The organism is Microbacterium sp. ZKA21 (genome assembly GCF_050434165.1).
Lineage (GTDB): Bacteria > Actinomycetota > Actinomycetes > Actinomycetales > Microbacteriaceae > Microbacterium.
In genome coordinates, this window is the sequence record NZ_JBNPVV010000005.1 from 225,065 (window position 1) to 281,680 (window position 56,616).

57 protein-coding genes and 1 tRNA gene (2 of these 58 only partly in view) are annotated in these 56,616 nt (G+C 68.0%); 24 read left to right on the top strand and 34 right to left on the bottom strand.

Annotation, left to right across the window (positions count from 1 at the left end; all coding sequences use genetic code 11):
- Together M2317_RS12445 and M2317_RS12450 are read left to right on the top strand one after the other, a co-directional pair.
- A protein-coding gene (locus M2317_RS12445) for a COX15/CtaA family protein (RefSeq protein WP_429460588.1) crosses the window boundary here: on the top strand, window positions 1-713 show its 3' portion. Its footprint begins 370 nt before the window's first position; the window shows 713 of its 1,083 coding nt (coding positions 371-1,083); the start codon falls outside the window, past its left edge; it ends in the stop codon at window positions 711-713.
- Between the two features lie 68 nt (window positions 714-781).
- On the top strand, window positions 782-1,201 hold the full coding sequence (locus M2317_RS12450) for a hypothetical protein (protein ID WP_429460590.1): 420 nt from the start codon (window positions 782-784) through the stop codon (window positions 1,199-1,201).
- Window positions 1,202-1,258: 57 nt separating this feature from the next.
- Here M2317_RS12450 and M2317_RS12455 read toward each other — a convergent pair whose 3' ends face one another.
- The gene (locus tag M2317_RS12455) at window positions 1,259-2,179 is read right to left on the bottom strand and encodes a heme o synthase (protein ID WP_429460748.1); all 921 of its coding nucleotides are present in this window, start codon (window positions 2,177-2,179) and stop codon (window positions 1,259-1,261) included.
- Window positions 2,180-2,423: 244 nt separating this feature from the next.
- Here M2317_RS12455 and tkt point away from each other — a divergent pair, with 244 nt between their 5' ends.
- From tkt to pgl, 6 genes are read left to right on the top strand one after another with little or no spacing between them, the layout of a single operon-like run.
- Window positions 2,424-4,520 carry a transketolase gene (tkt, locus tag M2317_RS12460; RefSeq protein ID WP_429460750.1) on the top strand — a complete coding sequence of 699 codons (2,097 nt, stop codon included), beginning with the start codon at window positions 2,424-2,426 and terminating at the stop codon, window positions 4,518-4,520.
- On the top strand, window positions 4,517-5,629 hold the full coding sequence (gene tal, locus M2317_RS12465; RefSeq protein ID WP_429460591.1) for a transaldolase: 1,113 nt from the start codon (window positions 4,517-4,519) through the stop codon (window positions 5,627-5,629). Before tkt ends, tal begins: the two co-directional genes overlap by 4 nt.
- Window positions 5,626-7,233, top strand: a complete 1,608-nt coding sequence (locus M2317_RS12470; protein ID WP_429460593.1) for a glucose-6-phosphate isomerase — start codon at window positions 5,626-5,628, stop codon at window positions 7,231-7,233. The genes tal and M2317_RS12470 overlap by 4 nt, the downstream gene beginning before the upstream one ends.
- 22 nt (window positions 7,234-7,255) lie before the next feature.
- Entirely contained in the window at window positions 7,256-8,803 is a 1,548-nt protein-coding gene (gene zwf, locus M2317_RS12475) for a glucose-6-phosphate dehydrogenase (protein ID WP_429460595.1), read from the top strand.
- A complete protein-coding gene (locus M2317_RS12480) occupies window positions 8,800-9,735 on the top strand; it encodes a glucose-6-phosphate dehydrogenase assembly protein OpcA (protein ID WP_429460597.1) in 936 nt (311 codons plus the stop codon). Before zwf ends, M2317_RS12480 begins: the two co-directional genes overlap by 4 nt.
- Window positions 9,732-10,520, top strand: a complete 789-nt coding sequence (gene pgl, locus M2317_RS12485) for a 6-phosphogluconolactonase (protein ID WP_429460598.1) — start codon at window positions 9,732-9,734, stop codon at window positions 10,518-10,520. Before M2317_RS12480 ends, pgl begins: the two co-directional genes overlap by 4 nt.
- Here the strand turns inward: pgl and M2317_RS12490 are convergent.
- Window positions 10,514-11,536, bottom strand: coding sequence for a DMT family transporter (locus M2317_RS12490; protein ID WP_429460751.1), 1,023 nt, complete (start codon window positions 11,534-11,536; stop codon window positions 10,514-10,516). The two genes, pgl and M2317_RS12490, sit on opposite strands and share 7 nt — an antisense overlap.
- Window positions 11,537-11,597: 61 nt before the next feature.
- On the opposite strand from M2317_RS12490, the gene def reads away from it, so the two are divergent.
- Together def and M2317_RS12500 are read left to right on the top strand one after the other, a co-directional pair.
- Window positions 11,598-12,164 (top strand): peptide deformylase, encoded by a 567-nt coding sequence (gene def / locus M2317_RS12495; protein WP_429460599.1) that lies wholly within the window; start codon window positions 11,598-11,600, stop codon window positions 12,162-12,164.
- Window positions 12,165-12,284: 120 nt separating this feature from the next.
- Complete coding sequence (locus tag M2317_RS12500; RefSeq protein WP_429460601.1) at window positions 12,285-12,800, top strand: septum formation family protein; 516 nt, start codon at window positions 12,285-12,287, stop codon at window positions 12,798-12,800.
- Between the two features lie 62 nt (window positions 12,801-12,862).
- Here the strand turns inward: M2317_RS12500 and M2317_RS12505 are convergent, their stop codons facing one another.
- From M2317_RS12505 to M2317_RS12520, 4 genes are all read right to left on the bottom strand, one after another.
- Window positions 12,863-13,225, bottom strand: coding sequence for an SHOCT domain-containing protein (locus M2317_RS12505; protein ID WP_429460602.1), 363 nt, complete (start codon window positions 13,223-13,225; stop codon window positions 12,863-12,865).
- Window position 13,226: 1 nt separating this feature from the next.
- Window positions 13,227-13,661 carry a DUF6325 family protein gene (locus M2317_RS12510; protein ID WP_429460604.1) on the bottom strand — a complete coding sequence of 145 codons (435 nt, stop codon included), beginning with the start codon at window positions 13,659-13,661 and terminating at the stop codon, window positions 13,227-13,229.
- A gap of 39 nt (window positions 13,662-13,700) precedes the next feature.
- The gene (locus tag M2317_RS12515; protein ID WP_429460606.1) at window positions 13,701-14,837 is read right to left on the bottom strand and encodes an AI-2E family transporter; all 1,137 of its coding nucleotides are present in this window, start codon (window positions 14,835-14,837) and stop codon (window positions 13,701-13,703) included.
- Window positions 14,838-14,940: 103 nt separating this feature from the next.
- Complete coding sequence (locus M2317_RS12520; RefSeq protein ID WP_429460607.1) at window positions 14,941-16,008, bottom strand: DUF998 domain-containing protein; 1,068 nt, start codon at window positions 16,006-16,008, stop codon at window positions 14,941-14,943.
- Between the two features lie 81 nt (window positions 16,009-16,089).
- Here M2317_RS12520 and M2317_RS12525 point away from each other — a divergent pair, with 81 nt between their 5' ends.
- On the top strand, window positions 16,090-16,923 hold the full coding sequence (locus M2317_RS12525) for a mechanosensitive ion channel family protein (RefSeq protein ID WP_429460609.1): 834 nt from the start codon (window positions 16,090-16,092) through the stop codon (window positions 16,921-16,923).
- Between the two features lie 27 nt (window positions 16,924-16,950).
- On the opposite strand, the gene M2317_RS12530 is transcribed toward M2317_RS12525, so the two are convergent.
- On the bottom strand, window positions 16,951-17,793 hold the full coding sequence (locus tag M2317_RS12530; RefSeq protein ID WP_429460611.1) for a PhzF family phenazine biosynthesis protein: 843 nt from the start codon (window positions 17,791-17,793) through the stop codon (window positions 16,951-16,953).
- A gap of 49 nt (window positions 17,794-17,842) precedes the next feature.
- The gene (locus M2317_RS12535) at window positions 17,843-18,211 is read right to left on the bottom strand and encodes a DUF4406 domain-containing protein (protein ID WP_429460613.1); all 369 of its coding nucleotides are present in this window, start codon (window positions 18,209-18,211) and stop codon (window positions 17,843-17,845) included.
- 53 nt (window positions 18,212-18,264) lie between these two features.
- Between M2317_RS12535 and M2317_RS12540 the strand changes: the two genes are divergently transcribed.
- The gene (locus tag M2317_RS12540; RefSeq protein WP_429460615.1) at window positions 18,265-19,020 is read left to right on the top strand and encodes a DeoR/GlpR family DNA-binding transcription regulator; all 756 of its coding nucleotides are present in this window, start codon (window positions 18,265-18,267) and stop codon (window positions 19,018-19,020) included.
- A gap of 77 nt (window positions 19,021-19,097) precedes the next feature.
- Here M2317_RS12540 and M2317_RS12545 read toward each other — a convergent pair.
- The 5 genes from M2317_RS12545 to dusB all read right to left on the bottom strand — a co-directional run bounded on the left by M2317_RS12545 (window position 19,098) and on the right by dusB (window position 24,478).
- A tRNA-Asn gene (locus M2317_RS12545) sits at window positions 19,098-19,170 on the bottom strand.
- Between the two features lie 97 nt (window positions 19,171-19,267).
- Window positions 19,268-20,041, bottom strand: coding sequence for an ATP-binding cassette domain-containing protein (locus M2317_RS12550; protein ID WP_429460616.1), 774 nt, complete (start codon window positions 20,039-20,041; stop codon window positions 19,268-19,270).
- Window positions 20,042-20,077: 36 nt separating this feature from the next.
- Window positions 20,078-21,937 (bottom strand): DNA primase, encoded by a 1,860-nt coding sequence (dnaG, locus tag M2317_RS12555; protein WP_429460618.1) that lies wholly within the window; start codon window positions 21,935-21,937, stop codon window positions 20,078-20,080.
- On the bottom strand, window positions 21,937-23,334 hold the full coding sequence (locus tag M2317_RS12560) for a deoxyguanosinetriphosphate triphosphohydrolase (protein ID WP_429460620.1): 1,398 nt from the start codon (window positions 23,332-23,334) through the stop codon (window positions 21,937-21,939). The genes dnaG and M2317_RS12560 overlap by 1 nt, the downstream gene beginning before the upstream one ends.
- Entirely contained in the window at window positions 23,324-24,478 is a 1,155-nt protein-coding gene (gene dusB, locus M2317_RS12565; protein ID WP_429460622.1) for a tRNA dihydrouridine synthase DusB, read from the bottom strand. The genes M2317_RS12560 and dusB overlap by 11 nt, the downstream gene beginning before the upstream one ends.
- A gap of 61 nt (window positions 24,479-24,539) precedes the next feature.
- On the opposite strand from dusB, the gene M2317_RS12570 reads away from it, so the two are divergent.
- A complete protein-coding gene (locus M2317_RS12570) occupies window positions 24,540-25,034 on the top strand; it encodes a glutathione peroxidase (protein WP_429460624.1) in 495 nt (164 codons plus the stop codon).
- Window positions 25,035-25,047: 13 nt separating this feature from the next.
- On the opposite strand, the gene M2317_RS12575 is transcribed toward M2317_RS12570, so the two are convergent.
- Window positions 25,048-25,740, bottom strand: a complete 693-nt coding sequence (locus M2317_RS12575; protein WP_429460626.1) for a DsbA family oxidoreductase — start codon at window positions 25,738-25,740, stop codon at window positions 25,048-25,050.
- Window positions 25,741-25,891: 151 nt separating this feature from the next.
- Here M2317_RS12575 and M2317_RS12580 point away from each other — a divergent pair, with 151 nt between their 5' ends.
- The gene (locus M2317_RS12580; protein ID WP_429460628.1) at window positions 25,892-26,464 is read left to right on the top strand and encodes an AAA family ATPase; all 573 of its coding nucleotides are present in this window, start codon (window positions 25,892-25,894) and stop codon (window positions 26,462-26,464) included.
- A complete protein-coding gene (locus M2317_RS12585) occupies window positions 26,461-27,048 on the top strand; it encodes an AAA family ATPase (protein ID WP_429460631.1) in 588 nt (195 codons plus the stop codon). The genes M2317_RS12580 and M2317_RS12585 overlap by 4 nt, the downstream gene beginning before the upstream one ends.
- A gap of 16 nt (window positions 27,049-27,064) precedes the next feature.
- On the opposite strand, the gene M2317_RS12590 is transcribed toward M2317_RS12585, so the two are convergent.
- Together M2317_RS12590 and recO are read right to left on the bottom strand one after the other, a co-directional pair.
- Window positions 27,065-27,868 (bottom strand): isoprenyl transferase, encoded by an 804-nt coding sequence (locus M2317_RS12590; protein ID WP_429460633.1) that lies wholly within the window; start codon window positions 27,866-27,868, stop codon window positions 27,065-27,067.
- Window positions 27,865-28,608: a DNA repair protein RecO gene (gene recO / locus M2317_RS12595; protein WP_429460635.1), complete on the bottom strand. Its 744-nt coding sequence runs from the start codon at window positions 28,606-28,608 to the stop codon at window positions 27,865-27,867. The genes M2317_RS12590 and recO overlap by 4 nt, the downstream gene beginning before the upstream one ends.
- A gap of 36 nt (window positions 28,609-28,644) precedes the next feature.
- Between recO and M2317_RS12600 the strand changes: the two genes are divergently transcribed.
- Window positions 28,645-29,331, top strand: a complete 687-nt coding sequence (locus M2317_RS12600) for a trimeric intracellular cation channel family protein (protein WP_429460636.1) — start codon at window positions 28,645-28,647, stop codon at window positions 29,329-29,331.
- A 1-nt stretch (window position 29,332) separates the two neighbouring features.
- On the opposite strand, the gene leuA is transcribed toward M2317_RS12600, so the two are convergent.
- The gene (gene leuA, locus M2317_RS12605) at window positions 29,333-31,093 is read right to left on the bottom strand and encodes a 2-isopropylmalate synthase (protein WP_429460638.1); all 1,761 of its coding nucleotides are present in this window, start codon (window positions 31,091-31,093) and stop codon (window positions 29,333-29,335) included.
- Between the two features lie 191 nt (window positions 31,094-31,284).
- Here leuA and M2317_RS12610 point away from each other — a divergent pair, with 191 nt between their 5' ends.
- Window positions 31,285-31,935, top strand: coding sequence for a hypothetical protein (locus M2317_RS12610; protein WP_429460640.1), 651 nt, complete (start codon window positions 31,285-31,287; stop codon window positions 31,933-31,935).
- 8 nt (window positions 31,936-31,943) lie between these two features.
- Here the strand turns inward: M2317_RS12610 and M2317_RS12615 are convergent, their stop codons facing one another.
- The 11 genes from M2317_RS12615 to hrcA form a co-directional block, all read right to left on the bottom strand.
- The gene (locus tag M2317_RS12615) at window positions 31,944-32,447 is read right to left on the bottom strand and encodes a hypothetical protein (RefSeq protein ID WP_429460642.1); all 504 of its coding nucleotides are present in this window, start codon (window positions 32,445-32,447) and stop codon (window positions 31,944-31,946) included.
- A 15-nt stretch (window positions 32,448-32,462) separates the two neighbouring features.
- Entirely contained in the window at window positions 32,463-33,440 is a 978-nt protein-coding gene (locus tag M2317_RS12620; protein WP_429460643.1) for a hypothetical protein, read from the bottom strand.
- Window positions 33,437-33,985: an RNA polymerase sigma factor gene (locus M2317_RS12625; RefSeq protein WP_429460644.1), complete on the bottom strand. Its 549-nt coding sequence runs from the start codon at window positions 33,983-33,985 to the stop codon at window positions 33,437-33,439. Before M2317_RS12625 ends, M2317_RS12620 begins: the two co-directional genes overlap by 4 nt.
- Window positions 33,943-34,839, bottom strand: a complete 897-nt coding sequence (era, locus tag M2317_RS12630) for a GTPase Era (protein ID WP_429460646.1) — start codon at window positions 34,837-34,839, stop codon at window positions 33,943-33,945. The genes M2317_RS12625 and era overlap by 43 nt, the downstream gene beginning before the upstream one ends.
- Window positions 34,832-36,109, bottom strand: a complete 1,278-nt coding sequence (locus M2317_RS12635; RefSeq protein ID WP_429460647.1) for a hemolysin family protein — start codon at window positions 36,107-36,109, stop codon at window positions 34,832-34,834. Before M2317_RS12635 ends, era begins: the two co-directional genes overlap by 8 nt.
- Window positions 36,106-36,564, bottom strand: a complete 459-nt coding sequence (gene ybeY / locus M2317_RS12640; RefSeq protein ID WP_429460649.1) for an rRNA maturation RNase YbeY — start codon at window positions 36,562-36,564, stop codon at window positions 36,106-36,108. The genes M2317_RS12635 and ybeY overlap by 4 nt, the downstream gene beginning before the upstream one ends.
- Window positions 36,565-36,592: 28 nt before the next feature.
- Window positions 36,593-37,618, bottom strand: a complete 1,026-nt coding sequence (locus tag M2317_RS12645) for a PhoH family protein (RefSeq protein ID WP_429460753.1) — start codon at window positions 37,616-37,618, stop codon at window positions 36,593-36,595.
- 46 nt (window positions 37,619-37,664) lie between these two features.
- Window positions 37,665-38,012: an HIT domain-containing protein gene (locus tag M2317_RS12650; protein ID WP_429460651.1), complete on the bottom strand. Its 348-nt coding sequence runs from the start codon at window positions 38,010-38,012 to the stop codon at window positions 37,665-37,667.
- 69 nt (window positions 38,013-38,081) lie between these two features.
- Entirely contained in the window at window positions 38,082-38,810 is a 729-nt protein-coding gene (locus tag M2317_RS12655; RefSeq protein WP_429460653.1) for a 16S rRNA (uracil(1498)-N(3))-methyltransferase, read from the bottom strand.
- 3 nt (window positions 38,811-38,813) lie between these two features.
- Window positions 38,814-39,926 (bottom strand): molecular chaperone DnaJ, encoded by a 1,113-nt coding sequence (dnaJ, locus tag M2317_RS12660; RefSeq protein ID WP_429460655.1) that lies wholly within the window; start codon window positions 39,924-39,926, stop codon window positions 38,814-38,816.
- 2 nt (window positions 39,927-39,928) lie between these two features.
- Window positions 39,929-40,957, bottom strand: coding sequence for a heat-inducible transcriptional repressor HrcA (hrcA, locus tag M2317_RS12665; RefSeq protein ID WP_429460657.1), 1,029 nt, complete (start codon window positions 40,955-40,957; stop codon window positions 39,929-39,931).
- A 110-nt stretch (window positions 40,958-41,067) separates the two neighbouring features.
- Between hrcA and M2317_RS12670 the strand changes: the two genes are divergently transcribed.
- A complete protein-coding gene (locus tag M2317_RS12670; RefSeq protein WP_429460659.1) occupies window positions 41,068-42,492 on the top strand; it encodes a carboxylesterase/lipase family protein in 1,425 nt (474 codons plus the stop codon).
- Here the strand turns inward: M2317_RS12670 and hemW are convergent.
- Genes hemW through lepA form a run of 3 tightly spaced genes read right to left on the bottom strand, consistent with a single transcriptional unit; the run spans window position 42,482 to window position 46,283 of the window.
- Window positions 42,482-43,723 (bottom strand): radical SAM family heme chaperone HemW, encoded by a 1,242-nt coding sequence (gene hemW / locus M2317_RS12675; protein WP_429460661.1) that lies wholly within the window; start codon window positions 43,721-43,723, stop codon window positions 42,482-42,484. The genes M2317_RS12670 and hemW overlap by 11 nt on opposite strands.
- Entirely contained in the window at window positions 43,723-44,376 is a 654-nt protein-coding gene (locus tag M2317_RS12680; RefSeq protein ID WP_429460663.1) for a DUF1990 family protein, read from the bottom strand. The genes hemW and M2317_RS12680 overlap by 1 nt, the downstream gene beginning before the upstream one ends.
- A gap of 53 nt (window positions 44,377-44,429) precedes the next feature.
- A complete protein-coding gene (gene lepA / locus M2317_RS12685) occupies window positions 44,430-46,283 on the bottom strand; it encodes a translation elongation factor 4 (RefSeq protein WP_429460664.1) in 1,854 nt (617 codons plus the stop codon).
- Between the two features lie 238 nt (window positions 46,284-46,521).
- Here lepA and M2317_RS12690 point away from each other — a divergent pair, with 238 nt between their 5' ends.
- From M2317_RS12690 to M2317_RS12710, 5 genes are all read left to right on the top strand, one after another.
- A complete protein-coding gene (locus tag M2317_RS12690; RefSeq protein WP_429460666.1) occupies window positions 46,522-47,505 on the top strand; it encodes an ABC transporter permease in 984 nt (327 codons plus the stop codon).
- Complete coding sequence (locus M2317_RS12695; protein ID WP_429460667.1) at window positions 47,505-48,422, top strand: ABC transporter permease; 918 nt, start codon at window positions 47,505-47,507, stop codon at window positions 48,420-48,422. Before M2317_RS12690 ends, M2317_RS12695 begins: the two co-directional genes overlap by 1 nt.
- Complete coding sequence (locus M2317_RS12700; RefSeq protein WP_429460669.1) at window positions 48,419-50,350, top strand: dipeptide ABC transporter ATP-binding protein; 1,932 nt, start codon at window positions 48,419-48,421, stop codon at window positions 50,348-50,350. Before M2317_RS12695 ends, M2317_RS12700 begins: the two co-directional genes overlap by 4 nt.
- A 162-nt stretch (window positions 50,351-50,512) precedes the next feature.
- On the top strand, window positions 50,513-52,231 hold the full coding sequence (locus tag M2317_RS12705; protein WP_429460670.1) for an ABC transporter family substrate-binding protein: 1,719 nt from the start codon (window positions 50,513-50,515) through the stop codon (window positions 52,229-52,231).
- A 98-nt stretch (window positions 52,232-52,329) separates the two neighbouring features.
- Window positions 52,330-53,064, top strand: coding sequence for an alpha/beta fold hydrolase (locus M2317_RS12710; RefSeq protein ID WP_429460672.1), 735 nt, complete (start codon window positions 52,330-52,332; stop codon window positions 53,062-53,064).
- Here M2317_RS12710 and M2317_RS12715 read toward each other — a convergent pair.
- A complete protein-coding gene (locus tag M2317_RS12715; RefSeq protein ID WP_429460674.1) occupies window positions 53,003-54,262 on the bottom strand; it encodes an MFS transporter in 1,260 nt (419 codons plus the stop codon). The genes M2317_RS12710 and M2317_RS12715 overlap by 62 nt on opposite strands.
- A 198-nt stretch (window positions 54,263-54,460) precedes the next feature.
- On the opposite strand from M2317_RS12715, the gene rpsT reads away from it, so the two are divergent.
- Entirely contained in the window at window positions 54,461-54,721 is a 261-nt protein-coding gene (gene rpsT / locus M2317_RS12720) for a 30S ribosomal protein S20 (protein ID WP_429460675.1), read from the top strand.
- Window positions 54,722-54,788: 67 nt separating this feature from the next.
- Here rpsT and holA read toward each other — a convergent pair whose 3' ends face one another.
- Both holA and M2317_RS12730 read right to left on the bottom strand, forming a co-directional pair.
- Window positions 54,789-55,820, bottom strand: coding sequence for a DNA polymerase III subunit delta (gene holA, locus M2317_RS12725; protein WP_429460676.1), 1,032 nt, complete (start codon window positions 55,818-55,820; stop codon window positions 54,789-54,791).
- 10 nt (window positions 55,821-55,830) lie between these two features.
- Window positions 55,831-56,616, bottom strand: the 3' end of a protein-coding gene (locus M2317_RS12730) for a ComEC/Rec2 family competence protein (protein WP_429460678.1). 1,542 nt of this gene lie beyond the right edge of the window; 786 of the gene's 2,328 nt are visible here — the last part of the coding sequence; its start codon lies off the right edge, out of view; the stop codon is at window positions 55,831-55,833.

Below are 56,616 nucleotides of genomic sequence, written 5' to 3' on the forward strand. Positions count from 1 at the left end.
CCGTGACCGCGCCCTTCGGCCTGCCTGCCTTCGGCTTCTTCTCCGGAGCGCTGCTCCTCGCCGTCGTGCTCGCGATGATCGATTCCCTGCGCCGCACCACACGGCGCCGCGACCTGTCCGCGCTCGCCTGGATCGTCCTCGCCGGCGTCATGGCGCAGGCCGTGGTCGGAGGTCTCGCCGTTGTGACGGATCTGAACGCCTTCGTCGTCGGATTCCACTACGTCTCGTCGCTGCTGCTCGTGTGCGTCACCGCCGCCTACCTCGTTCGCATGAACGCCGCCGCCGGCAGACGAGAGCGTGCCGTACCCCGCTGGTTCGCGATCCTCACCCACGTCACGGGTCTCGCCCTCGCGGCGACGATATTCTTCGGAGTGCTCACGACCGGATCCGGACCCCACTCCGGCGACGCGGCGATCGTGCGCACCGGCTTCGATGCGACCGTCCTCGCGCACGTGCACTCCTGGCCCGGATACACCCTGGCGGTCCTGATCGCCGTGCTCACCATTGCGGCGTGGCTGCGGCGCCTGCCGGTGCGCGGCTGGCTGCTGGTGCTCGCCGCGGCTGTCCTGGTGCAGATCGGCGTCGGGATCTGGCAGGCCAGGGAGGGCCTGCCGGAGATCCTCGTCGGAATCCACATGGTTCTGGCTTCCCTTTCCGCCGCCGCGTACACGGTCGTGGTGCTGAACATCAAGCAGCCGGTCGTCGAGGACTGAGGCCGCACACAGCGCAGTCATAGGCCGCGCATACCGCGCTCATCGCCGCGTCGCGCAGAGTGGCCGGCATGAAGAACACCGCACTCATCCGCAGCATCCCGTACTGGCTCCTGCTGGTCCTGTCGCTCGCCGCCCTCGGCCTCGGCGCCTGGATCACGACGGATCAGATCGGGGTGATGACCACGACGCTCCTGGACGGCACCGCCACCGGAGTCGAGGTCTACGCCGGACAGGCCTGGGTCGTCTTCGGCGGCGCGCTGGTCGCCGGCGGAATCATCGGACTGTTCCTCGTCCTCGCCCTGGCTGCGGCGAAGACGCTGGTCCCCCGCGCACAGGTCGAGGTCGTCGAGGCGATCGACTGGGCGGCGTCGGATGCCGACGGCGATGCCCCAGCGGACTCCGACGCGCACTCGGCGTCCGACGGCGCGTCCATCGAGCCGGTCCAGGATGCCGAGACCTCCGTCGAGGAGCCGGTCACGACCCGCTGATCAGCGCATCGTGCCCCGCATCGGTTCGCATCCGGTGCGGGCGCGGTCGCCTCAGTGTCAGAACGGCAGAAGAGGGTCGATCGCGACGGCGACGAAGATCAGTGTCAGGTAGGTGATCGAGGCGTGGAACACGCGCATCGGACGAGGCTCGGTTCCCCGCACCGCACGGTTGTACAGGCGGTGCGATTCGTAGATGAACCACCCGCCGAACACGGCGGCCGACACCGTGTAGACGAGCCCCATTCCAGCGACCGGGATCAGCAGCAGCGAGCACGCGACCGTCGCCCAGGCGTAAAGGATGACCTGAAGACCGACCTGCGACGCGTGACGCGTGACGCCCAGCATCGGAACGTCGACGTCCTCGTAGTCGTCCTTGTACTTCATCGACAGCGGCCAGTAGTGCGGCGGCGTCCACAGGAAGACCAGCAGGAAGAGGATGAATGCCGGCCAGTCCAGGGACTCGGTGACGGCGGCCCAGCCGATGAGCACGGGGAAGCATCCGGCGATGCCGCCCCACACGATGTTCTGCTCGGTGCGGCGCTTGAGGATCATCGTGTAGATCACGACGTAGAAGAAGATGGCCACGGCCGACAGCGCGGCGGCCAGCCAGTTGGTGGTCAGCCAGAGCCAGATCGTGGAGACGACCGCCAGCGTCCACGAGAAGATGAGCGCGCCGCGCGGCGTGACTTCGCCCGTGACCAGCGGCCGGTTCTCGGTGCGGTGCATGTGCGCGTCGATGTCGCGGTCCAGGTACATGTTGAACGCGGCGGCGGAGCCTGCGCTCATCGCCCCGCCGATCACGGTGGCAAGCACGAGCCAGAGATCGGGGAGCCCGCCCTCGGCCAGGAACATCACTGGGACGGTGGACACGAGCAGCAGCTCGAGGACGCGAGGTTTGGTGAGGGCGACATAGGCCTTCACCGTGCGTCCGAGCGAGTGCTTCGGTGCGACCGACTGCGTCTGCGTCGAGATCTCGATCCCCTCCTCCGCGCGAAAGCGCCATACCTGCTCCAGTCTACGGCACCTGCGCTGCCGCGCCGATTCTCCGCAGGTTCCGTGACCGGTCACGCGTTTGTTACCTCACTCCGTAAGACGCACGTTGTGAGCGAACCAACCCGGCTATGCTGAAACCACTCGCGCGCCCGGCGCTGTGCACCCTCCGTGACGATGCGGAGCGCCAGGGAATTCGGGCGCCCTCGAAATTGTCGGAAAGGGCATGACCGTGTCGCAATTGCAGTGGGATGAGATCGATCGACGCGCGGTGGACACCGCACGAATTCTGGCGGCTGACGCCGTGCAGAAGGTCGGTAACGGTCACCCCGGCACCGCTATGAGCCTCGCGCCGGTGGCTTACCTCCTCTACCAGCGGGTTCTCCGCCACGACCCGACCGACACCGACTGGCTCGGTCGCGACCGCTTCATCCTCTCGGTGGGCCACTCGTCGCTCACCCAGTACGTCCAGCTCTACCTGGGCGGCTTCGGACTCGAGCTCGAGGACCTCGAGGCGCTGCGCACCTGGGGCTCGCTGACCCCCGGCCACCCGGAGTACGGCCACACCAAGGGCGTCGAGATCACCACCGGCCCGCTCGGCCAGGGCCTCGCATCCGCCGTCGGCTTCGCCTACGCGGCGCGCTACGAGCGCGGCCTGTTCGATCCAGAGGCCGCAGCGGGCACCAGCCCGTTCGACCACTACGTGTACGTCGTCGCCGGTGACGGCGACCTGCAGGAGGGCGTGACCAGTGAGGCATCGTCCCTCGCCGGTCACCAGCAGCTCGGCAATCTCATCGCGATCTACGACTCCAACCGGATCTCGATCGAGGGCGACACGAACGTCTCGTTCACCGAGGACGTCGCCGCCCGCTACCGCTCTTACGGCTGGCAGGTGCTCGAGGTCGATTGGACCCGCACCGGCGAGTACGTCGAGGACACCCAGGAGCTGCTGAACGCGATCGAGGAGGGCAAGGCCGAGACCGGCAAGCCGACCCTCATCGTCCTGAAGACGATCATCGGCTACCCGGCGCCCAACAAGAAGGGCACCGAGTCCGTGCACGGCAACGCGCTCGGCGCGGACGAGGTCGCCGCCACCAAGACGGTCCTCGGGTTCGACCCCGAGAAGAGCTTCGTCGTCGAGGATGCCGTCATCGCCCACACCCGTGAGCTCGCCGGCCGCGCCGCAGAGGCACGCGCCGCATGGCAGGCCGACTTCGATGCCTGGGCAGCGGCCAACCCGGAGCGCAAGGCACTGCTGGACCGTCTCGAGGCGCAGGCCCTCCCCGACGGCATCGAGAACGTCCTCCCCGTCTTCGAGGGCGGCACCGAGGTGTCCACGCGCGCCGCATCGGGCAAGGTCATCAACGCCCTCGCACCGGAGCTCCCCGAGCTGTGGGGCGGCTCGGCCGACCTGGCCGGCTCCAACAACACCACGATCTCGCCCGCGGCGTCGTTCATCCCCGCCGAGTGGTCGACGCACGACTGGTCGGGCAGCCCGTACGGCCGCGTGCTGCACTTCGGCATCCGCGAGCACGCCATGGGCTCGATCCTCAACGGCATCACCCTGCACGGGAAGACCCGCTCCTTCGGCGGCACCTTCCTCATCTTCAGCGACTACATGCGCCCGGCGGTGCGTCTGGCCGCGCTGATGGACATCCCGAGCATCTTCGTCTGGACGCACGACTCCGTCGCCCTCGGCGAGGACGGACCGACCCACCAGCCGATCGAGCAGCTCGCGACGCTCCGCGCGATCCCGAATTTCACGGTCGTCCGCCCCGCGGACGGCAACGAGACCGCGGCCGCATGGCTCGAGATCCTCCGCCGCCACGGCGGCCCGGTCGGCATCGCGCTGACCCGCCAGAACGTGCCGAACGTGGCACGCGGCGACGGTGCGGCCTCCGGCGACGTGTTCGCCTCGGCGGACAGCACGGCCAAGGGCGCATACGTCCTGGCCGAGGCGCCGAACGGCACCCCGGACGTCATCCTCATCGCGACCGGCTCCGAGGTGCAGCTGGCGGTCTCCGCCCGCGAGACCCTGGCCGCCGAGGGCATCAACGCCCGCGTCGTGTCCGCTCCGTCGCTGGAGTGGTTCGACGAGCAGGACGCCGAATACCGCGAGTCGGTGCTCCCGAAGGCCGTCACCGCCCGCGTCTCCGTCGAGGCCGGTTCCGTGCTGACCTGGCGCGGCATCGTCGGCGACCGTGGCCGCTCGATCGGCATCGACCACTTCGGCGCCTCCGCCGACTACAAGACCCTGTTCCAGAAGTTCGGCATCACCGCCGAAGCCGTCGTCGAGGCGGCGCGCGAGACCATCAAGGAGAACGCATGAGCACCCCCACAGCCCAGCTCCACGACGCGGGCGTCAGCATCTGGCTCGACGACCTCTCGCGCACCCGCATCAACTCCGGCAACCTCGCCGAGCTGATCGCGTCGCGCAATGTCACCGGTGTGACGACCAACCCGACGATCTTCGCGAACGCGATCACGAACCCGTCCGACACCTCGTACGACGCTCAGGTGACCGAGCTCGCCGCGTCGGGCGCGACTGCCGAACAGGCCGTCTTCGCCGCGACGACGCAGGACGTCGGCGCAGCTCTGGACGTCTTCCGCCCGGTGTGGGAGGCCTCCGGCCACGTCGACGGTCGCGTCTCGATCGAGGTCTCCCCTGACCTCGCTCACGACACCGACGGCACCGTGGCGCAGGCCAAGGAGCTGTGGGCGAAGATCGACCGCCCGAACCTCCTCGTGAAGATCCCCGCGACGAAGGCCGGACTGCCGGCCATCGCGCAGGCGATCGGCGCCGGTATCAGCGTCAACGTCACGCTGATCTTCAGCCTCGAGCGCTACGCCGCGGTCATCGACGCCTACCTGACCGGTCTGGAGACCGCGAAGGCCGCCGGCATCGACCTGTCGACGATCCAGTCGGTCGCCTCGTTCTTCGTGTCGCGCGTCGACACCGAGACCGACAAGCGTCTCGTCGAGATCGGCACCGAGGCCGCTCTGGCGCTCAAGAGCAAGGCCGGCCTCGCGAACGCCCGCCTCGCCTACGAGCTCTACGAGCAGACCTTCGCGGGCGACCGTGCCAAGGCGCTGCTGGATGCCGGTGCGAACCGCCAGCGTCCGCTGTGGGCGTCCACCGGCGTCAAGGACCCGGAGCTGCCCGACACGCTGTACGTCACCGAACTCGTCGCCCAGGGCGTCGTCAACACGATGCCGGAGAAGACCCTCGAGGCGACCTTCGATCACGGCGTGATCACCGGCGACACCATCACCGGCGGCTACGACGACGCGAAGGCCGTGTTCGCCGGCCTGGCCGAGGTCGGCGTCGATTTCGACGACGTCACCCAGGTGCTCGAGGACGAGGGCGTCGCGAAGTTCATCGACTCCTGGCACGATCTGCTCACGCAGGTCGCCGCCGGCCTCGAGGCGCAGCGATGACATTCTCCCTGCACGCCACCGGCGTGCCGAAGGTCGCCATCGACGAGGTCGTTCCCGGCCTCGTCGGCGACCTGGTCGCCTCGCGGATCACCGCCGGCGACACGACGCTGTGGGGCGAGGCGGCCGAGGCCGAGGCGGCTGTCCGCCTCGGCTGGGTCGAGGCCGTCTCGGTCTCGCGTCCCCTGGTCGCCGAGATCTCGGCGCTGCGCGCCGAGCTCGGCGCCAAGGGCGTGGACCGTGTCGTCCTCGCCGGCATGGGTGGATCATCGCTCGCGCCGGAGGTCATCGCGCAGACCGCGGGCGTTCCGCTCACGATCCTCGATTCGACGGCGCCCGGGCAAGTGCTCGCGGCGCTCGACGAAGGGCTCGAGCGCACCGTGCTGGTCGTGTCCTCGAAGTCGGGATCGACCGTCGAGACCGATTCGCAGCGCCGCACGTTCGAGGCCGCGTTCCGCGACCTGGGCATCGACCCCGCCGAGCGCATCGTGGTCGTCACCGACCCGTCGTCGCCCCTGGACGCTTCAGCCCGCGAGGCCGGTTACCGGGTGTTCAACGCCGACGCGAACGTCGGCGGGCGCTACTCGGCGCTCACCGCTTTCGGACTCGTGCCGTCCGGACTCGCCGGTGTCGACATCGCTGAGCTCCTGGACGAGGCCGAGGCCTCGCTGCTCGAGGTCGCCGTCGACGAGGCGTCCAACCCGGCACTCCGCCTGGCGGCCGCGATCGCCGGCTCCTCGCCGCGTCGCGACAAGCTCGGCCTGATCACCGACGGCACGCACATCGCCGGGCTGCCGGACTGGATCGAGCAGCTGATCGCGGAGTCGACGGGCAAGGCGGGCACGGGCATCCTGCCCGTCGTGCTGCTGCCGGTGTCGCCGGAGCTCGAGCCGCTGCCGGCCGACCTGCAGATCGTGCGTCTCGTCGACGACGCCAACGAGTTCCACCTGCACGAGCGCCACCCCGGCGAGATCCTCGTCAGCGGAACGCTCGGCGCGAACTTCATCGTCTGGGAGTATGCGACGGCGATCGCCGGGCATCTGCTCGGCATCAACCCGTTCGATCAGCCCGACGTGGAATCCGCCAAGATCGCCGCACGAGGACTGCTCGATGCACGACCCGAGTCGACAGCGCCGGCGTTCGTCGAGAACGGCGTCGAGGTCCGCGTCAGCGACGCGGCCCTGGCGGCATCCGAAACGCTCGAGGGCGTGCTCGATGCGCTCTGGGCTCAGCTCCCCGACGACGGCTACGTATCGATCCAGGCCTACGTCAACCGCCTCGAGCTGACGCAGCTGCCCGGCCTGCGCGAACTGGTCGCCGCCGACTCCGGTCGCCCGACGACGTTCGGCTGGGGCCCCCGGTTCCTGCACTCGACCGGGCAGTACCACAAGGGCGGGCCCGCTCAGGGCGTGTTCCTGCAGATCCTGGAGCGCACGGATGTGGATCTGGAGATCCCCGAGCGCCCCTTCACGTTCGGACAGCTCATCCAGGCGCAGGCCGCCGGCGATGCAGCAGTCCTCGCCGAGCACGGGCGACCCGTGGTGTCCCTGACGATCACGGACTCCACCGCCGACGTGCTCTCCCTTTTCGAAGCCGCTCAGAAGTAGCTCACAGGAGAATCCCCCACCGATGTCTGTCCCTGTTACGCGCGGGCACAACCCGTTGCGCGATCCCGACGATCGCCGCCTCAACCGGATCGCCGGGCCCAGCGCCCTCGTGATCTTCGGAGTGACCGGCGACCTGTCGCGCAAGAAGCTCATGCCCGCTGTCTACGATCTGGCCAACCGCGGCCTGCTGCCCCCGGGGTTCGCCCTGGTCGGCTTCGCGCGCCGCGATTGGGAGGACCAGGACTTCGCGCAGGTCGTCTACGACGCCGTCAAGCAGCACGCGCGCACTCCGTTCCGCGAGGAGACCTGGCAGCAGCTGCTGCAGGGCATCCGCTTCGTCTCCGGCGAGTTCGACGACCCCGCGGCGTTCGAGCGCCTGCGCGCGACCGTCGAGAAGCTGGACGTCGAGCGCGGCACGATGGGCAACCACGCGTTCTACCTCTCCATCCCGCCGAAGGCGTTCCGCGTGGTGGCTCACCAGCTCAAGGAATCCGGTCTGGTCGGCGACGAGGTCAGCGAGGATCACTGGCGTCGTGTCGTCATCGAGAAGCCGTTCGGGCACGACCTGGAATCCGCTCGCGAACTGAACCAGGCCCTCGAGGTCGCGTTCTCGGCCGACTCGATCTTCCGCATCGACCACTACCTCGGCAAGGAGACGGTCCAGAACATCCTGGCGCTGCGCTTCGCCAACGAGCTGTACGAGCCGATCTGGAACCGCAACTACGTCGATCACGTGCAGATCACGATGGCCGAGGACATCGGCGTCGGCGGTCGTGCCGGCTACTACGACGGCGTCGGCGCCGCACGCGACGTCATCCAGAACCACCTGCTGCAGCTGCTCGCGCTCACCGCCATGGAAGAGCCGATCAGCCTCTCCGCAGAGCACCTGCGCGCCGAGAAGGAGAAGGTCCTCGCGGCCGTCAACCTGCCGGAGGATCTGTCGCTCGCTCAGGCGCGGGGTCAGTACGACGGCGGCTGGCAGGGCGGCGAGCAGGTCAACTCCTTCCTCGGCGAGGAGGGCATGGACCCGCAGTCCACCACCGAGACGTACGCCGCGATCAAGGTCGAGATCGCCACGCGCCGGTGGGCGGGCGTGCCGTTCTACCTGCGCACCGGCAAGCGCCTCGGACGCCGCGTGACCGAGGTCGCCGTCGTCTTCAAGCGCGCCCCCGAGCACCTGTTCGGCCGTTCCAACGCCGCAGAACTCGGGCAGAACGCCCTGGTGATCCGTGTGCAGCCCGACGAGGGCGTCACGATCCGCTTCGGCTCGAAGGTTCCAGGCAATGGCACCAACGTCCGCGATGTCACGATGGACTTCGGCTACGGCCACGCCTTCACCGAGGCCAGCCCCGAGGCCTACGAGCGACTCATCCTCGACGTGCTCCTCGGCGACCCGCCGCTGTTCCCGCGGCACGAGGAGGTCGAGCTCAGCTGGAAGATCCTCGACCCGTTCGAGAAGTACTGGGCCGCGCAGGACAGCTCCCTGGAGCAGTACGCACCCGGTTCGTGGGGCCCGGCATCCGCCGACGCCCTCCTGGAACGCGACGGACGAGTCTGGAGACGACCGTGATCATCGACCTTCCCGACACGACCATCAGCCAGGTCGCCAAGAAACTCGTCAGCGTGCGCGAAGAGGGCGGCGCGGTCGCCCTCGGACGCGTGCTGACGCTCATCATCGCCGCCCGCAACGGCGTCGCCGAGGCCGCGATCGACGCGGCCAACGACGCGTCGCGCGAGCACCCGATGCGCGTGATCGTGCTCACCGTCGGCGACGGCGACGCCCACCTGGACGCGCAGATCCGCGTCGGCGGGGATGCCGGAGCGAGCGAGGTCGTTGTGCTGCGTGCCTTCGGCGACGCCGCCAGCAACGCCGAGAGCCTCGTCACGGGCCTGCTGCTGCCCGACGCCCCCGTCGTGGCCTGGTGGCCGGAAGCGGCGCCGGCCGACCCGGCATCCTCTCCGCTCGGCCGCATCGCCCAGCGCCGGATCACGGATGCCGCGGCCTCCGCCGACGTCCGCGACCGCCTCGGGCTCCTCGGGCAGGAGCACTCCCCCGGAGACACCGACCTGGCGTGGACGCGACTGACCCATTGGCGCGAACAGCTCGCCGCGGTGCTGGATCAGCCGCCGTTCGAGTCCGTGACGGCCGTCGAGGTTCGCGGATCGGCCTCGTCCCCGTCCACGGCGCTGCTCGCCAGCTGGCTGGGCCTCGCACTGGATGTTCCGGTCGCGTGGGCGTACGAGGACCCCGAGCAGTGGTCGGAGGGCATCAAGTCGGTCCGGCTGACGCGCGCCTCCGGCGACATCCTGCTCGAGCGTCCTGAGCCGGGCACCGCGATCCTGACGCAGCCTGGTCAGCCCGACCACGACCTGCACCTGCCTCGCCGCACGCTGCGCGAATGCCTCGCGGAGGAGCTGCGTCGCCTCGACCCCGACGTCCTGTACGGTCGAGTCATCACCGAAGGCTGGGAGAAGCTGGGTCCGCCAGCGTCGGCCGCATGAGCACCAGGGAGGCTGCTGCCGTGGAGAAGACCGTCGTCGTCGAGGCGACACCGCAGGCACTGGCCGACCGCGTCGCCGACCGATTCCTCGCCCGGGTTCGCGCCCGGACGAGGAACGGTCGGATCGCGCACATCGCCCTGACCGGCGGCTCCATGGGCGGCGCGGTGCTCGGTGCCGCGCGCGCGCATCCTCGAGTCTCGGAGATCGACTGGTCGCTCGTGCACTTCTGGTGGGGTGACGAGCGCTTCGTCCCGCGGGCGGATGCCGATCGCAACGCCCTGCAGTCCCGGAGCGCCCTGCTGGACCACATCCCGGTACCCGCCGAGAACGTGCACGAAGTCGCCGCCTCGGACAGCGGCCTGAGCCTGGATGAGGCCGCCGAGGCGTACGCAGCGGAGCTTGCGCAGTTCGGCTCCGAAGAGCAGCCATGGCCGTCGTTCGCCGTGTGCTTCCTCGGCGTCGGTCCTGATGGCCACATCGCCTCGCTGTTCCCGGATCGTCCAGAGGTCACGGTGACGGATGCCGCGGCTCTGGCGGTGCGCGACTCCCCCAAGCCGCCGCCGGAGCGCGTCACGCTCACCCGTCCTGTCCTGAACGCCTCGAAGCGGGTCTGGCTCGTGCTGACCGGCGCCGACAAGGCTTCGGCGCTCGGGCTCGCGCTCGCCGGCGCCAGCTATGCGAATGTGCCCGTCGCCGGTGCGAAGGGCCGCAAGCGCACGGTGTTCTTCGTGGACGAGGCCGCTGCCTCTGAGGTCTCGCCCGACCTCTTCGATCAGAGCTACTGACGCGGATCGGGTGCCGGCGGCTCATCCCCGGCATCCGTGTCCGCATCCGGCGTCGTGTCGCCGTCGCTGCCGCGTTTGATGGCGAGCTCCTGGCTCTCGCTGAGCAGCTGCGGATGGAACCGCGCCAGACCGATCACACCCCACACCGCGATGGCTCCCGAGATCAGGAAGACGAGCATCACCCAGTCGGGGGCGGCATCCGCCTCGCCGAGCACGATGATGCCGATCAAGACGGCCACGAGCGGGTCGACGACCGTGAGGCCCGCGATCACGAGGTCCGGCGGACCGGAGCTGTACGCGGTCTGCACGAAGTAGGCTCCGACGGCTGCCGCCGCGATCAGCGCGATCACGCACACCAGGGTGATCCAGTCGAATTCGCCGGCCTGAATGCGCGAGATGACGGCCTTAGCGAGCGTCGCGACGAAGCCGTACAGGATGCCGGCGCCGATCACGTAGAACAAGGCCCGCATGCGGTGGCGGAGGATGAGCCAGCAGACACCGAGCAGGATGATCACGACGAGCAGGATCGCGAGGATCGTGAAGAGCTCGTTGTTCGTGATCTCCTTCTCTACCGCGTAGATCGCCGCGAAGAACACGAAGATGAAGACACCGCCGACGCACGCGAAGATGGCGGTGAGGGATTGCCGGGTGGGTGCGTGCCCCGAGATCCGTGCGTTCAGCAGCGTCGTCATCACGAGCGCGATCGCGCCGAGCGGCTGCACCACGATCAGCGGCGCGATCGAGATCGCCGCCAACTGGCAGATGACCGCGAGCCCGAGCATGAGCGTGCCGATGAGCCAGGACGGGCGCGTCAGCAGCCGTTTGATCTGATCCATGCTGAGCCCGGCGGCACCGTCCGTGCCGCTCAGCCGCTCGACCTTCTCGACCCCGCGGTGCTGATACTGCGCGCCGAGCGACATGAACACGGCGCCCGCCAGCGCGAGCGGGATGCCGAGCAGCAGGGCGGGGTTCTCGAAGACGCCGACCAACTGATCGGTGACGTCGACCTCGGCCATCCATACCCCCGCGCTCACAGTACGACCTTACCGGGCGGCGCTCGCGCATTAGGGTTGTGGCGTGGCTGTTCTTCCGATTCGCATCATGGGCGATCCCGTCCTGCATTCCCCCGCTGTCAACGTCGATGAGATCACGGATGAGATCCGCACGCTCGTCACCGACATGTTCGAGACCATGGATGCCGCGCCAGGCGTCGGGCTGGCCGCCCCTCAAGTGGGTGTCGCGCTGCGCATCTACACCTACGCCTATGTCGACGATGAGGATCGTCCGTGGCGCGGTGTCCTCATCAATCCCGTGCTGTGGATGAGCCCGCCGGAACCGGGCTCCCCCGACCCTGATGAGGAGTCCGAAGGCTGTCTGTCGTTCCCCGGCGAACGGTTCCCGCTCCGCCGCGCCGACCGCGTGCTGGTGACGGGCACCGACCTCGACGGCGCGGACGTGCGCATCGAGGTGGACGGATGGCGCGCACGGATCATGCAGCACGAGTTCGATCACCTGGACGGCATCCTCTACGTCGACCGTCTCTCCGATGGGGATTGGAAGACCGTGCAGAAGATCGCGCGCAAGCGCGGGTGGGGCAAGCCGGGTCGCAGCTGGATGCCCGGAGTCGACGACCTCGAGGCGTGACGCCGCGGGCGTACAGCATTCTCATCGGCTCTTCAAAGTTGCGACACAGGGAACCTCCTGGATAGCGTTCAGGTGCGGGGGCTTTCTTTCCCGCGCCAAAATCTCTGGAGGGGGAACACAATGATGAAGCTTCGTACGCGCCGCGCGCTCGCGCTGGCGGGCTCGGCGGTCGCACTGAGCATCGCGCTGACGGGGTGCAGCACGATCAGCAACCTGATCTCGGGCGACGCGCCGCGCGATGAGGAGACCGGCGAGGTCACCGAGGAGTCGAACATCGACATCTTCTCGCTGAAGGTCGGCGACTGCATGCCGGCGAGCGACACGACCGGCGAGATGCAGGATGCGGATGTGGTGCCTTGCACCGAGCCGCACGCCGATGAGATCTTCTACGAGTTCGAGCTTCCTGAGGGCGAGTTGCCGAGCGATGCAGACATCCAGGCCGCAGTCGAGACGGAATGCGTTCCGGCCTTCACGGAGTTCGTCGGCTTGGACTACCAGGAGTCGACGCTCGACTTCTGGTGGATCAGCCCGACCGCTGACGGCTGGGAGCAGGCTGACGACCGTCTGGTCCAGTGCGCGATCTACGACCCCGCCGACGACGCGCTGACCGCCTCGCTCGAGGGTGCCGCGCGCTGACATCCGTCGCTCAGAACGAAGGGCCTCGCCGAATCGGCGAGGCCCTTCCCTGTCGCTGCTGGTCAGGAGAGGAGCTTCGCCTTGGCGGCGGCGAACTCCGCATCCGACAGCACGCCGGATTCCTTCAGAGCCGCGAGCTGCTGCAGCTGCGCCAGCATGTCGTTGCCCGCCGGTGCTGGCGCGGCAGGGACCGGCGCCGCCGGGGCGGCGGGTTGCGCGTACTGCGATGCGGCAGCCTGAGCCGCCGCATCGATCTGCGCCTGCTGTTGCGCGGCCTCGTACTGCTGCTGCTCGTACTGCGCTTGCGCCTTCTGCTGCTGGTTGCGCGCCATACCCCCGGAGACGGCTGACGCCGTTCCCGCGACGACGGCGGTGCGCGCGGCGAGCCCGATCAGACCGGGGCGTCCGAATCTGCGAAGCGGCATGTCATTCTCCTTCGTTCTCGAGGGTGTCCACCATCGCGTTGACGATGGGAGCGGGAATGCGCTCGCTGCGCAGAAGCACGCCGCCCGATGCGTTGAAGCGTTCGGCGAGCGTACGGGCGTACGTCAGTTCGAGCACGACCAGGGCGGCGGAACCGCCGGGCGGGATCTGCTCCGCCAGCTCGTCGATGTCCTCGCCGCCGGCGATGCCGGACGCGTGGATCTCGACGCCGCCGAGTCCGAGAGCATCGGCCTCGGCATCCACCTCGATGACCTCGAGTTCGCCGTCCTCGGACTTCGCCACGAGGACGAAATCGAGGAGGCGGACGAGCCCGCTGGCGAGCAGATCGGTGAGAGCTCCGAGCGTCGCCGGATCGGGACGCTCTCCTTCGAACCCGACGAGGTACAGCTCGACGGGACCGAAACGGAAGTCGGCCATGTGATTCCTTTCTTCGGTGATGCGGATGATGCGAGCGGGTCAGCTGGCATCCGGAGCGGTCGTGATCGCGTTCTGCCGCGGAATCACGACCTGACGGATGATGATGAGAATGGATGCCGTGATCGGAATGGCCACCAGCGCGCCGAGCAGACCCATCAGCGTCGCACCGACCATGGCGCCGATGATGACGAGCACTGCCGGCACGGAGACCGCCTTGCCCATGACCCGCGGGGTCACGAAGTACGCCTCGACCTGGATGTAGATGAAGTAGAGCACCAGGAAGATCACTGCGGCGAGCGGGCTGATAAAGAGGGCCCCGACCGTGCCGATGAGCAGGAAGATCAGCGATCCGAGCAGCGGGATCAGTGTGATGAAGAACGCGGCGATCGCCATGACTGCCGGCACCGAGGAGCCGATGATGAGTTGGATCACGAGCACGACAAGGGCGTTGAAGGTCGACAGCGTGATGCCGCCGGCGACGACGGATCCGACCGAACCGGTGATCTGCTCAAGCAGTTCCGTGAAGCGCTTGCGCTGATACGCCGGGACGAGGTTGGCGATGGTCTGCTTCATCGCTGAAAGGGACGAGACGAAGTACAGCGTCAGCACGACGACCATGACGAAGCTCGAGATCGCGCCGACGATGCCGAAGCCGACGCGCAGCACACCGCCGGAGATCGCCAGGAACGAGGAGATGCTCGTGATCGACTTCAGGCCCTCGGCGATGAGCGCATCGAGATCGACGCCGAGATTCGCTTCGAGCGACAGATACCAATCGCTGTTCTGCGCCGCATCGATCGCTGCGGGTGCCGTCTGCAGCGCGGCGACGAACTGTCGAACGGTCGCCGGGATCACGACGAGCAGGATCACGACCATGAGTGCGAGGAACGAGACCGCGACGATGGCGATGCCCGCACCACGGCGGATGCCGCGACGCTCCAGCGCCCGTACGGCCGGATCCAGGCCCAGTGCGAGGAAGAGTCCGAGGAAGATCGAGATCAGCACGGTCGAGAGCGATGCCACCGTCGCGGAGAGCGCGATGGCGAGGATCACTCCGAGCGCGACCGTGAACCCGGAGACCAGCGGATGAGCCGGCACGAGCCGCAGCAGTGCGGCCCGCCGCGTCGCAGGCACGGCCTCGTCGGCAGCCTGCGGCTCGAGGTCGGATTCGCTCACGCTCTGAACGCTACTCGGCGGCCACGATGCGCGCCACGACGACTCACCCATGGGAGATGATCCGACCACCCTGGCATGCGCTCGGACGGGCGACCGATGATCGTCATCCGGGCACGCCGACCTCGGCATCCCTGCGCAGCGCGTCCGCGCTGCGGATGAACAGGATGATCCAGGTGAACACGAGGATTCCGGCGACCAATTCGACGGCGGTGAGCGTGTAGTAGCCGACTCCGAACAGCACCGCGAGGGTGACGATGACTGCGACGAACAGGTAGCCCAGCAGCAGGAACGTGCTCGGCATCCCGGGGATCCAGCGACGCAGCGCGAAGACCAGGATGCTGAAGGCCACCGCCATACCGCTGGCGACGCCCGTGTGGATCGCGAAGAAGTCGTCGACGTGGAACACGCCGACGAGACCGAGGAAGATGCCGACGACGACGAGGCAGGTGCGGACCCTGGCGATCCCGCGCGGATGGGAGGTCGGCACCCGCTGGGTGGCGTAGCGGGCGAGTGTCGTGACGAGGATGCCCGCGACGATGAGCGTCAGGTTGAACGTCCGCGCGGAGAGGTCGTCCGTCATGCCCAGCGCACTGAGGTTCTCCTGCCACCAGTGCGGATCGCTCGCGGTGAGCATGCTGGTGATGATCCCCAGGGAGAGGAAGGTCGCGAGCACTATGGCCAGCAACTGCATGTCGAGGTGCGTGGCCGACAGGAACGCGACATAGCCCGTGAGCGCGGCGGCGGCTCCCGACAGCAGCAGCACCGGCAGCGGGAACACGACGGCGTCGATGAAGCCGTGCGTCAGGATCGTCGCCGTCAGCGTCCAGCCGAGCAGAGCGATCACGGCATGCGCGAACGCGAATGCGGCGATGTCGATGACATCCAGCACGCCGATCCGGCCGCGCCTCGTCGGGCCGTCCACGACCAGCCGGCCGCCGACGAACGCGACGATCGCCGTCACAGCCGAGGCGATGGCCGCGTACTGCCCGACCGATCCCTCCCCCGCGATGGGCGCAGAGCCGAGCCCGAACACGGGCAGGGCGATGACGCCCACCAGCACGAACGCCACGATCGCCATCCACAGACCCAGCGTCTCCAATGAGCGTTCCGATGCAGTGCTCGTTGCGCGCGTGGCGGAGAGCGGGCTGACGGAGGAGCGGGATGCCGGCATGAGATCAGTGTGCCGCATCCACGGCTACCATGAGTCGCGAACCGGGAAGCCGTGCGTGGCGGCCCCAGAACCGGAGTGACCGTGGATCTGACACAATTCGTCCCGACCAACATCTCGGTGTGGAACGTCGTGTTCGCCGTGCTGGCCGTGATCGGCGGGTGGATCGCGTCGCACTTCGCGCGCAAGGGCGTGCTGACGCTCGGCCGCAAGGCGCCCGGCATCTCGGACACGATGGTGGATGTCGCCGCTCGGCTCGTGCAGTACGTGCTGATCTTCCTGGGGATCGGCATCGCTCTGGGCTTCCTCGGCGCGAGCATCCAGCCGGTTCTGGCCGTGACGATCATCGCGGCCGTGGTGATCTTCCTCGTACTGCGCGGCGTCGCGGACAACTTCGCCGCCGGCGTGCTCGTCCAGTCGCGCCAGCCGGTCAAACTCGGCGAGGAGATCCTCTTCGAAGGCCCTGACGGGCCGGTCTCCGGCATCGTCAAGGAGCTCAACGGTCGCTCCGTGATCGTCACGACCGCCGACGGCCGCACGGCCCACATCCCGAACCTGCAGCTGCTCTCGAACATCCTCGTCAATGATTCCCGTCACGGCGCGCGCCGCAGCGAGGTGCAGGTGCGGATCGCCAGAAGCGACGGACGCGAGCTCGGTGCGGTCGTCGACCTCCTCACGGATGCTGCGGCTCTCGTCGAGGGTGTGCACGCGCGGGAATCGGTGCGCGCACTCGTCCGGGAGATCTCGGACGAGCGCTGGGTCATGAGGCTGCAGTTCTGGCACCACCCGCTTCACGGAGCTGTCGTGACATCAGGGGTGGTCACGGCCGTGGCTGCCGCCTTGACGGAGGCGGGCATCCCCGGTGTCGTGACGGATGCTCCGGCTCCGACGCCGCTCGCCCCTCCGGGAACCCTGTGAGACGCATCGTGCTCGGTGGTGCTGCGGTCAGATCTCCGCGGATCCCGAGATGACCACATCGGCGCGGCCGCCCACCCACACGGCGCCCTCCTCCTGGCTGATGCGCACCAGCCCGTTGCGTCCGAGCGCTGTGCCCTGACGTGCGACGTAGGGCGCGCCGGCGCGGCCGCTGGCGAGAAGCCACTCAGCAAGCGCTCCGTTCAGACTGCCAGTGACCGGGTCCTCTCGCAGCGGCTCGCTTCCCTCGGTGAAGAACGCTCGCACTTCGAAGTCGGCAACGTGATCGGCCGCGTGTGCCGCGATGACACCGATGTCCCATCGTCCTGGATGACGCGAAGCATCCGGGCGCAGCGAGAGCACCGCGTCCGGGCCGTCGAGCAGCAGACCTACCCAGCCAGGACCGTTGTCCACCCACGCCGCATCGATGACGTCACCCGCTTCGATGCCCAGGATCTCGACGACCGCCTGAAGGGTCTCCGGATGAACAGGGCCGGATCGGGTGCACGGCGGCGATCGGAAGGCGAGGAGATCGGCCTCGACACGGACGGGGATGAGGCCCGCCTCGCACTCCTGCACCACGCGGGCGGGGTCTGTCGGCGCGCCGCCGGCATCGAGCCAGGCACGCGTCGTGCCCAACGTGGGGTGGCCGGCGAACGCGAGTTCGGTGTTCAGGCTGAAGATGCGCAAGCGATAGTCGGCTTCCGGCGTGGTCGGAGGCAGCACGAAGGTGCACTCGGAGAGGTTCGACCATACGGAGAAGCGACGCATGTCCGAGTCCGAGAGGCCCTCGGCGTCGAGCACGACCGCGACCGGATTTCCCAGGCCGATACCGTCGTTGAACACGTCCACCTGGCGGAAACGTCGCTGCATACCGTGATGCTACGCGTTGGGGACGGCCGCCGATGCGCGGCACCATCGCTCAGGCACGGAGAACCGGTACTTCCGAGATGTCGAAGTAGACGGGCAGGCCGCGATGTGTCGCGATCGCGACATCCTGATCGGCGCCGGTGGATGCGCCGGGAAGCCGCAGAACGGCATCGCAGTGCTGGAGAAGCCGTTGCGCTGTCGGATACAGCACGTCGTCTGCGAGGTCGTCGTCGATGGTGGCGCCGGCAGAATGCAGGATCGGCAGAGCGACCCACTCCCCGATCATCGGGATGTGTCCGGCGGCGAAGATCGGCCATGCGGCTTGTTCGAGGCGGCGCAGGTTCGCCTGCATGGCCTCGGGTTCGCCTCCGGTTCCGGAGCGGTAGGGGCCGGAGATGAGGATGAGCATGGGACGAGTCATGCGCGCTAGACTAGTCCATAACCATGCAAGAACGTGATGAAACGGGGCTAAACGTGTTGACTGCTGAACGACGCGCGTATCTGCTGGAGACCCTGCGCCGAGACGGGAAGATCGTCGCGAAGAGCGTCGCGCTCGAGCTCGGGCTGTCCGAGGACAGCATCCGACGCGATCTGCGGGAGATGGCCGGCGAGGGACTGTGCCAGCGTGTGTACGGTGGCGCCCTGCCCGTCTCACCCGCGGTCGTCGGGTACGAGCGGCGGCGGGAAGTCGGCGTCGCAGCCAAACGACTGGTCGCGGCGAAAGCCATAGAGTTCATCGATCCGGGCAGCACCGTCATCCTCGACGGCGGGACCACGGCTCTCGTTGTCGCCTCGCTCCTGCCGCCGTCCCTTCGATGCACGATCGTCACCCACAGCCCGACCGTCGCCGCGGCGCTGATCGAACACCCGAGCGCCGACGTGTTCATCCTGGGGGGTCGACTCTTCAAGCACTCCGCCGTGGCGAGCGGATCCGCTGCCGTCGAGGCCGCGGAGCGCATCACCGCCGATGTGTTCTTCCTCGGTGTCACGGGCATCCATCCCGAGTCCGGTCTGACCACGGGCGATCCGGACGAGGCCGCGATGAAGCGCGTCCTGGCATCCCGCGCCGCAGAGACCTACGTCCTCGGATCGTCGGAGAAGATCGGCGCGGCCTCGCCCTTTGGCGTGATCGGGTTCGACGATGCCGAGGGAGTGATCACCGACGCTGATCCGCAGGGTGGCATCGTGCGACGCCTGGGCGCTCACGTGCGCATCATCGATGCGCGCTGATGCGCGTCAAGGACGGAAAAGGCCCGGAATCCGCATCCGTTGATCTCTCAACGTCCACGAATTCCGGGCCGATATCGCTCCCCAAATTGGACTCGAACCAATAACCTGCCGATTAACAGTCGGCTGCTCTGCCAATTGAGCTATTGGGGATCAGGCGTCGCCGCCGAAGCAACTCCACTAGCTTAGCAAACGTCCAGCGGTGCTCATGACATCGGCGGGCGTTTCCGCGCCGCCGGGTGTGTCGCGCTCAGCGCCTCGAATCCGCCTCGGCGTTCGGCACCCACAGAAGGTCATCCCCGACGCCGCGCGCGACGACGTGACCACTGCGCAGCATGAGTGTCTCGGCCTTGAGCTCGCGGATGAACGCGGCGTCGTTCGTGACGAGCAGCGCGCCCATCCCCTGCTCGGTGCGGCGGCGCGTGATCGCGTCGAACACCACCGGACGCACCTCGAGGTCGAGGTTGGCGAGGACCTCATCGGCGACCAGGACCTTCGGTTCCAGCACGAACGCGCGGGCGATCGCGACGCGCTGTCGCATTCCGGCGCTCAGTTCGTACGGGAACCTGTCCGCGGTTCCCAGCGGCAGGTGCAGTTCGTCCAGCAGGGTCGCGATGCGAATGGACAGCGCCTTGGCGTTGACCCGCTTCTCACGGATGAGAATCGGCTCCGCGATCACCTCAGCCACCGTCAGACTCGGCGGAAGCGTTGCACCGGCGCCCTGCGGGACGAACCCGCTGAGGTAGGTCAGTTCCCGATGCCGGCGGCCCGGCTTGCGCACGTTGACGCCGCACACCTCGGCGGTGCCGCCGACGATCCGCACCGACGGGTCGGTGGACCCGGCGAGAGCCGCGACGAGCGTCGACTTCCCCGATCCGGTCGGCCCCGCCACGCAGAGCAAGCCACCGGGCTGGATCTGGAACGATACGCCGTCGACCGCTCGGGTCGCCCCGCCGTGCCCGATCCGGTCGATCACCAGATCCGAGCAGTCGATCACGTTCGGAGAGGGAGACCTGCGAGGCATGCGTCCATCCTCCCCCGGCGGCGGCGCACCGCGCCGTTACGACTCGGTGAAACGGCGACGTTCGAGATCGATGTCGCGCAGCCGGACGCGCAGCGCCCTGCCTCCATCGGATTCGGCCGGCACGCGCTGCACGGCACCGAGCAGCTCCTGCTTCTCCTGCTCGAGCCCTCGGACGATCAGTCGTCGCGCGAGGTCGGTCGTCGATGCCACTGCGCCGGACTCGTCCCGTGCCGGGAACGACGTCATGAGCAGTTCCCCTGCGAGAGAGCGATACGGCTCCCGCACGGAGTTCACGGCATCCATGACCCACCCCGGTCTGGTCCGGTCGCCGTCGACGATCGCCTGCCGCACCGCCTCGAGCGCTGCGTTGCGGAACGGCTGCGTCAGCGCACGGCCGAGGAGCTCGGCATCGACCTGATGACCGTACTGCAGGGTTCCGATCACGGCGTCGCGCTCGAGCGCGACGTCAGCCGTCCGCGGCAGGCTCGCGATCGTGACCGCTTCGACCACGGGTGCTGCGGGTCCCCCATCGGATGCTGTCGCCACCGACTCGCGTCGTGCCGGCGCGTGCGAGACGCCGCGCGCGGCGCGCTCGACCTCGGCGTGCACGTCAGTCGGATCCATGCCCAGCCGGCGCGCGAGCACCCGCTCGTAGCCAGGCCGCAGCAGCCGGTCACGGATCTCGGCCACGATCGGGGCAGCGGCGCGCAGCGCACCGACGCGGCCCTCCACGGTCGAGAGGTCATAGCCGGCGAGCTTGCGGTCGATCGCGAACTCGAACATCGGCTGCTTGGCCTCCATGAGGCCTCGCACCGCGGCATCCCCGCGCTGCAGACGCAGATCGCACGGGTCGAGACCGTCAGGGGCGACCGCGACGAAGGTCTGCGCGTTGAACCGGTCGTCCTCGGTGAACGCGCGCAGCGCGGCCTTCTGCCCTGCCTCGTCGCCATCGAAGGTGAAGACGACCTCGCCCGCGCCCGAGTCGTCGCCCATGACGCGTCGGAGCACTTTGATGTGCTCCGTGCCGAACGCCGTTCCGCAGGTCGCGATCGCAGTCGTGAGACCGGCGAGATGGCACGCCATCACATCCGTGTACCCCTCGACGACCACGACACGGCGCGGGTCGCCGCGTGAGATGTCCCGCTTGGCGAGATCCAGGCCGTACAGCACCTGAGCCTTCTTGTAGATCGGCGTCTCCGGGGTGTTCAGGTACTTCGGTCCCTGATCGTCATCGAACAGCTTCCGGGCGCCGAATCCGATCGTCTGCCCGGTGACGTCACGGATCGGCCAGACCAGGCGCCCGCGGAATCGGTCGTACACGCCGCGCTGGCCCTGGGAGAGCAGCCCGGCCGCGAGCAGTTCGTCGCGACTGAATCCCTGCGCGGTCATGGCCTTCAGCAGGCCGTCCCATCCCCGTGGCGCGAAGCCGACGCCGAAATGCGCTGCGGCGCCCGCGTCGAAGCCGCGTTCGCCCAGGAAGCGCCGGCCGGTCTCGGCATCCGCAGTGAGCAGCTGCGCGCGGAAGAACTCGGCTGCGGCCGTATTCGCCGCGTACAGCCGGCTGCGCCCGCTCGTCTCCGGGGCTGCACCGCCGTCCTCGTAGTGCAGCGAGTAGCCGACGCGGCCGGCGAGCCGCTCCACCGCCTCGGTGAAGCTGACATGGTCCATCTCCCGGAGGAACGAGTACACGTCCCCCGATGCTCCGCAGCCGAAGCAGTGGTAGTAGCCCACCTGCGGGCGCACGTGGAAGCTCGGGCTCTTCTCATCATGGAACGGGCACAGGCCCTTGAGGGATCCGACGCCGGCCGACTTCAGCGCGACCCGCTCCCCCACGATGTCCGCGATGTTGATCCTGGCCTTGACCTCGTCGACGTCCGCTTGACGGATGCGCGGCATCAGCGCGCCCCTTCGACAGCCGCCGCAGGTGCTCCGTGCGCGCGAGGGCGCGCGTGACGCGGCGACCAGATCCCGACCTCGGCCGGGTCGATGTCGCCGACGAGCCGGGAATGCCAGTCCAGTGCGGTCTGATCCGTGAGGCTCGCGATCTGATCGACGACGACGCGTGCACGCGCGGCATCCGTCTGCGCATCCAGGAAGTCGGCGGCGAAGGCAGGTTCGAGAACGTCCGCACCGGCGATCCACAGCGTGTCCGTCGACCACAGCGCATCCGCCAGGCGCTTGAGCACGCGGCGCTGCTCCTTGTAGACGCCGCGCCGCGCATCGATCGTGACGATGGCCTGACCCATGATGCCCTTGAGCACCGCGATCTCGACCTCGATCACGCGCGGCACCACCACGTGCGCGCTGTAGCGCGCCAGTGCGGGGCCCGTGTAGGACTCCCTCGTCGCGGAGACGGCGGCGCGGGCGAACCGGCCGATCATGTCGCTCGTGAGGTTCTTCAGTCGCGCCAGGTCGCGACGCGACCGATCGAACGAGCGCAGCCACATCGGCTGGCGGGTCAGGCGGTACAGGCCGTCGGCCAGTTCCTCCCGGGTGTAGTCGTACCCCACCCATTGCTGGACGCGGCCGACGAGCGCATGATGCTCGGCAGGGTCCGACAGTTGGGCGACGTCGAGGTAACCGTTGACGATCGCATCCTCGAAATCGTGCACGGAGTAGGCGATGTCGTCCGAGAGGTCCATGATCTCGGCTTCGATGCAGCGCAGCCGCCCTGGCGCCCCCTCGCGCATCCAGCGGAACACGGCCTCGTCCTCGGGGTAGACGCCGAATTTCAGCCGGCCTCCGGGGTCTGGGATCGGGCTGTCGACGGTCCACGGGTACTTGCACGTGGCATCGAGGCTCGCCCTCGTCAGGTTGAGTCCGACCGAGCGGTCGTCGTCGTCCAGAGCCTTGGCCTCGAGGCGGGTGAGGATGCGCAGCGACTGCGCATTGCCCTCGAAACCGCCGATGGGTTCGGCCCACTCGTTGAGGGCTCGCTCACCGTTGTGCCCGAACGGCGGATGGCCGAGGTCATGGCTCAGGCACGCCGTGTCGACGACATCCGCCGAGACCCCGAGCGCGATCGCGAGTTCGCGACCCACCTGGGCGACCTCGAGCGAATGAGTGAGACGGTTGCGGGCGAAGTCGGCCGTGCTCGCGGGGCTCAGCACCTGCGTCTTCGCCGCCAGCCGGCGCAGCCCCGCCGAGTGCAGCACGCGCGCACGGTCACGGGCGAAGTCGTCGCGCTCGGAGCGGTGCGTCTCCGCGAAGAAGCGCTCGGTGTCGTGCGCGTCGTAGCCGTCGACGCGGCCGAGCCGATCCGGTTGCGCGCCTTCTCGCGGGTCAGCCGCCACTGTTCTCGATCTCCGCTCCGCGCAGCATCTGACGCGTGTCGTCGGCGACATCGCGCGAGTCCAGCCACTTGTCCGGAAGGGCAGGGCGCTTGGGGTGACCGGCGCGCCCGCGCTGGCCCTCGGCATCCGCACCGGGGTAGGGCGCGTCGCGATCGAGTTGTCCGAGCAGATCGTCCATCTGCGCCAGGCTCTCGACCTTCGCGAGCGCGGTGCGCAGCTCGCCGCCGACCGGGTACCCCTTGAAGTACCAGGAGACGTGCTTGCGGATGTCGCGGCATCCGCGGTCCTCATCCTCGAAGAACTCCACGAGCAGGTCGGCGTGACGACGGAAAGCGTCCGCGACGAAGCCGAGGGTCGCGTCGACAGGTCGGGACTCGGCGCCGAAAGCGGCCGCCAGGTCCCCGAACAGCCAGGGGCGCCCCAGGCAGCCGCGGCCGACCACGACGCCGTCGCAGTCCGTCTCCGCCATCATCCGCACGGCGTCCTCCGCGCTCCAGATGTCGCCGTTGCCGAGCACCGGAATGCTGGTGACGGCCTGCTTCAGCTCGCCGATCGCGTTCCAGTCCGCGTGGCCCGAGTAGAACTCGCTCGCCGTGCGCGCGTGCAGGGCGACGGCGGCGGCCCCGGCATCCTCCGCGGCGCGGCCGGCGTCGAGGAACGTGAAGTGATCGCGGTCGATGCCCTTGCGCATCTTGACGGTCAACGGGATGGGACCCGCGGCCTTGACCGCCTGGTCGACGATGTCGGCGAACAGCTTCGTCTTCCACGGAAGAGCCGCTCCGCCGCCCTTGCGCGTGACCTTGGGCACGGGGCAGCCGAAGTTGAGGTCGATGTGATCGGCGTGGTCTTCGGCCACGATGATGCGCACGGCCTCAGCGATCGTGGTCGGGTCGACGCCGTAGAGCTGGATCGACCGAGGCGTCTCCGACTCGTGATGACGGATGAGGCGCATGGTGACCTCGTTGCGCTCGACGAGTGCGCGCGACGTGATCATCTCGCTGACATAGAGGCCTGCGCCGTATTCGCGGCACAGTCGACGGAAAGCCGTATTCGTGATCCCGGCCATGGGTGCGAGGACGACGGGCACGTCGATGTCGATCGGGCCGATGCGCAGTGAGCGCGCTGGGGCGGTGGCAAGACTCATATCCCCTCCATTCTCCCATCCTCCGGAGCCGATGCGGCCCAGGCGATTTAGGCTGTGGAGTATGACCGATGAGAACCTTCGCCAGATCCCCTTCACGGATGCCGAGGGGAACACCAGGACCCTCGACGGCTACGACGCCGACGTCGTCCTCGTCGTCAACGTCGCCTCCAAATGCGGCCTGACCCCGCAGTACGAGCAGCTGGAAGAGCTGCAGCGCACGTACGGCGATCGCGGCTTCTCGGTCGTCGGCTTCCCGTGCAACCAGTTCATGGGGCAGGAGCCGGGCTCGATCGAGAAGATCCTCGAGTTCTGCTCGACGACCTACGGCATCAGCTTCCCGATCAACGACAAGGTGAAGGTCAACGGCCGGAACGCGGGCGACCTGTACAAGCAGCTGAAGCAGACTCCGGATGCCGGCGGCAAGGCCGGACGCGTCGAGTGGAACTTCGAGAAGTTCCTGATCTCTCCGGATGGCTCGGTGCAGCGCTTCCGGCCGAAGCAGCGTCCGGATGCCCCCGAGATCGTGTCCGCGATCGAGGCCGCGCTGGTGCGCTGAGCGGCCTCCGGTCTCAGCCTGCGACGGCGGTCTCGGGCTCCGATTCGGTCGCGCGCTTCGCCCACAGGTCGCGCAGCACGCTCTCGAACGTCGTGGGCGGCTGGGCACCCGAGATTCCGTACTGTCCGTCGATCACGAAGAACGGCACGCCCTGGATGCCGTAGGCCTGCGCCTGCGCCTGATCCTGACGGACGGCGGGGAGGTGGGTCGCGGCTTCCAGTGCCTGGCGGGTCTCCTCCGCATCCAGTCCGACCTCGACCGCGAGTTCGACGAGATCGTCGATGCGCCCGACGTGCTTGCCCTCGGTGAAGTAGGCGGACATCAGCCGCTCCTCCATCTCATGCTGGCGGCCGTTCGCCTTGGCATGGTGGAGGAGTTCGTGCGCCTTGACCGTGTTGGTGTGCTGCAGCAGATCGAAGCGGTACTCGAGGCCCGCCTTCTGCGCGATGCCCGTGACGTTCGCGAGCATCTGCTCGACCTGCTCGCGCGGCATCCCCTTGTGTCCGGCGAGGAAGTCGATCTCGTCGCCGTCGAAGTCGACGGGGGTATCCGGCGACAGCTCGAACGAGTGGAAGGTGATGTTCACCTCGGGGGCATCGTCGTCGCCGGCGACGGCTTCGAGCCCCTTCTCGAGATTGCGCTTGCCGATGTAGCACCACGGGCAGGCGATGTCGGACCAGATGTCGATCGAGATGGGTTCAGTCACATTCGGATGCAACGGCCGGCGCACGCGGGGTATTCCGTCGGGTTGCCGTGCCGCTTCGGGGGCCGACACGCCAGATGTCGGACCGAACACGGCCGATCGTCCGACAAGTGGCGTGTCGGCCCCCGGAATGCCACACGGCTAGCATTGTCCGGTGCTCTCCGCCGACGATCCGCTGCCGTTCACCCCGCAGCGCGTGCTCGTGGCAGGCGTGACGGGATCGGGGAAGACCACGTTCGCGCGGCGTCTCGCAGCGGCGTGGGACCTGCGTCACGTCGAGATCGACGCGCTGTTCCACGGACCGGAGTGGACGCCGAGAGCGGAGTTCCTCGACGACGTCCGCGCCTTCGCCGCGGAAGACCGCTGGGTCACCGAATGGCAGTACACGAGCAAGGGCACGGGTGAGATCCTCGCCCCACGAGCCGACCTGCTGATCTGGCTCGACTACGCGTGGCCGGTCGTGCGCGGACGACTCGTGCGCCGGACGATGAAACGCCGCATCCTGCGCACCGAGCTCTGGAACGGCAACGTCGAGCCGGCGATCTGGTCCCGGGATGCGTGGACCGGCGAGAACGATATCCTGCGCTGGCAGACCAGCACACGGCACAAGTGGGGCGAGCGGATGCCGGAGATCGCGGATCGGTTCCCTGACCTGACGATCGTGCGACTTCGGCATCCGCGTGAGGCGGCACGGTGGGTGGCCACCCCGCGGATCGAAGCGTCGTGAGCGGGTACCTCTCCGCCGCCGAGGCCCTCCCCACCGCGCCCCGACGCGTACTGATCGCCGGGGTCACCGGGTCCGGGAAGACCACGTTCGCGCGGCGCCTCGCCTCCGCATGGGATCTGCATCACGTCGAGATCGATGCGCTGTTCCACGGGCCCGACTGGACGCCGCGGCCGGAGTTCCTGCACGATGTCGAGGCCTTCGCGGCCGAGGACCGCTGGGTCACCGAGTGGCAGTACACCAGCAAAGGGACCGACCGGTTCCTGCCGCCGCGCGCGCAGCTCGTCGTCTGGCTCGACTACCCGTATCGGGTCGTGCGCTCGCGCCTGCTGCGCAGGACGCTCGGCCGCAGCATCCTGCGCACCGAGATGTACAACGGCAACGTCGAGCGCCCGATCTGGCGCCTGCTCGCCACGCGAGATCCCGACGAGAACATCCTCGCCTGGCAGACGAAGACGCTCGGGCACTGGGACGAGCGGATGCCGGAATACGCCGAGCGCTTCCCGCATCTGACGATCGTGCGACTGCGGCATCCGCGCGAGGCGGAAGCCTGGCTGGCGCGCGCTTCGACAGGCTCAGCGAGCTGACGGGTGGCTCAGCGAGCTAATGGTTCTCACCAGGGGCGTCCACCGCTCCTCCGAAGCGCCGATCCCGCGACAGATAGACCTCGATCGCCCGCCACAACTCGGTGCGTGAGAAATCCGGCCAGAGCGTGTCCAGGAAGACCATCTCGGCGTAGGCCGACTGCCAGAGCAGAAAATTGGATGTGCGCTGCTCGCCCGAGCTGCGCAGGAACAGGTCGACGTCGGGCATGTCGGGCAAGTAGAGGTGCCGGCGGATCAGCTTCTCGCTGATCGCGTTGGGCTTCACGCGCCCGGCCTTGACCTCCTCCGCGAGCGATCGCATCGCGTCGACCAGCTCGACCCGACCCCCGTAGTTCACGCACATCGTGAGGGTGAGCCCGTCGTTGCCGCGGGTCAGCTCCTCGGCGTACTGCAGCTCTTTGATGACGGAGCCCCACAGGCGGGGTTTTCGTCCCGCCCACCGGATGCGCACGTTCCACTCGTTGAGCTGGTCGCGCCGGCGGTGCAGGACGTCCCGGTTGTAGCCCATGAGGAAGCGGACCTCCTCGGGCGAACGCGCCCAGTTCTCGGTCGAGAACGCGTACACCGACAGGTGCGTGACGCCGGCCTGGATCGCCCCGGCGACGACGTCGAGCAGCACTTCCTCGCCCGCTTTGTGGCCCTCGATGCGGCTGAGTCCGCGCCGGTTCGCCCAGCGCCCGTTGCCGTCCATCACGATCGCGACGTGCGAGGGCACCTTCGGGAACGCCGGCGGGTAGAGTCCGGTCCAGTCCAGCGGACGGTACGCGACCGCATCCTTGTGCGTGAACGGCTTCGGGGTCACCGTGCTCCCTCTTCTGTCGTGCTGCTCACGTGAGCGAGCGAGCGGATGCCGCGCTCGAGGTGCCATTGCGCATACGCCGCGATCACCCCGGACGCCGCTGCGGCGTCCACGCCAGGGGCCGCGTCGATGACGTCCCACTCCCCCGCCATCAGCGCACGCAGCAGGCCCAGGGTCGATGCGGCGATGCGCGGGCTGCCGGCCGGGGCGCATTCCGCGCACACCGCACCACCGAGCTGACCGACGAACGACACGTGCGGCCCGGGCCGCGCGCACCGCGCACAGTCCGACAGGGACGGCGCCCAGCCGGAAAGCGCCATGACGCGCAGCAGGTACGAGTCCAGGATGCTGCGGGGCCGATGCTCGCCGCGCGACAGCGCGCGCAGGCCGCCGACCAGCAGCAAGTACTGATCGCTCGTCGCCTCCGAGTCGCTCAGGCGGTCGGCGGTCTCGACCATCGCGCTCGCAGAGGTGAACCGGTCGTAGTGGGCGGCGATGTCGGTGCCGTAGTGCCCGAGCGATTCCGCCTGCTGCACGATGTCCAGCGATCGGCCCTGGTACAGCTGCACGTCCGCGACCATGAACGGCTCCAGCCGAGCGCCGAACTTCGACGACGTGCGCCGAACGCCCTTCGCGACGGCCCGGATCTTGCCATGACGACGCGACAGCATCGTCACGATCCGATCCGCCTCACCGAGCTTGTGGGTGCGCAGGATCACCGCTTCGTCTCGATAGGTGGGCACTGTCCGATTATCCTCCGCTCACGGGAGAATGGACGCGTGACCGAACCGCTCTTCACCATTCCGCTCTGGGCCGATCTGCTCGGCGTCGGACTCGGCGGCGTCCAGGGGGCGATGTTCGCCTCCGGATTCCAGGGTCAACGGCGCCTCGACCTGCTCGGCGTCACCATCATCGGCATCCTGATCGGGATGGGCGGCGGCCTCATCCGCGATCTGCTGCTGGGACAGCCCCCGGCGACGCTCCAGAACAACTGGTATCTGGTCACCGCCGCCGGGGCCGCCATCATCGGCATGCTCTTGGCAGGCCTGCTGAACCGGGCGAACGCGGTCATCGTGGGTCTCGATGCCGTGGTCATCGGCATGTTCGGTGCTTTTGGCACGAGCAAGGCACTGGGTTTGGGGGTTCCGCCGGTGCCTGCGGTCTTCATCGGCGTGTGCGCCGCCGTGGGCGGCAGCGTCCTGCGGGACGTGATGATGGGCCTGCCGGTGGCGATCATGCACGTCGGCTCGCTGTACGCGGTGGCGGCGGGCGTCGGATGCACGGTGATCGTCGCCCTGCACGGCGTCGGCGTCGACATCGTCACGGCCGGCGTGATCGGGATCGTGGTCACGGCGATCATCCGCGTGCTCGCGGTGATCTTCGATCTCTCATTGCCGGAGCAGCGCCGGCTCTACCGCCGAAAGGTGGCGGCGGAGACCGGCACGATCCCGATCGTCAAGCCCTGACTCAGACGGCGGCGAGCTCCTGCGCGCCCTCGCGTGCACGGATCGAGCGGTTGACCGCCGACACGATCGCCTTGAGGGATGCCGTGGAGATGTCACCGTCGATGCCGACGCCCCACAGGCGATCGCCCTCGACCTGCAGTTCCACGTATGCCGCCGCCTGAGCATCCCCTCCGGTCGAAAGGGTGTGCTCGACGTAGTCGTACAGCGAGATGTCGAATCCGCGCGAGCGGATGATCTCGAGGAACGCCGCGATCGGACCGTTGCCGTGCCCGACCTCGTCGCTGGCCGCCTCGCCGTCGCGCAGACGCACATTCAGCTCCACGTCACCGGTCATCTCGCTCGCCGTGCGCGTCGCGAGGAGCTCGAAGCGGCCCCACTTGTCGGCGATGTCCGCCGACGGAAGGTACTCGTCGCTGAAGATCGACCAGATCGCGTCGCTGGTGACCTCGCCGCCCTCGGCATCCGTCTTGGCCTGCACGACGCCCGAGAACTCGATCTGGAGCTTGCGGGGCAGATCCAACGAGTGGTCGGCCTTCAGCAGATAGGCCACTCCGCCCTTGCCGGACTGCGAGTTCACGCGGATGACGGCCTCGTACGAGCGGCCCAGATCCTTCGGGTCGATCGGCAGATACGGCACAGCCCACTCGATGTCGTCGACGCTCACGCCCTGCTCTTCGGCACGGGCGGCCATGGACTCGAAGCCCTTCTTGATGGCGTCCTGGTGCGAGCCGCTGAAGGCGGTGAAGACGAGGTCACCGCCCCACGGGCTGCGCTCCGGCACGGGCAGCTGGTTGCAGTACTCGACCGTGCGCTTGACCTGGTCGATGTCACTGAAATCGATCTGCGGGTCGATGCCCTGCGTGAACATGTTCACCCCGAGGGTGATCAGATCGACATTGCCGGTGCGCTCGCCGTTGCCGAACAGGCATCCCTCGATGCGGTCGGCGCCGGCCATGTAGCCGAGCTCGGCGGCGGCCACGGCCGTACCGCGGTCGTTGTGCGGGTGCAGGGACAGGATCACGTTCTCGCGGTGCGCGAGATGGCGGTTCATCCACTCGATCGAGTCGGCGTACACGTTCGGCGTCGCCATCTCGACCGTCGCAGGCAGGTTGATGATGACCTTGCGGTCCGGGCTCGGTTCGAGCACCTCGATCACGGCGTTGCACACGTCGACGGCGTACTCGAGCTCGGTGCCCGTGTAGCTCTCCGGCGAGTACTCGTAGAAGACCTGCGTCTCGGGGATGCGCTTCTCGAACTCACGGCAGAGGCGGGCGCCTTCGAGCGCGATCTGCTTCACGCCCTCGCGGTCCGATCGGAACACGACCTCGCGCTGCAGCACGCTGGTCGAGTTGTAGAAGTGCACGATCGCCTGCTTCGCGCCGGCGATCGCCTCGTAGGTGCGCTCGATCAGGTGCTCGCGGCACTGGGTCAGCACCTGGATCGTGACGTCGTCGGGGATGAGGTCCTCTTCGATCAGCTGGCGGACGAAGTCGAAGTCCGTCTGGCTGGCCGAGGGGAACCCGACCTCGATCTCCTTGTAGCCCATGCCGACGAGCAGCTCGAACATGACCCGCTTGCGCTCGGGGGACATCGGATCGATGAGGGCCTGGTTGCCGTCGCGCAGGTCGACCGCGCACCAGCGCGGCGCCTGGGTGATGCGGGCGTCAGGCCAGGTGCGGTCGGGAAGATCGACGCGGATCTGCTCGTGGAACGGCCGGTACTTGTGGACCGGCATCGAAGACGGGCGCTGAGTGTTCTGCATGATGGGCTTCTTCTCTTCGTCAATGTGATCGGGCCAACACAAGCGCCGCGACGAGGAAGGCCCTAATGTCAGGACTCGTCGCGGCAGCTAAGAAGAAGCAGACCGCCGAAAGGCATGCCGCCATGCTACCAGGGCATCACGGATGCGACGACTCCGGTGAGACGATCGTATGCACGCAGACGCTGAAGGATATGAGCAGAATGCACATTCGTCGGTCGGCCGTCGGACTCGTCCTGATCGGAATGCTCGTTGTCGGCGCCTGCGCCGCGCAGCCGGGCGCGCCCGCCCCCGTGAGTTCAGATGCCCCGTCGGGTCAGAGCCTCGGCTCGCTGATGCCGGGACCGCCGGATGCCACGGTCATCGGCACAGGGACCGTGATGGACATCGACGGTGACGTGAAGCTCTGTCTCGGCGGGATCGCGGAATCGTATCCGCCGCAGTGCTCCGGCATCCCTGTGATCGGGTGGAGCTGGCACGGAGTCGACGGCAGCGAACAGGTCGACGACGTGCGCTGGGGCGCCTACGCCGTCACAGGTGACTACGACGGCGAGGCCTTCACCGCGACGGAGGCGCCCACCTTGCTCGCCCTCTACGATCCGAGGGGGTTGGAGGAGGAGGACGAGCACGAGGGGTCGAGAACCGATCAGGAACTCCAGGTCCTCCAGGACGAGATCATCACCCGTTTCTCGAGCGAACCCGAGATGCTGCTGGGCTCGTGGCCCGCAGGCGGCCGCCTCGTGGTCGACGTCGTCTGGGACGACGGCACGCTGCAGCGGGCTGCGGACGACGATTTCGGAGCGGATGCTGTGGTCATCCGCTCCGCACTGCGCGAAGTCGAATGATCAGCGGATCAGGAGACGCAGCTGATGCGGCTGACCGAGCCGTACACGTTCGTCCAGTTGCCGGCGTACGCGGTCGCGCGGACGGTCGTGCCGTACTTCGCCTGCATGTAGCCGCTGGAGCGCGCATCGGCGATGGAGCGCACCACGAAGGTTCCCACCGGGTAGGACGTGTTGCAGGTGCCCCAGCTCAGCTTCGCGCCGTTCGTGCCGGACAGCGAGAAGGCGCAGACCTTTCCGGACGCACACGCGCCGACGGACGCGAGCGCCGCGGAAGAACGCGCGGCGGGCGACTCCGCCTGCGGCGCGGCGACGGCCATCTCCATGTCGAGCCCTGGCCACACGGCGTGGTACTCGTCGAGCACGACGCCGCCGGGAACTGCTTCGAGCATGGCGGTGATCTGCGGATCCGGCGTGATCGGCGTCGCAGCGGCGGCCGTCGCGGCCGGCGCGCCGAGCACTCCGGCGATCAGGAAGGCCGCTCCGGCCAGGGCTGCAGTGATGGCTCGCTTCATCGAGAACTCCTCAGTTCAGATCCACAGGTTGTACATGACGACAGCGCCCTCCGGAATGATGCCGTCCGCCGAAGCCTGTTCGGTCTCCACACCCACGATCCGCCCCGACTCGGTGCTGATCAGGACCGTCTCATCCGTCCCGTCTCCCGCGCCCGGCACGCTCAGAGCGTACACCGGCCTGCCGAGTCGGTCTGTGCTCGCACCGAGCACGCTCACGCCGTCCTCGGCCTCCAGCATCTCGAGCACCACGGCGTGCTGCGCATCGGTGAGCGTCCACTGATCGAATGCCGTGATGAGCGAATCGACGAGCTGCGAAGCATCCGGGTCGGCGGGCATCCCGTACGCGACGAGCATCGCCTGCACGTCGTCGGCGCTGTCGCCCGGTGCCTCGACGACCGGGGTGTTGAACTCGCCGGGCTTCATCTGGAGGTCCATGAGCACGGTGCCGCCGGGAATCGCCTCGGCGGTACCGTCCTGCGTGTCCGAGGGCCAGTAGGAATCACCGGCGACCGTGACGAGGCGGCCGGAGAGATCCTCGTTCCAGGTCAGGGTCGAGAACTGCGGAACCACGGCCATCTGCTGCTCGTCGACGTCGACCGAGAGGGCCCAGATGGCTGACTCCACGCTCCGCTCGGGCTCGATGACCCCCCTGCCTTCGGCAAGGAGCGCGGTCGACCGCTCTACGATCTGCTGCGTGGAACCCGCATCGGTGAAGCTCAACGGCGCCGGCGTCACAGCGACGGCTTGCCCCGCCGGCAGCGCCAGGCCGAACACCACGGCACCGGCCGCGGCCGTCGCGGTGAGAGCTGTCGCCCACGCCACGCGCACGCTTCGGCGCCGCGTGGGGCGCGCAGACGACTGTCCGGTCCGGACGATGCGCTCCCGCATCCGGATCGCTGCCGCGTCCAGCTCTGCTTCCTTGGGAGTCCTCGCAGGATTCGCCTCGATCAGCAGACGCGTGAGCGCGTCGTCTTCGAGCACGGTGACCATCATGATCCACCCTCCAGTGCAGTGCGCAGCCTGTCGCGCGCCCGCCGAAGCGTGGCGCGCACCGCCCCCGGCCGGCTGCGCATGACTTCTCCGGTCTCTCCGACGGAAAGACCATCCCAATACACCAGGACGACGACCCTGCGCTCGCGCTGGCTCAGCTGCGCCATCGCACGGAGGACGTCCCGTCGGTCGAGAGTACTCCCTCCGGCTGCGTTGGTCACGACATTCTTCTGCACGGCGTCGAGGACCGAGTCGCGCACATCACCCCGTCGACGTCGCTCGCGCAGGATGCCTTCCGCGATGCGCAGCAACCACGTGAGCCCCGCGGGTCTCGATACCCGCAGTCGCTCCCACGCGAGCTGGAACACTTCGGCCACCGCTTCGTACACCTCGGCATCCACACCCAGGTAGCACTCGACGTGACGGGTGACGGGCAGCCAGTAGTCCGTGAAGAGCTGGTCGAAGACGCGGCGCTTCTCCGCCTGGCGCTGCTCCGACCGGGTGTTCAGAATCCCAGCCGTCCCAGCTGCTTCGGGTCGCGCTGCCACTCCTTCGCGACCTTGACGTGGAGGCCGAGGAACACCCTCGTGCCCAGCAGCTCTTCTATCCCGGTGCGCGATCGCGCACCGACGTCCTTGAGGCGCGACCCCTTGTGTCCGATGATGATCGCCTTCTGACTGTCCCGCTCGACGACGATCTGCGCGTGCACATCGGTGAGGTCGCTGTTCTCACGGGGCGCGATGTCGTCGATGACCACGGCGATCGAGTGCGGCAGCTCATCGCGGACGCCCTCGAGAGCGGCTTCCCGGATGATCTCGGCGATGCGGTCCTCGGTGGACTCGTCGGTCGTGACGCCGGCGGGGTAGAGCGCGGGGCCTTCGGGCATCAGTTGCAGGATCTCGTCCGCCAGCACATCCAGCTGCTCGCGTGCGACCGCGGACAGCGGGATGACGGCGGACCAGTCCTCGCGCAGCGCATCGACCTCCATGAGGCGTTCTGTGATCTCGTCGCGGGACGCAGCATCCGTCTTGGTCACGATCGCGATCTTCTTCGCCCGGGGATAGCCGTCCAGAGATGCCGCGATGCGCCGATCTCCCGGCCCTACCTTCTCGGTGGCCGGCACGCAGAAGCCGATCACATCGACGTCGCCGAGCACCTGCTCGACCAGGTTGTTGAGCCGTTCGCCCAGCAGGGTGCGCGGCTTGTGGATGCCGGGAGTGTCCACGATGACGAGCTGGCCGTCCGGGCGATTGAGGATGCCGCGGATCGCGCGCCGCGTCGTCTGGGGCTTCTCGCTGGTGATGGCGATCTTCTCACCCACGAGCGCGTTGGTCAGTGTGGATTTGCCGACGTTCGGACGCCCGACGAAGGTCGCGAACCCGCTCCGAGAGTGGTCAGTCATCGTTGTCTCCTTCGTCGGCGTCCGGCGCGCGCTCCACGAACACCGTCGCAATACCCCGCCCGCGGCCTCGGGATGCGCCGCCGGTCAGTATGAGTCCATCCTGCACCGCGGTGGCGCCCGGTTGGGGAACCTGGCCGAGAGCCTTGCCGAGAAGGCCGCCGATCGAATCGACGTCCTCATCCTCGAGCTCGAGCCCGAACAGGTCGCCGACGTCCTCGAGCGAGAGCCGTGCGCTGACCCGGTAGGCGCCGTCGCCGAGCTCGACGACCTCGGCCGGGCCGTGGTCGTACTCATCGGCGATCTCACCGACGAGCTCCTCGATGAGGTCTTCGAGCGTCACGAGACCCGAGATCCCGCCGTGCTCGTCGATCACGATGCACACGTGGACGGCGTCGCGCTTCATCTGCTGCAGCAGCGTCTCGGCACGCATCGATTCGGGGACGAACGTCGCGGGTCGTGCGATCGGGCGCACGGGAACCCCTCGCCACGCGTTCTCGTCGCGGTACGCGAACTGCACCAGGTCCTTCAGGTAGAGCACGCCGACCACGTCGTCCGCGTCGTCATCCACGACAGGCATCCGGGAGACTCCGCGGGTCAGGAAGAGCTCCATGGCATCGCTGGTCGTCGCATCCGCAGCCACCGCCAGCATCTCGGTTCGAGGCACCATGACGGCGCGGACGAACTGATCGGTGAAATCGAAGACCGAGTGGATGAGGTCTCGGTCGTCCTCTTCGATGAGGTCGTTCGAGGCTGCCTCGTCGACCATGCTGAGCAGCTGGTCCTCGCTCGTGAACGAGCTGCGCCCCGCGCCAGGAGTCACTCGGTTACCGAGCGCGACGAGACCCTGCGCGAGCGGGCCGAGGATGATCCGCAGACCGCGGACGATCGGAGCGCACGCACGCAGCAGACCCGGTGCCCGGTGGCGCCCCACCGACCGAGGACTCGCACCCACGAGGACGAACGTGATGCCGGTCATGAGAACGGCGGCGGCGAGCATCGCCCACCAGATGTTGCCGAACAGGTTCGTGAAGGCGACCGTGACGAGAACCGCGGCCGTCGTCTCGGCGAGCACGCGGATGAACGCTACGGCGTTGACGTGCACGTCGGGGTCAGCCGCGATCCTGCGCAGCGACGCCGCATTGCGGCCCTGCTCACCGAGCTCTTCGAGGTCCGAGCGGGAGGTGACGCCGAACGCGGCATCGATCGCCGACATCAGGCCACCGAACGCCACCAGGAGAACAGCGGCGATGAGCAGCAGCGTCTCGGTCATCGCGCGCGTTCAGCGTGGGCGAACCCCACGATCAGTTCCTTCTGCAGACCGAACATCTCGCGTTCCTCGTCCGGCTCGGCATGATCGAATCCGAGCAGGTGCAGCAGTCCGTGCGTGGTGAGAAGTATCAGCTCGTCCATCAGAGTGTGGCCGGCGGCCTGCGCCTGCGTCTCGGCGACCTGCGGACACAGCACGATGTCTCCTAGCAGCCCTGGCGCTGTCGGGCGGTCCTCGGTCCCAGGGCGCAATTCGTCCATCGGGAAGCTCAGGACATCGGTGGGTCCCGGCTCGTCCATCCACTGCACGTGCAGCGCCTCCATCGCGCCCTCGTCGACGAGCACGATGGCGACCTCGGCATCGGGGCTGACGTGGAGCTGAGCCAGGTTGAAGTCGGTGAGCCGCTGCAGCACGGTCTCATCGATCTCGATGGCGGACTCGTTGTTTATCTCGATCATGCTCGTCCTCGCTCGGGCTCGCTCGGGCTCATGACAGCCCTCGCTTCGGCATCCGGTCCCTCGGTCCTGGCCGCAGCCCGGTGCGCCGGTCGGCGCGGTTCGCGAACTCGTGCGCCTGCTCGCGCTCGACCTTGGCGGCCGTGCGCTGCTCGTCGTATTCGCTGTACGCGTCGACGATGCGTCCGACCAGCGAATGCCGCACGACGTCCGCACTCGTGAGCCGGGAGAAGTGGATGTCCTCGATCTCGTTGAGCACGCGCGTCACCAGACGGAGTCCGGAGGCACCCTGTGGAAGGTCGACCTGTGTGATGTCACCTGTGACGACCATCTTCGTGCCGAACCCGAGTCGCGTCAGGAACATCTTCATCTGCTCGGGTGTGGTGTTCTGCGCCTCGTCCAGCACGACGAAGGAGTCGTTGAGCGTGCGCCCGCGCATGTAGGCGAGAGGGGCGACCTCGATCGTGCCGGTGGCCATGAGGCGCGGCACGATCTCGGGGTCCATCATCTCGTTGAGCGCGTCGTAGAGCGGGCGCAGGTACGGGTCGATCTTGTCGGTCAGCGTGCCGGGGAGGAATCCGAGCCGTTCCCCTGCCTCGACTGCAGGACGCGTGAGGATGATCCGGGTCACCTCCTTGCGCTGCAGCGCCTGGACCGCCTTCGCCATCGCGAGATAGGTCTTTCCGGTGCCGGCCGGGCCGATGCCGAAGACGATCGTGTTCTCCTCGATCGCGTCGACGTACTCCTTCTGGCCGAGAGTCTTCGGGCGGATCACCTTGCCGCGCGTGGACAGGATCGCCTCGCCGAGCACCTCGCTCGGGCGCGGGCCGCCTTCCTGCCTGAGCATCCGGGCCGAGCTGCTGACGTCGCTCGGGGCGAGGTCGTGGCCTTGCTTCGTCATCGTGAGCAGTTCCTCCACGAGGGTCTTGGCGGCGGCGACGCGAACGGCGTCGCCGGAGAGAGTGATCTCATTGCCCCGGACGAGCACTTCGACATCCGGGTGCTCCTTCTCGAGCATCCGGAGAAGGCGGTCCTGCGGGCCGAGCAGCTGCACCATGGCGATGCCGTCGGCGTAGATGCGCTCGGTGACGCTGCTCGAATCGTCAGAGGCCAACGAGGTCGTCCTGTCCCAGGTTGCCGAGAACGTGCGCGTGCACGTGGAACACCGACTGACCTGCGCGCGCGCCGTTGTTGAAGATCAGGCGGTACTCGCCGTCCGCATGCTCGTCGGCGAGCCGCTTCGCGGCGGCGACGAGTTCCGCCAGCAGCCCAGGGTCCCCCGCTGCGAGTTCGGTGACATCGCGGTACTGCTCGGTCTTGGGGATCACGAGCGCGTGCAGAGGCGCCTGCGGGTTGATGTCGCGGATCGCGAAGACCCGCTCGTCGTCGAGCAGGAGCTCACCGGGGATCTCCCCGGTGAGGATGCGCGTGAAGATCGAGGGCGACGTCATGGGGCCAGTCTATCCGGCGCCGGACAGCGGCGGCCGTGGGTCGGAGCCGACGCCGTCACCGGATCCGGGTCACCAGCGCCCGAGGCTCGCGGACAGCACGGCGATCGCCGCAGGCCCCGCGGTCGACGTGCGCAGCACGGTGTCGCCCAGGCGCACCCGCTCCGCACCGGCCGCGGAGAGACGCTCGAGCTCCTCCGGCGCGATTCCGCCCTCCGGTCCGACCACCAGCACGAGGTCGCGTCCGTCCGGTTCGACCAGGGACAGACGATCCTCCGCCGTGGGGTCGAGCACGAGCATCCGCTCCTCCCCCGCGCGCTGCGCGAGCTGCGCCGTCGAGTTCACCGGCGACACTGTCGGGATCCAGGCGCGATGCGCCTGCTTGGCGGCCTCGCGCACGATCGACGCCCAGCGCTCGCGCCCCTTCGCGGCCTTCGGCCCCTCCCAGCGCGAAACGCTCCTCGCCGCCTGCCAGGGCACGATCTCATCCACTCCGAGTTCGCACGACGCCTGCACGGCGAGCTCGTCGCGGTCGCCCTTCGCGAGCGCCTGCACGAGCACCAGACGCGGAGACGGCTTCGCGATCTCGTGGCGGCGTCCGATACGGACGTCGACGCGCGACGCCGATACATCGACGGCCGAACCGTCCAGCCAGACCCCGGCGCCGTCCCCGATCGTGATCGTCTCGCCGACCCGCACACGGCGGACCACGGCGGCGTGCTTCGCCTCGGCACCCGTGAGCGAGACGATGCTCCCTTCACCGGCATCCGACGCGGATTCGACGACGAAGTGCAGCGCCATGACTCAGTGCCCGCGGAACCGGTCGCGGAGCTTGGAGAAGAGCCCCTGCTGGAACTGTGCGAGCTGAGGCTTCGGCGCCTTGGCCTTCTTCGCGAAGTCCTCGATCAGGCGGCGCTGGGCCGAATCCAGCTTGGTGGGCGTGAGCACCTGCACTCCGACCCGGAGGTCGCCGCGCTGCGTGCCGCGCAGCGGCGTGATGCCGCGGCCCTTGATGGTCAGGACATCACCGGACTGCACACCCGGCCGGATCTCGAGGTCTACGGGTCCGTCGAGCCCGTCGATCGTCGTCTCCGTGCCGAGGACGGCATCCGTCATCGCGACCTCGAGGGTCGCGAGCAGATCGTCGCCCTCGCGGCTGAACGTGGCGTGCGACGCGACCGAGACCTCGACGTACAGATCGCCGTTCGGACCGCCGGCCTTGCCGACCTCGCCGGAACCGGGCAGCTGCAGGCGCAGCCCCGTCTCGACGCCGGCCGGGATGTCCAGCGACACCGTCCGGCGCGAGCGGACCCGGCCCTGACCGGCGCATGTCGCGCACGGGTACGGAATCGTCGTGCCGTAGCCCTCGCACGTTCCGCACGGCTGGGAGGTGACGACGTTGCCGAGAAGGCTCCGAACCTGACGCTGCACGTGCCCGGAGCCGCCGCAGATGTCGCACGTCACGGGCGACGTGCCCTCCTGGCAGCAGGAGCCCTGACACGTCTCGCAGAGCACCGCGGTGTCGACCTCGATGTCCCGGTGCGCGCCGAAGACCACGTCTCCGAGGTCGAGATCGACCCGCACGAGTGCATCCTGGCCGCGCTCGCGACGAGATCGGGGGCGCGCACTCCGGCCGCCGCCCGCCGCGCCGAAGAACGTCTCGAAGATGTCCCCGAACCCGCCGAAGCCGCCGGCACCGAATCCGCCGTTGTCGTCGCCGCCCATGTCGTAGCGGCGTCGCGACTCCTCGTCACTGAGCACGTCGTATGCGTGCGTGACGAGCTTGAACCGCTCCGACGCATCGTCACCCGGATTCACATCCGGGTGCAGCTGCCGCGCCAGTCGCCGGTACGCCTTCTTGATCTCGTCCTGGGACGCGTCGCGCGACACCCCGAGGACCTCATAGTGGTCCGCCACAGTCACCTCTCGTCTTCGTCGAGCAACCGGGACAGGTAGCGGGCCACAGCCCGCGCAGCCGCCAGATTGCTCGGATAGTCCATCCGGGTCGGGCCCATCACGCCGACCCGCGCCATCCCGCCAGGGGTGGCGTAGTTGCTCGCCACGATCGAGGCCTCGCCCAGACCGAACGGCTCGTTCTCCGTGCCGATGCTGGCCGCGAGTCCCTGCTCGTCGGTCACCATCTCGCTCATCAGCCGCAGCAGCGTCACCTGCTCCTCGATCGCCTCGAGAAGCGGGTGGATGCTGCCGCGGAAGTCCTGTTCCCGTCGAGCCAGAGTCGCAGCTCCTGCCATGACGAGCTTCTCCTGACGGAACTCGTCCAGCTCCTCTGCGATGACGCCGGCCAGTACGCGCTGAGCGATGTCGGTGCGCCCGGGCTTCACCGTCGCGGCGAGGGCGCCGACCAGTTCGCGCGCCTCGCTCACGGCCCGCCCGGTGATGGATGCGGACAACCGGGCACGCAGCACTGCGACCTCGGCCTCGTCCAGATCGACCGGGAGACCGGCGATGCGCTGGGAGACGCCCCCGGCGTCGGTGACGAGCACGACGAGCAGCCGATTCGGTGCGAGCGCGACGAGTTCGAGATGCGTGAGATGCGCGCGCGCGAACGACGGATACTGCGCCAGCGCCACCTGTCCGGTGAGCTGCGTGAGCACGCGGACCGTACGCGCCATCAGGTCGTCGAGATCGGTCGGGTCCGCGAGGAACATCTCGATCGCGCTGCGCTGTGCCGTGGAGAGCGGACGCAACTGGGCGAGGTGGTTGACGAAGACCCGATAGCCCTTGTCCGTCGGCACCCGCCCCGACGACGTGTGCGGAGCCGTGATCAGCTCCTCGTCCTCGAGCAGCGCCATGTCATTGCGGATGGTCGCCGCCGAGACACCGAACGAGTAGCGGTCGACGATCGACTTGCTCCCGACCGGCTCATGCGTGGCGACATAGTCCTGCACGATCGCCCGGAGCACCTGCAGACCGCGCTCAGTGACCATGACCGCTCTCCTCCCGCTGGCACTCACTGCTTCCGAGTGCCAATTCTACCCGTCGCTCGAGTCCGACCGCGCTCATGTCGCGGATCGGGCGCGCCCGTACGATGAAGGACATGAGCGCTCACCCTCAGGTCACCATCTCCACCGGCATCCTGAAGGGCGAAGCGGATGCCGGGATCCGACGTTTTCTCGGCATCCCGTACGCGGCCCCGCCGTTCGGTGCGAACCGCTTCCACGAACCGCAGCCGCCCGCCGCCTGGGAGGGTGTGCGCGACGCCACCGCGTTCGGCCCCACCGCCCCGCAGCTGCCGTACCCCGGGGCGATCGGCGAACTGCTCGGCAGCGTGAGGATCCCCGGCGACGACATCCTCACGGCGAACGTCTGGAGTCCAGAGGGCGCCGCCGGGGCACCGGTGGTGCTCTGGATCCACGGCGGCGCCTTCGAGCGCGGAGCGCCGGCCCTGCCCGGCTACGACGGCACGGCTTTCGCCAGGGCCGGTGTCGTCTTCGCCTCGATCGGCTATCGGCTCGGGTCCGAGGGCTTCTCGGTCCTCGACGGTGCGCCGCGCAACCTCGGGCTACGCGACGTCGCCGCCGGCCTGGAGTGGGTGCATCGTGAGATCTCGGCCTTCGGAGGCGACCCCGCGCGCATCACCGTGATGGGTGAATCGGCCGGTGGATCACTCGTCGCCGGTCTCCTCGCCCGTGACGATTCACGGGCGCTTGTCTCCCGGGCGATCATCCAGTCCGGCCCCCTGCAGGCGCAGTCCGCGCAGAAGGCCGGTCGCGTCACGGCCCAGCTCGCCAAGCGGCTCGGCATCCGACCGACGAGGGACGCTTTCGCAGCTGTCGCGCCGGATGAGCTACTCGAGGCGCGCCGGCAGCACGCGACCGGAAGCTCGCCGCTGGGCGGCGCTCCCGGGTTCCAGCTCACGATCGACCCCGAGAGCCTGCCGCGTTCCCCGCACGACGTACTCGCCTCGATCGAGACGCCCCTGCTGATCGGATCCAACACGGACGAGTACCGGCTCTGGTTCACGCCCGAGGCACTCGCCGGCGTGACGGAGCTCAAGCTGTTCGCCGCCCGCCTGGCGCTGCGTATCCCCGCGCGCGCGATCCGCGCCTACCGGAGCGCGTGGCCCGGCGCCTCCACCGGTGAGATCTTCGGCCAGGTGGCGACCGATGCCATCCTCCGCGCACCGGCCACGCGCGTCGCCACGGCGAAGCCGTCGCCGACCTACCTGTACGAATTCGCGTGGCAGAGCCCCGTGCGTGACCTGCGCGCCGCGCACGCGCTCGAGCTCGGCTTCGTCTTCGACCGACTCGCGGATGCCGAGTCGCACCGACTCGCGGGCCCTGATGCTCCGCGGGAGCTGGCCGCCGCGATGAATGCGGACTGGATCCGCTTCATCGCGACGGGAGATCCGGGCTGGCCGGCCTTCGACGAGAGCCGAACGACCCGCCGGTACGACACACGGATCAGCGATGGTCCCCAGCGCAGGCAGGAGCCTCTGGATCTGCTGCCGCTCAGTCCGTGAGCTCGCGCACCACTGCGTCGGCCAGCAGCCGACCCTTCAGCGTCAGCTGCACGCGGCCGGAGAGCGCTGCGGCGGGCTCGACGAGGCCATCGGCGATCAGGCCCGCAACGCGCGAACGATTCGAATCGGGAAGATCGGCGATCGCGATGCCCTCACGGATCCGGCTCAGCAGGAGCACCCGCTCGAGCATCCGGGACTCCTCATCCGGCCGTTCGGTGCCGGCTGCCGGCGACTCGGATGCCGCGAGCCGCTGAGCATACGCAGCCGGATGCTTGACGTTCCACCAGCGCAGCCCGGCGACATGGCTGTGGGCTCCGGGGCCGAACCCCCACCAGTCCGTACCGCGCCAATAGGCGAGATTGTGACGCGAGCGGTTGCCCGTCGATTCGGCACCTGAGCCTGTCGAAGGGCGAGCCCAATTGCTCACCTCGTACCACTCGAACCCGGCATCCGCGAGACGGCGGTCGGCGAGCTCGTACATGTCGGCCTGCAGATCGTCGTCCGGTTTCGGGACCTCGCCGCGGCGGATCTGACGCGCGAGCTTCGTGCCGTCCTCGATGATGAGCGCGTATGCGGAGATGTGATCCGGCGACAGTGCCAGCGCAGTATCCAGCGAGGTCTCCCAATCGGCCAGCGACTCCCCCGGCGCTCCGTAGATGAGATCCACGCTCACGGCGAGTCCGGCGTCGCGCGCCGCCTCGACCGCGGTGCGCACGTTCGCCGGTTCGTGCGTGCGGTCCAGGGTGGCGAGCACGTGCGGCACCGCGGACTGCATTCCGATCGAGAGACGCGTGACCCCGGCATCCACGAGCGTCTTCGCCACCTCCGGCGTGACCGTGTCCGGGTTCGCCTCGACCGTGACCTCCGCCCCGTCGCGCAGCCCGAAGGCATCAGCCGCCGCTGTCAGCATCCGTGCCAGATCGCCCGCCGGGAGCAGCGTCGGCGTGCCACCGCCGAAGAAGACGGTGTCCATCGGCCGCAGCGCGCCGGCGTCCGAGAGCACTCGACGCGCGAGGTCGATCTCGGCGATCAGCGTCGTGGCGTAGTCCTCCTGCTTCGCGCCGCGCAACTCGCTCGACGTGTACGTGTTGAAGTCGCAGTATCCGCAGCGCACCCGGCAGAACGGCACGTGCAGGTACGCCGAGAACGGAGTCTCGCCGTCGATCCGCAGATCGGCGGGCAGGCGACCGTCGACGGGTGCCGGATCGCCGATCGGAAGGGGCCCCGCCATCAGAGCGGAGTCGCGTACAACGGGGAGATCGCCCGCAGGTACCGTGCGAAGAGTTCACGACGACGACGCTTCACGAGCGCCGGAAGCGTGCGATACAGCAGGCCGCTCGGCGCGTCGAACGCACGGACCGTGAACCAGACCTCGTCGTTGTCCTCGCGCCACTCGATGTCGAACGATTCCTCGCCCTTCACCACGGACCCGCCGACGGTGCCCAGCACGAAGCCGATGCGCCTGGCGTCCTCGGTCACCGAGATCACACGCAGTTCGGCATCCGCGCGCATCCCGGCGACGCGGCCGCGCAGATGCACGGTCATGCCGGCGCCGGCGTACGGAAGCCCCTCTGAATCGAAGCGCTGCTCGACGTCACGACGGCTGGGCGCGATCGCATTGCCCTCGGCATCGAAGCTGACGCCCGAGTAGGAGGGTCCCGGTGCCGGGCGGACATCGTCGACGGAGAGTCCGGCCGCGCGCTGCGCCGTCCAGGACAGCAGTGCGTCACCCGCCGTCCGGAAGCGCTCGGCTCCGCTGCCGATCCGCCAGGCGTTCTCCGCGGGGATGCTGTGCTCCGGCGGATACTGCATGAGGTCGGGGGCATGAGTCGCCCCCACGGCCGCATAGTCCACCGTGTCGTCTCGGAAGGTACCGCGCCGCATGATCTCCAGCCTACCCATCCTCCCTGAGAGGGTCCTCCGACCCGCGGAGCCGACTACTTCTTCTCCTTGCCCTCGACATCACCGGAGAGCGCTGCGATGAACGCCTCCTGGGGAACCTCGACGCGGCCGACCATCTTCATGCGCTTCTTGCCCTCCTTCTGCTTCTCGAGCAGCTTGCGCTTGCGGGTGATGTCACCGCCGTAGCACTTGGCGAGCACGTCCTTGCGGATCGCGCGAATGGTCTCTCTGGCGATGATGCGCGCGCCGATCGCGGCCTGGATCGGGACTTCGAACTGCTGGCGAGGGATGAGCTTGCGCAGCCGCTCGGCCATCATCGTGCCGTAGGCGTACGCCTTGTCGCGGTGCACGATCGAGCTGAACGCATCGACCTTCTCGCCCTGGAGGAGGATGTCGACCTTCACCAGGTCCGCTTCCTGCTGGCCGGCGGGCTCGTAGTCGAGCGAGGCGTACCCCTGCGTCTTGGACTTCAGCTGATCGAAGAAGTCGAAGACGATCTCGCCGAGTGGCATGTTGTAGCGCAGCTCGACGCGCTCCTCGGAGAAGTACTCCATGCCGAGCAGAGTTCCGCGTCGGGACTGGCAGAGCTCCATGACGGTGCCGACATAGTCCTTGGGCAGCAGGATCGCGGTCTTCACCACTGGCTCCGACACCGAACCGATACGGCCGTCCGGGTACTCGCTCGGGTTCGTGACCGTGACGGTTTCGCCTGTGTCGCTCGTGAGCACCTCGTAGATCACGCTCGGCGCCGTCGTGATGAGGTCGAGGCCGAACTCGCGCTCGAGTCGCTCGGTGATGATCTCGAGGTGCAGGAGTCCGAGGAACCCGCAGCGGAAGCCGAATCCGAGCGCCACGGATGTCTCGGGCTCGTACTGCAGCGACGCATCGGAGAGTTTGAGCTTGTCGAGCGCTTCGCGCAGCTCGGCGTAGTCGCTGCCGTCGATCGGATAGATGCCCGAGAACACCATCGGCTTCGGGTCGGTGTAGCCCGGCAGCGCCTGAGTGGATGGTTTGCGCGCCGTCGTGATCGTGTCACCGACCTTCGACAGCCGGACGTCCTTCACTCCGGTGATGAGGTAACCGACCTCGCCGACCCCCAGGCCCTTCGAGGGCACCGGCTCCGGGCTGGAGACGCCGACTTCGAGAGCCTCGTGCGTCGCTCCGGTGGACATCATCTGGATCCGCTCGCGCGGGCTCAGGCTGCCATCGACCATGCGGACATACGTGACGACACCGCGGTACGCGTCGTAGACGGAGTCGAAGATCATCGCGCGTGCCGGTGCGTCCGCGTCGCCCTGAGGAGCGGGGATCTCCTGCACGAGTCGGTCGAGGAGCTCCTCGACTCCGACGCCGGTCTTGCCCGAGACGCGCAGCACGTCCTCCGGCTTGCCGCCGATGAGGGAGGCGAGTTCCTTGGCGTACTTCTCCGGGTCGGCGGCCGGGAGATCGATCTTGTTCAGCACCGGGATGATGTGCAGGTCGTTCTCGAGCGCGAGGTACAGGTTCGCGAGCGTCTGGGCCTCGATGCCCTGGGCGGCGTCGACGAGCAGGATCGCGCCCTCGCACGCGGCCAGCGAGCGCGACACCTCGTACGTGAAGTCGACGTGGCCGGGGGTGTCGATCATGTTCAGCGCGAACGTGTCGCCGTCGATCTGCCACGGCATCCGGACGGCCTGGCTCTTGATCGTGATGCCGCGCTCGCGCTCGATGTCCATCCGATCCAGGTACTGCGCGCGCATGTCGCGATCGGAGACGACTCCGGTGATCTGCAGCATCCGGTCGGCAAGGGTCGACTTGCCGTGATCGATGTGGGCGATGATGCAGAAATTCCGGATCTGCGAAGGCGGCGTCGCGGCAGGCGAGAGCGGGGTGAGAGCGCGTGGTGACATGTCTCGACGATTCTACGGTGAGCCGTCCCTAATCCCCGATTCGTCGAAACCAGTGATAGTCTCGCGAAGTTGCCTTGGCTCTCTCAGTGACACTGAGTTCCACAGGCGATACGACTCCGTAACAGACACGTAACGGTGTTGCATCGCGCAAGACCGCGGATGGTGCTTGACTATCATCCCGACCCAGCGTTGCGTCGGAAGATCCCGCGCGCGTCTGTATAGAGAAAGACTCAACACCTTGATCAAGTACCTCGTGCGCCGCCTCCTGGGGTGGGTGCTGATGATCGTCATCGCGACGAACATCACTTATTTCCTGGCATGGAACTATCTCGATCCCGAGAACAACTACGTCGGACGCCGGCCTCCGCTCTCACCCGAGCAGATCGATGCGCTTCTCGTCCCTCGGAACCTCAGCGATTCGATCCCGCTGTTCCAGCGGTGGTGGACCTGGTTCTCCAACATCCTGTTCCACTGGGACTGGGGCATGGGACCCACCGGAGAGTCGGTCAACGAGCAGGTCGCCTACCGCGTCTGGGTCAGCGCTGAGCTGGTGCTCGGCGCGACCATCATCACGACGATCCTCGGCATCGCGCTCGGCGTGTACACAGCGTCGCGGCAGTACAAGCTCGCCGACCGCATCGGCCAGGGCACGAGCATCATCACGATGAACATCCCCACCGTGGTGTCGGGCTTCGCCCTCGTGCTGCTCGCGATCAACTTCAACAACGCCGTCGGCACCACCGTGTTCTACGTCGTCGGCTCCTCCAGCCCCGGGGTCGAGGGCTTCTTCCCCGTCTTGGTGGACGTCCTCCAGCATCTGACTCTGCCGACATTGAGCCTTGTGATCACCGGGTACGCCGGCATCCACTTCCTGCAGCGCTCCCTGCTGCTCGACAACATCAAGGCCGACTACGTGCGCACGGCACGCGCGAAGGGACTGACGAAGCAGCAGGCCATCCGCAAGCACGCCCTGCGCACCTCGATGATCCCCGTCACCACGCAGGTCGCGTTCACGATCCCCGCCGTCTTCACGGGGGCGGTCCTGACCGAGACGATCTTCAACTGGAACGGCATGGGGCGGTACTTCATCACGACCCTGAACGGCAACGACATCCACGGCGTCGTCGCGGTCGCCGCGTTCGGTGCCCTCATGACGGCGATCGGCGCCATCCTCGCCGACATCACCGTTGTCATCCTCGATCCGAGAGTGCGGGTGAACTGATGTCCATCGAAGCGATCGAGGTCTCTGCGGAGATCGAGAACAAGCTGAAGACGCGCAAGCGCACGTCGCTCATGAAGCTGTACACGCGCCGCTTCATGCGCAACCGCGGTGCACTGATCGGCATCGTGATCCTCATCCTGCTCGTGCTGTTCGCGATCATCGGGCCGCTCATCTCGCCGTACAGCCCGTCGGATCTCGACTTCCTGGCGCTGCGCCAGGGGCCGTCGGCCGAGCACTGGTTCGGCACCAACGGATCCGGGAACGACAACTTCGCGCAGGTGGCGACAGGTCTTCAGCGCTCGATGATGATCGCCGTCGTCGTCGCGTTCGGCACGACGGCCGTCTCCGCTATCGTAGGCGCGACGGCTGCGTACTTCCGCGGCCCGTACGAGCGGATCATGCTCATCGTGATCCACTTCATGATGGTGATCCCGAACTTCCTGATCCTCGCGATGATCTCCAACGACGCGGGCGGCAACTGGATCGTGATCTCCCTGGTCATGGTGTTCGTGGTCGGCTGGTTCATGCCGGCGCGCATCATCTGGACGCTGTCGCTCTCACTGCGCGAGCGCGAGTACATCCACGCAGCGCGCTACGCGGGCCTGCCAGGCCTGAAGATCGTCACCCGGCACATGCTGCCGAACATCGGCTCGCTGCTCGTGATCAACTTCACGCTCGGTGTCGTCTCGGCGGTGCTGACCGAGACCGCGCTGTCGTTCCTCGGATTCGGAGTCAAGCTGCCCGACGTCTCGCTCGGTGCGCTGATCGGCTACGGCTCGAGCACCCTCGTCAGTGCTCCGTGGCTGTTCTACTTCCCCGCCCTCGCGCTGACGCTGCTGACCGTGTCGATGGCACTCATCGCCGACGGCCTGCGCGACGCCCTGGATCCGACTTCGGCGGCTGGAGGTCGCGCATGAGTACAGTACTGTCCGTCCGCGACCTCAAGGTCAGCTTCCCCTCCGAGGCCGGACGCGTGGATGCCGTGCGCGGCGTCTCGTTCGATCTCGAATCTGGCAAGACGCTCGGCATCGTCGGCGAATCCGGATCCGGCAAGTCGGTCACGTCGCTCGCGATCATGGGCCTGCTCGACGAGAACGCCAAGGTCACCGGCTCGATCATCTACGACGGCCAGGAGCTCATCGGCAAGACCGACAAGCAGCTCTCCGTGATCCGCGGCAACGGCATGTCGATGGTCTTCCAGGACCCGCTGACCTCGCTCACCCCGGTCTTCACCATCGGCGACCAGCTGATCGAAGCCCTCACGGTGCATCGCAGCCTGTCGAAGAAGGATGCGTGGGACCGCGCGGTCGAGCTGCTCTCGCTCGTCGGCATCCCGGAGCCCGAGCGCCGCATGAAGGCGTTCCCGCACGAGTTCTCCGGCGGTATGCGCCAGCGCGTCGTCATCGCGATCGCGATGGCGAACAACCCGAAGCTGATCATCGCCGACGAGCCGACCACGGCCCTCGACGTGACCATCCAGGCGCAGATCCTCGAGCTCATGGGCAAGGCGCAGGATGAGACCGGCGCCGCCATGATCATGATCACTCACGACATGGGCGTGGTGGCGAAGACGGCCGACGACGTCCTCGTGATGTACGCCGGCAAGCCTGTCGAGCACGCGGCGGTTCGCGAACTCTTCTACCACACGCGGATGCCGTACTCGATCGGCCTGCTCGGTGCGATCCCTCGGGTCGACAAGGCTGAGAAGGTCCCGCTGATCCCGATCAAGGGCAACCCGCCGCTGCTGATCGATCTGCCGGATGCCTGCCCGTTCGCGGCGCGGTGCCCGATCGCGATCGACGCCTGCCGCACGGGAGAGCCGACACTGGAGCGCATCGCCACCGAAGGCGGCGGAGACCACACCGTCGCCTGCATCCGTGCGGACGACATCGACGACGAGGGCCGGATCGGCGGGATGCCGGTGTTCCCCCTGCCGGAGATCCCCGAGAGCGCACTCGTGCAGACGCCCCGCGAAGAGCGGCCGATCATGCTCGAAGCGATCAACCTGAACAAGACCTTCCCGCTCATGAAGGGCTCGCTCTTCAAGCGCAAAGTCGGCGAAGTGCACGCCGTCAAGGGACTCAACTTCGATGTGCGCCAGGGCGAGACCCTCGCGATCGTGGGCGAATCCGGCAGCGGCAAGACCACGACCTTGCTGCAGATCATGGATCTCGTCAAGCAGGAGGACGGCGACATCCGCATCGCGGGCAAGAGCGTCGGCGACATCAAGTCCCGTGCCGAGGAGCGCAAGCTCCGTCGCGATCTGCAGATCGTCTTCCAGGACCCGATGGGCGCGCTCGACCCGCGCATGACCGTCTGGGACATCATTGCCGAGCCGATGTTCGCGATCGGCATGCCCAAGAACGAGGTCTTCGACCGCGTCGAGGAGCTCATGTCGCTCGTAGGCCTCGATCCCGCGCACAGCGACCGTTTCCCGCAGGCCTTCTCGGGCGGACAGCGTCAGCGCATCGGCATCGCACGTGCGCTGTCGACTAACCCCAAGGTCGTGGTCCTCGACGAGCCCGTCTCGGCGCTCGACGTGTCGATCCAGGCCGGTGTCATCAACCTGCTGGACGAGCTCAAGTCGAAGCTCGGGCTCTCCTACCTGTTCGTGGCGCACGACCTGGCGGTCATCCGGCACATCGCCGACCGGGTCGCGGTCATGTACCGCGGGTCGTTCGTCGAGCACGGCGATGTCGATCAGGTCTTCGACAACCCGCAGCATCCGTACACCAAGGCATTGCTGTCGGCCATCCCGATCCCGGACCCCGATGTCGAGCGCACACGCGAGCGGATCATCCTTCCGGTCGAAGGATTCGACGCCGCGACGGCCGCGGTCGGCTGAGCCGGAGCGCGCATCCGGGGCGAAACGATGACGGTTATCGAACAGTCCTGTGACGCTTTCTGCACAGTCCGATAACGAATCGGCGTGCATCGCAATCTCCCCGCCGGAGGCGACATAGTCTGCCTCTATCCCAAGTAAGGCCAAAAGGCACTAAGGAGTACCATGAAACGGCATCAGAAGCTGATGGGTATCGCCGCTCTCGGCGGCGCCCTCGCACTCGCCATGAGCGCATGTGCACCAGCGAGCAACGGTGGCGGCGGCAACGGCGGCGAGGGCGAAGGCCCCCAGACCGTCGAAGGCGCAGACTACAACCCCCAGCCCCGCGAGAACCTCGCGACCGGTGGCGAGCTGCGCATCCCCATCTCGAACATCGCCGAGCAGCTGAACTACTTCCACAGCGACGGCGACGCGCGCGTCACGCAGGTCGGAACCTGGTTCCGCCCGCAGGTGCTGCTGATGGACCCGGACGGCACGATCAAGCCGAACCCGGCGTACCTGGATGACTACTCCTTCGGTGTCGAGGACGGCAAGACCGTCCTGCACTTCAAGGTCAACGAGAAAGCCGTCTGGAACGACGGAACACCGATCGACGTGACCGCCTTCCAGGCCACCTGGACGGCCCAGAACGGCGAGAACGAGGCCTACCTCCCGAACGCGACCGACGGCTGGAAGGAAATCGAGTCCGTCGAGGCCGGCGAGAACGACCACGACGTGATCGTCACCTTCAAGGGCGAGTTCGCCTGGCCCGAGATGGTCTTCTCCCAGCTGCTGCACCCGGCCGTGAACACGCCCGAGCTCTTCAACACGGCGTTCCTCGGTGACTGGCACCCGGAGTGGGGCGCAGGTCCCTACACGGTCGAGGACTACGACAAGACCGGTGGCGTCGTGACCCTCACGCCGAACCCGAAGTGGTGGGGCGACGAGCCGCTCCTCGACAAGGTCACCTTCATCCAGATGGAGCCGACCGCTGCCGTCAACGCACTGCGCAACGGCGAGGTCGACATGGCCGAGACCGGCAGCGCCGAGCTGCTCGCCCAGGTCGAGGATCTCGAGGGCGTCGAGACCTACAAGGGTCAGGCGACCGCGAACGCGATCTTCACGCTGAACTCCGCGAACCCGGTGCTCGCCGAACTCGACGTCCGCAAGGCGATCTTCGAGGCGATCAACATCGAGCAGATCAAGGAGATCATCTTCAACGGTCTCAACTACACCGAGGAGCCCGCCGGCTCGCTGACGCTGTTCTCGTTCCAGCCCGACTACAGCAACGCTCTCGAGGAGGCCGGCCGCAAGGACGGTGACACCGAAGGTGCCAACAAGCTTCTCGACGAGGCCGGCTGGGTCGCCGGTGAGGACGGCATCCGCGAGAAGGACGGCCAGCGCCTGTCGCTCGTCTTCCCGGTTCACTCCGACACCGAGACCGCTCGTGCGCGTTCGCTCGCGGTGCAGTCGCAGCTGAAGGCTGTCGGCGTCGAGGTCGAGATCGACCAGCGTCCGTCCGCGGAGTTCGCCGAGGACTACAACACGCAGAACGGTGACCTCTTCTTCCTCAACTTCACGTCGTCCGACCCGTTCGGTGCCGCCTGGTTCTGCCAGCTGTACTGCTCGGACAGCGGCCTGAACCTGTCGGGAACCGGCACGCCGGAGATCGACAAGATGATCCACGAAGAGCTCGAGACGATCTCCGACCCGGTGGAGCAGACGAAGAAGGCCATGGAGATGGAAGCTCAGATCTTCTCCGAGACCTGGGGCATCATCCCCGTCCTGAACGGCCCGGAGATCTGGACCGTCAAGGCGGGCCTGGCGAACCTCACGCCTGAGCCCTACGTCGGCCTCGACCTGTTCGGCATCACGCCGGTCGAGAACGTCGGCTACGAGAAGTAAGGTCGCTGAGCTCGTAGAAGCGTCCTGAAGCGGGGTCGGTGGTTCATCCACCGGCCCCGCTTTCGTGCGTCCGGCACGCGGATCCCTATGCTGATGGCGTGAAGCCCCGCGTCGTCCTCGTTCACGGCATCCGCACGTCCCGCACTATGTGGCGCGGCCAGCTGGAGTATCTCGCAGCACGCGACGTCGACGCTGTCGCGATCGATCTGCCAGGGCACGGCTCGCGCATGGCCGAGCCGTTCACGCTGCCGGAGGCGTTCGCGACGATCGATCGGGCGGTACAGGATGCCGCAGCTCACGCTCCGGTGCTGCTGGTGGGCCATTCGATGGGCGGCCTGCTGGCCGCAGCCTACGCGGGGCAGGAGAACCCGCCGCAGTTGGCGGGCCTGATCGGGGCGTCCTGCACGGCTCTCCCCCGTGGCGTCGCGCTGTCGACGTATCGGTTCCTCGCCGGACGCTTCGATGCGCTTCCGGATCGCGGGATGTGGCTCACCCGACGTGTCCTCTACGCCACGCTGCCCGCCGATACCCGGCGGGACTACGAAGCTGGCGGTTATGCGCTGGACACCCAGGACACCGCGCTCGCAAGCCTCGCCGACCTCGATCTCACCGCGGCGCTCCCCCGGATCCGGATTCCGGTCTGGTGGATCAACGGACAATTCGATCAGCTCCGCATGCATGAACGGCTGTTCCAGCAGTTGACGCCGCACTCCGAACTGATCCTCGTCCCCCGCACGACGCACCTCGTCACCACGATGCGGCCGCGGGTCTTCAACGCACTGCTGGATCTGGCCGTCGCGACTCTCGCGCGGGACGCACCGCCGCCGTCATGACCGCTCCGACGACCGACAGCGCACCGGCGGCGGCGAACAGCAGCCAGAATCCGCCCATCGCAGCGACCAGGCCCGCACCGATCAGCGGCCCCAGCAGTTGACCGAGGCTGGCCGAGACGTTCACCACGCCGAGGTCTCGTGCACTGTCGAGCCCGTCCGGCAGCAGATCGGTCGCGAGCGCCAGACTCACCGACATGTACGCGCCGTAGCCGATGCCCATGACGGCCGCGGCGATCGCCGTGCCGAGGAACGTGGGGGCCGCGAGGATCATGATCGCCGACAGAGCCTGCACCAGAGCCGAGCCGATCACCAGTGTTCGGCGGCGCCCCGAGCGGTCCGAGATCCTTCCCGCGAGGAGGGACGCCGCGACGACGAAGACCGTGTAGATCACGATGAGCAGGAGCAGATCGTCCTCGGCGGTCGCCGCCGGCGAGCCGATGCCGTAGAGCACGAAGAAGAGCAGCAGGGCCGTTCCGAGCGCGTTCCCGATGTTCACGGCCAGGCGGCCGGCGAGCAGCCAACGGAAATCGTGATCCCGCAGGGCGCCCCAGCGGTCCCGGCGGGACTCGACGCCGCCCGATTCGGCGTGGAACGGATCCGGCAGCAGCAGCGCCGCTCCGATTCCGACGATCAGCATGAACCCCGCCAGCACCAGATAGCCCTCGAGGATCCCGAGACCGAGCAGGACGACGGCGCCCACCCCGACGACGATGCCGACGGCCTGCGCCGAACTCACCAGAGCGGATGCCGCGCCGCGCTGCTCGTCGATCTGATCCGCGATCAGCGCCGTCAGGGCCGCTGAAGTGACGGCGATCCCGATGGAGACGCCGATCCAGGCCGCGCCTACCATCATCGGCTCGGTCTGCAGCCCGGTCAGGACGAGGGATGCCGCGGTGAGGACGGAGCCGGAGAGCACCCACGGGCGCCGCCTGCCCCACCGGGAGGCCGTGCGATCCGAGAGCGCCCCTGCGATGGGGCCTGCGATGACGCCCGCCATCCCGCCGACGGACAGGATGAGCCCCGACCAGACGACCCCGCCGACCCACGCGCTCTTCCCGCCCGGCGTGTCCAGCTGCAAGGGAAGCAGCAGCTGGATCGGCGTCAACTGCGCGGTCCAGACCGCGAGCCAGGCGATGGCGAAGAACGTGAGCCATGGCCCGCCGACCCGTCGTGGAGCTCGCACCGATGCATCCGTCATGGCGGCTCCTTCGTGTCGATAGCGCTCAGCTTGCCGCATCCAGCGGCTCGCGTGCCACCAGCGCGCAGGAGTTCACGGCAAACCTGGTAAGCTTGGTTCTTGGCTTGCGTGTGGGTGAACCCCTCACGACCGCTGGAAAGCAGCCCCTCTACTGCTCCCGGCATTCCCAATCCCAACTCTGAACGAAAGCTTCCACGCGTGGCAAACATCAAGTCGCAGATCAAGCGCATCAAGACCAACGAGAAGGCGACGGCCCGCAACAAGGCCGTCAAGTCCGAGCTCAAGACCGTCGTCCGTCAGACCCGTGAGGCTATTGCCGCCGGTGACAAGGCTGCTGCCGAGGCAGCGCTGAAGAAGGCGACCAAGAAGCTCGACAAGGCCGTCAGCAAGGGCGTCATCCACGAGAACCAGGCAGCGAACCGCAAGTCGGCCATCGCCAAGCAGGTCGCGGCTCTCTGAGCCGAGTCTTCCCGAAGGCCCGTCCCGTTCGCGGGGCGGGCCTTCGTCGTGTTCGCGGGTGACGGGCCTACTCGGCGAACGGCGCCCGCGTGGCGATGACCGTCACCATACGCTCGAGCGCGAAGATCGGGTCGCGCGCCGCGCCCTTCACCTCGGCATCCGCCCTGGCCGTCGCCTGGATCGCGAGACCGAGCGAGCGCTCGTTCCAGCCGGCGAGGTCTCGCCGCGCCCTGTCGATCTGCCAGTCCTTCATGCCGAGGCGCGACGCGATCTCGCGGCTCGAACCGCGGATGCCGGCGACCTTGGCCATCGTGCGCAGCTTCATCGCGAACGCCGCGACCATCGGAACCGGGTCGGCTCCAGAAGCCAGCGCGTGCCGCAGCGACACCAGCGCCTCTCCGTACCGACCGGCGATCGCCGTATCGGCGACGACGAACGCCGACACCTCGACCCGCCCGCCGTAGTATTTCGTGACGACGTCCTCGGTGATGTCGCCTTCGACGTCGTTGATCAGCTGCTGGCACGCGGCCGCCAGCTCGGTCAGGTCATCGGCGAACGCGGAGACGAGGGCACGCAGCGCCTGCGGCTGGATGCGCTTGTTCGCCGCCTTGAACTCCCCCGCCGCGAAATCGAAGCGATCGCTGTCGCGCTTGACCGCGACGCAGGCGATCTCGATGCCCCCGCCGGTACCCGCGCGCAGCGCATCAAGCAGCTTCTTACCGCGGACCGTCGCACCGGTGTGCCGCAGGACGACGGTCGCGCCCTCCTGGGGGTGCTCGAGGTATGACAGGGCCTCCTGCAGGAAGGCGTCCGAGCACTTCTCGACGCCGGAGACGCGCACCAGCCGTGGCTCGCCGAACAGCGACGGCGAGGTGACGGCGAGCAGAGTTCCTGCCGCGTAGTCGTCGGCACGGATGTCGCTCACTTCGAGCGCCGGGTCCTCGGTGCGAAGATAGTCGCGGATACCGGCGATGGCGCGCTCGGCGCACACCTCTTCCGGCCCGGAGACGAGCACCAGCGGTGCGGGACGCGGCTCTCGCCAGGACACCTGCGGGATCTTCGCCGCCGTCTTGCGTGCGGGTGTTCGAGCAGCTGCCATGGGTTTCAGCCTACCCGGGGCCGCCGACCTCGCCGGGTGCGTCTGCATCGTCCGAACGCTCCGTCCAGACGACGAGCCCGCTCTCGCGCCGGCCCACCAGGATTCGTCCCTGCTGGTCGGTGCGCAGGACTGAGGCGCCGGTCGCCGCGACGAGGTCCATGGTCTCCTCCCGCGGGTGCCCGTAGTCGTTGTCGGCACCGACGCTGAAGAGCGCGACCGCCGGGCTCAGGGCCGCGTACAGTCCGGCATCCTGGTCGGCACTCCCATGGTGAGCGACCTTGACCACCTCATACGGCGGCCGGAGCAGTCCGGATGCCGCGAGCAGACGCTGCGGGGTCGCCGACAGGTCCCCGAGAAAGATCGAACGCGGCACATCGGTGCCCTCCATATCGATGACCACGCTCGCGTCGTTGCCAGCGGGGAACGCCGCCTGGTTCGCGCGCGGCCAGAGCACGCGCCAGTTCGCGTCGCCGAGCGTGCCGCGCTGGCCGGCGGAGGCCTCGACCGCCGCCGCACCGCCTGCCGCGAACGCGGCGATCAGGCTTTCGTCCTCCGGCTCCCCCGCCGGACCGTGCAGCATCGTGCCGACGCGTCCGACCAGCGCGGATGCGCCACCCGCGTGATCCAGGTCGAAGTGCGTGAGCACGAGCAGATCGACCCGCTCCACGCCGAGCGACGACAGGCAGCGGGTCAGCGCTTCCGGTTCCGGTCCGGTGTCGATCACCGCGATCCGCGCATCCGAACGAACGACGAGGCTGTCGCCCTGTCCGACGTCGCACGCCGCGATCGACCAGTC

Excerpts from the sequence above, each read along its gene's own strand:
- M2317_RS12450 (WP_429460590.1), top strand. The coding sequence starts at position 782 with ATGAAGAACACCGCACTCATCCGCAGCATCCCGTACTGGCTCCTGCTG.
- tal (WP_429460591.1), top strand. The coding sequence starts at position 4,517 with ATGAGCACCCCCACAGCCCAGCTCCACGACGCGGGCGTCAGCATCTGG.
- M2317_RS12470 (WP_429460593.1), top strand. The coding sequence starts at position 5,626 with ATGACATTCTCCCTGCACGCCACCGGCGTGCCGAAGGTCGCCATCGAC.
- zwf (WP_429460595.1), top strand. The coding sequence starts at position 7,256 with ATGTCTGTCCCTGTTACGCGCGGGCACAACCCGTTGCGCGATCCCGAC.
- pgl (WP_429460598.1), top strand. The coding sequence starts at position 9,732 with ATGAGCACCAGGGAGGCTGCTGCCGTGGAGAAGACCGTCGTCGTCGAG.
- M2317_RS12490 (WP_429460751.1), bottom strand. The coding sequence starts at position 11,536 with ATGGCCGAGGTCGACGTCACCGATCAGTTGGTCGGCGTCTTCGAGAAC.
- M2317_RS12500 (WP_429460601.1), top strand. The coding sequence starts at position 12,285 with ATGATGAAGCTTCGTACGCGCCGCGCGCTCGCGCTGGCGGGCTCGGCG.
- M2317_RS12505 (WP_429460602.1), bottom strand. The coding sequence starts at position 13,225 with ATGCCGCTTCGCAGATTCGGACGCCCCGGTCTGATCGGGCTCGCCGCG.
- M2317_RS12510 (WP_429460604.1), bottom strand. The coding sequence starts at position 13,661 with ATGGCCGACTTCCGTTTCGGTCCCGTCGAGCTGTACCTCGTCGGGTTC.
- M2317_RS12520 (WP_429460607.1), bottom strand. The coding sequence starts at position 16,008 with ATGCCGGCATCCCGCTCCTCCGTCAGCCCGCTCTCCGCCACGCGCGCA.
- M2317_RS12530 (WP_429460611.1), bottom strand. The coding sequence starts at position 17,793 with ATGCAGCGACGTTTCCGCCAGGTGGACGTGTTCAACGACGGTATCGGC.
- M2317_RS12535 (WP_429460613.1), bottom strand. The coding sequence starts at position 18,211 with ATGACTCGTCCCATGCTCATCCTCATCTCCGGCCCCTACCGCTCCGGA.
- M2317_RS12550 (WP_429460616.1), bottom strand. The coding sequence starts at position 20,041 with ATGCCTCGCAGGTCTCCCTCTCCGAACGTGATCGACTGCTCGGATCTG.
- dnaG (WP_429460618.1), bottom strand. The coding sequence starts at position 21,937 with ATGCCGCGCATCCGTCAAGCGGACGTCGACGAGGTCAAGGCCAGGATC.
- dusB (WP_429460622.1), bottom strand. The coding sequence starts at position 24,478 with ATGAGTCTTGCCACCGCCCCAGCGCGCTCACTGCGCATCGGCCCGATC.
- M2317_RS12570 (WP_429460624.1), top strand. The coding sequence starts at position 24,540 with ATGACCGATGAGAACCTTCGCCAGATCCCCTTCACGGATGCCGAGGGG.
- leuA (WP_429460638.1), bottom strand. The coding sequence starts at position 31,093 with ATGCAGAACACTCAGCGCCCGTCTTCGATGCCGGTCCACAAGTACCGG.
- M2317_RS12610 (WP_429460640.1), top strand. The coding sequence starts at position 31,285 with ATGAGCAGAATGCACATTCGTCGGTCGGCCGTCGGACTCGTCCTGATC.
- M2317_RS12615 (WP_429460642.1), bottom strand. The coding sequence starts at position 32,447 with ATGAAGCGAGCCATCACTGCAGCCCTGGCCGGAGCGGCCTTCCTGATC.
- M2317_RS12620 (WP_429460643.1), bottom strand. The coding sequence starts at position 33,440 with ATGATGGTCACCGTGCTCGAAGACGACGCGCTCACGCGTCTGCTGATC.
- era (WP_429460646.1), bottom strand. The coding sequence starts at position 34,839 with ATGACTGACCACTCTCGGAGCGGGTTCGCGACCTTCGTCGGGCGTCCG.
- M2317_RS12635 (WP_429460647.1), bottom strand. The coding sequence starts at position 36,109 with ATGACCGAGACGCTGCTGCTCATCGCCGCTGTTCTCCTGGTGGCGTTC.
- ybeY (WP_429460649.1), bottom strand. The coding sequence starts at position 36,564 with ATGATCGAGATAAACAACGAGTCCGCCATCGAGATCGATGAGACCGTG.
- M2317_RS12645 (WP_429460753.1), bottom strand. The coding sequence starts at position 37,618 with ATGGTGCAGCTGCTCGGCCCGCAGGACCGCCTTCTCCGGATGCTCGAG.
- M2317_RS12650 (WP_429460651.1), bottom strand. The coding sequence starts at position 38,012 with ATGACGTCGCCCTCGATCTTCACGCGCATCCTCACCGGGGAGATCCCC.
- M2317_RS12655 (WP_429460653.1), bottom strand. The coding sequence starts at position 38,810 with ATGGCGCTGCACTTCGTCGTCGAATCCGCGTCGGATGCCGGTGAAGGG.
- hrcA (WP_429460657.1), bottom strand. The coding sequence starts at position 40,957 with ATGGTCACTGAGCGCGGTCTGCAGGTGCTCCGGGCGATCGTGCAGGAC.
- M2317_RS12670 (WP_429460659.1), top strand. The coding sequence starts at position 41,068 with ATGAGCGCTCACCCTCAGGTCACCATCTCCACCGGCATCCTGAAGGGC.
- hemW (WP_429460661.1), bottom strand. The coding sequence starts at position 43,723 with ATGGCGGGGCCCCTTCCGATCGGCGATCCGGCACCCGTCGACGGTCGC.
- M2317_RS12680 (WP_429460663.1), bottom strand. The coding sequence starts at position 44,376 with ATGCGGCGCGGTACCTTCCGAGACGACACGGTGGACTATGCGGCCGTG.
- lepA (WP_429460664.1), bottom strand. The coding sequence starts at position 46,283 with ATGTCACCACGCGCTCTCACCCCGCTCTCGCCTGCCGCGACGCCGCCT.
- M2317_RS12695 (WP_429460667.1), top strand. The coding sequence starts at position 47,505 with ATGTCCATCGAAGCGATCGAGGTCTCTGCGGAGATCGAGAACAAGCTG.
- M2317_RS12700 (WP_429460669.1), top strand. The coding sequence starts at position 48,419 with ATGAGTACAGTACTGTCCGTCCGCGACCTCAAGGTCAGCTTCCCCTCC.
- M2317_RS12705 (WP_429460670.1), top strand. The coding sequence starts at position 50,513 with ATGAAACGGCATCAGAAGCTGATGGGTATCGCCGCTCTCGGCGGCGCC.
- M2317_RS12715 (WP_429460674.1), bottom strand. The coding sequence starts at position 54,262 with ATGACGGATGCATCGGTGCGAGCTCCACGACGGGTCGGCGGGCCATGG.
- holA (WP_429460676.1), bottom strand. The coding sequence starts at position 55,820 with ATGGCAGCTGCTCGAACACCCGCACGCAAGACGGCGGCGAAGATCCCG.